The following is a 49,039-nucleotide window of genomic DNA, read 5'->3' on the forward strand; positions in this document are numbered from 1 at the left end:
CTGCGGGCACATCGGCCGCAGCCGCCGCGGCCGGGGACGCCGATGGTGCCGCCCGCGGCGGGCCAGCCGGACGTGTTGCCGGTTGCGCTGCCGGCACGGGGCTGTGTGCCGGCACGTCGCCCGTATCGGGCCGGAAGGCCAGCATGCGCAACAGCACCATCTCCAGGCCGCCGCGCGGGTCCGGCGACAGTGGCAGGTCGCGGCGGCCGATCAAGGCAATCTGGTAGGCGAGCTGCACGTCCTCCGGACTCAGCGTGGTGGCGAGTTCCATGACCACCTCGCGGTCGCCGTAGCTGTCGTCGACGGCCTCAGGCACGGTCTGGGCGACGGCGATGCGTTGCAGTACCGACAGCAGCTCGGCCAGGGCGCTGTCGAAATCCGCCGCCTGCTCGGCGAGCTGCGCGACCTGGGCCAGCAGCGCCGCACCGTCCCGGCGCGCCAGGGCGCGCACGATGGCGTAGACCTGACCACGTTCGATGGTGCCGAGCATGGTCCGCACCTCGGCCTCCTGCACCGCACCACCGCCGAAGGCAATGGCCTGATCCAACAGGCTCAGTGCATCACGCATGCTGCCGTCGGCCGCGCGCGCGATCTCGGCCAGGGCCGCGGGGTCGGATTCGATCTGTTCATCGCCCAGCACCTTGGCGAGGTAGTCGCCGATCAGGTGCTGCGGCAGCCGCTTGAGATTGAACTGCAGACAGCGCGACAGGATGGTCACCGGCAGCTTCTGCGGATCGGTAGTCGCCAGCAGGAACTTCACGTGTGGCGGTGGCTCCTCCAGCGTCTTCAGGAGGGCGTTGAAGCTGTGGTTGGAGAACATGTGCACCTCGTCGATGAGGTACACCTTGTAGCGGCCGCGCGTCGGTGCGTACTGGACGTTCTCCAGCAGTTCACGGGTCTCGTCGACCTTGGTGCGCGAGGCCGCATCGACCTCGATCAGGTCGATGAAGCGACCCGCGTCGATCTCGGTGCAGGCACTGCACACGCCACAGGGTGTGGAGCTGACGCCCTGTTCGCAGTTGAGCGACTTGGCGAGGATGCGCGCAATGGTGGTCTTGCCGACACCGCGCGTGCCAGTGAACAGATAGGCGTGGTGCAGCCGGTCGTTGTCGAGCGCGTTGATCAGGGCGCGCAGCACATGCTCCTGACCCACGAGGGTGTGGAAGCTGCGGGGCCGCCATTTGCGTGCGAGGACCTGATAACTCATAGCTTCGATATCGAATCCGGCGTTACCTGTAGGACCGGGCTCTTGTGCCCTTTAGGGTATGCCCGCGAACCTTCGTGACGGTTCGCGGGCAAGCCCGCTCCTACGGTTGCTCGTTCTGCCACAGGTTCGAAATCAAGAGGCGGCCTGCACCAGCCACACCCCGGCGCCCGCATCACTGCTGCCGCTGCTCCCTTCCGGGCCTGACGGGGTTCACAGATTAGCGTCGCGGGGGGACCGGCACAAGCCGCCAAACCGGACGATGGTCGGAGTGGCGAGGCCGCAACCGCGTGGCCTTGCCGCCTGCTCCGTCCACCAGATGTTCGTTGTCTGCGCCCCGCCGCGGCAATCCCGCCTCGGCCAGGGCGCGCCAGTGTACCACAGGGTTGTCCCAGCGGGTCCGCGCGCCGCACGGCGCTGGAACAAACGGTCGCACGGGCGCTCGCCGTTCCGATCTGAAACGCGCGTGCACCTGCAATCGAAACACGCGAACAACCGCTGCGTCCCGCGGTGTATCAACCCACCGACAAAGTGTGTGAAATGCCACAGAATACCTTCAAGTGATTATGATGATAACGACGTAATTATTTGAATAGATAAAATAATGCATCGTGGCATGCAACCTGCAAAGCGGCTGACCGTTCGAAGAACAAGCCTGTCTCGATCAAAAAAACCTGGGAGTCATCTTACATGTATTTTCCATTCAGCTATCGGCGCGCCCTGCTCAGCACCCTGATCGCCGCCTCTGTCCACGGCGCAGCCGGCGCCGACGATGCACCGCTTCCCACCATCAGCGTCACGGCACCGTCGCTGGTCGAAAGCCCGGCCCCGAGCGCCTCGCTCCTCCAGGCGGAAGAACTGAACCACCTGGTGCCCGCCAGCAGCGACACCGCGAGCCTGCTGAGAAACGTGCCGGGCCTGAATCTCCAGGGCAGCGGCGGGGTTTCCAGTCTGCCGGTCATCCACGGCCTCGCTGACGACCGCCTGCGCATCAAGGTCGACGGCATGGACCTGATCTCCGCCTGCGGCAACCACATGAATCCACCGCTTTCCTACATCGACCCCAGCAACGTCAACGCCGTCACCGTCTTCGCCGGCATCACGCCGGTCAGCGTCGGCGGTGACAGCATCGGTGGCACCATCCTGGTGGACTCTGCCGATCCGGAATTCGCCCAGGCCGGTGCCGGCCTGTTGCACAAGGGCACGATCGGTGCGTTTTACCGCAGCAACGGCAACGCCCACGGCGGCGACCTCGCTGCAACCATCGCCAGCGAAAAGCTGAGCGTGCGCTACACCGCCTCCACCGCCAAGGCCGATAACTACACGGCTGGTGACGATTTCAAGCCGGCAGGACCGGCCGCCGCCGGCCGTGGATGGCTGGACGGCGACGAGGTCGGTTCCAGCATGTACAAGTCGACCAACCAGTCGCTGGCCGTGGCGCTGCGCCAGGCCAATCATCTCGTCGAACTCAAGGTCGGGTTACAGGACATCCCCTACCAGGGCTGGCCGAACCAGCGCATGGACATGACCGGCAACGACAGTACCCAGACCAATCTACGCTATGAGGGGCAATACGACTGGGGCGGGCTGGAGGCGCGCGCCTACCACGAGAACACCCGGCACAAGATGCAGTTCTACGACGACAAACTCTTCTGGTATGGCCCCAACAATGTACCCAATTCCGATGGTGTACCGTGCGTGACCCTCAGTGGCGGTGCGAACGGCTGCGCGGCAGGCATGCCCATGGATACCGAGGGCAAGAACAGCGGTGTACTCGTCAAGGCGGCGATCCCCCTGTCGGCGCGCGACCTGCTGCGGGTGGGCGGCGAGGTGCAGCGCTACCGGCTGAACGACTGGTGGGATGCCTCCGGCAAGGGCATGTGGCCGGAGACTTTCTGGAATATCCGCGACGGTGAACGCGACCGCCTGGCAGTGTTCGGCGAATGGGAGGCACAGTGGAATCCGCAGTGGCTGACGCAAGTCGGTGTACGCCACGAAACCGTGGATATGAACGCTGGCGATGTGCAAGGGTATAGCCCGATGTACAGCCCCACCGATGCGGCTGCCTTCAACGCCGCCGACCGCGACATCACCGACCACAACCTGGATGCGACCGCGCTGGCACGCTTCACACTGGACGCCACGCGCACATTCGAAGTCGGCTACGCCCGCAAGACCCGTTCGCCCAACTTGTATGAGCGCTACACCTGGTCGACGCATGGCATGTCGATGCGCATGATCAACTGGGCCGGCGACGGCAATGGCTACGTGGGTAATCTCGATCTGGACCCGGAGATCGCGCATACCGTGAGCGCAACCTTCGACTGGCACGACGCGGCACGGCAGGATTGGGGACTGCAGGTGACCCCCTATTACACCTATGTCGATGACTATATCGATGCTCAGCGCTGCTCCGGTGCCGCCACCGGTGTCTGCACCGCCGCCAACCTGACGGCGACCGACGCCTTCGTCTACCTCCAGTTCGTGAACCAGTCGGCCAAGCTCTACGGCATCGATGTCTCCGGCCACTTCCCGCTGGCCAAGGGTACCCGCTTCGGCAGCTTCACCGCGAGCGGAGTACTGAACTATGTCCAGGGCGAGAATAAGACCACCGGCGACAACCTCTACAACATCATGCCGCTGAACGCGCGGCTGGCGGTGGTGCAACGCCAAGGCGGCTGGACCAATAGTGCCGAGGTCGAGCTGGTCGAGGCCAAGACCGACGTCTCGGCGACCCGCAACGAGGTCGAGACCAGCGCCTATGGCCTGCTCCACCTGCGCAGCAGCTATGAGTGGAAACAGGTGCGCCTCGACATCGGTGTCGAGAACGTCTTCGACCGCTTCTACAACCACCCGCTGGGCGGCGCCTATCTGGGCCAGGGCAAGACCATGTCCGGAAACGACATACCCTGGGGCGTCACGGTCCCCGGCATGGGCCGCTCGATCTATACCGGTGTGAACTTCAAGTTCTAACCGGATACGACGCGACACCGTTATGCGAAAGGGGCCGCAAGGCCCCTTTCTTTGTGTCTTCAGCGGCACTGCCGCAATCCGTAGGGTGCGTCGGCGCAGCGACGCACCCTACGGACTGAGTAAGAGGCGTACTCAACACAGGGGCGCAGATAAAATTCTGAGAGGATTCACTACTGACAATCTCTGCGTTGAAAATGTATGAATCAGAGACTTCTCAGATTTAGTGCCCTTCGGGTCAGGCTCGTTTGATTCTGGTTTGATTCCGGATCCCGTTTGAAGTGTGGGGCGTAGGTTTTCTGCGCTCTGCTAAGATGGCGCGCACATCCGACCTGGAGACCGCACCGTGCTGCCGACGCCCAAACCCACCGCGCGCCACTTTGCCCGCGGCGACCTCGCCCTGGCCCTGCGTCATGGCTGGACGACCTTCCGTGCGCTGCCCGGTGTCAGCCTGGCCCTCGGCGCTATCGCGGTGGTCGTCGGCGTGGCCGTACTGTTGTGTGTCTACGGTGTCGGCCTGTCGGCCATGGCCCTGCCCTTCGCCGCCGGTTTCATGCTGCTCGGACCGATCCTGCTCGCCGGCTTCTTCCGCCTCGCCGAGGTCCATGCCGACGGCCGCCGACCCGGTCTGCGTGACGCGCTTGCCGGCTTCCGGGGCGCCCCCGCGGGCCTGTGGGTGGTCGCGCTGCTGTGCGCCTTCCTGTTCATGATCTGGATCACCGATGCCGGGATCCTCTACAGCTTCATGATCGGCACGTTCGACACGACGCGCCAGCCGCTGTGGCTGAGTCAGCTGCAGGCGGACCGCGTCGCCTTCACGCTGTGGAGCTCGCTCATGGGCTCGGTGCTGGCGTTCTTCGCCTTCGCCTTGTCTGCGTTCTCCGTGCCGCTGCTGCATCAGCGCCGCACGACGTTGATCCACGCGGTGTATTCGAGCGTGTGCGTGGTACTGCGCAACTTTCCGGCGGCCATCGCCTGGGGGCTGCTGCTGACCGGCGTCATCGTGGTCTCGATCCTGTTGCTGCCGCTGCTGATGGTGACGCTGCCGGTCATGGCCTACGCCAGCTTCGCGCTCTATCAGCGGGTGTTTCCGGGACACGATGCAGGTGCCTGCTGATGCCCGAGGGGGTGGGGGGGGGCGCCCACGTTGGGCGCACTGAAATTAGAAAGGCGGCCCTAAGGCCGCCTTTGGGTCCCTCGCGGGCTGCTCCTGCCCGCTTTTCAACATCCCTGTGAGTTCGACCTTCCCTGGTGCAATCCCTGCTTCCGTCCTAGCCAGTAGTACGTGGCGAATTTTCCCATCAATTCGTGTATTTACAAGCTACCCACGGCGTCAAAAGGGTGTCGCATGCCAGACCCGCAAGCGGGCATGTCCCGGTCTGGCACAGCACGATCACAGTAGATTCATGCAGTTGGAAAGCCCGGCCGGCAGGCCAGCCCGGACCGGGACTGGCGGTGTGTTCGGCTGACCTACGGGGCTTTCAGCCTTTTCGTACAGATGACGCCGAATACCATCCCTAAAGCCGCTGCCGCGGCGGCCGCCCCGGCCGGCGACAGCCCGGTGCGATAGGCCGGTGCCGCAGTTTGCCGCGCACCGGCCCCGCCTATATCCTGCCAGCCATGTCCGATCCCCTGCTCGCCACCGCCCCCGACCGCAATGCCAGCGTGCATGCCTCCGCGGGCACCGGGAAGACCTGGCTGCTGGTGACGCGCATCGTCCGGCTGCTGCTGGCCGGCGCCACGCCCGCAGGCATCCTGGCGGTGACCTTCACCCGCAAGGCCGCCGCGGAGATGCTCGAGCGCCTCAACGAGCGCCTGGCCGGACTGGCCACGGACGACGACACGACCCTCGACCAGACCCTGCGGGCGATGGGTGAAACCCCGTCCGCGGCCCTGCGCGAGCGCGCCCGGCGGCTGTATGAAGCGGTGCTGTTCGACCCACGGCCGGTGCACGCGACCACCTTTCACGCCTTCTGCCAGGAGATCCTGCAGCGCTTCCCGGTCGAGGCGGGGGTACCACCCGGCTTCGAACTCCTCGACAGCGACGCCGAACTCGTCGACGCGGCCTGGGAGGCCCTCTACGCCGAGGCGACGCAGGCACCGGACGGCGACATCGCCGCTGCGCTGGAGCAGCTCTTCGATCATTGCGGCACCTTGTTCACCATCCGCCAGGCACTGAACGATTTTCTGGGCCATCGCATCGACTGGTGGGCCTTCACCCAGTCGGCACGCGAACCGGTCGCCTATGCGGCTGCGATCGCCCGGCGCCTGTACGGGATCGAGACGGACGATGATCCGATCGACACCTTCTTCGCCGCCGACCGGCCGAGCCTGCTCACCGAATTCGCCACCCTGCTGGGTCGCCACGACACCAAGACCCACCGCGAGCAGAGCGCGGCCATCCTGCAGGCACTGGCACTGCGCGAGGTCGGCGCGGAAGACGCGCGTGAGACCGGTTTCGCCCTGATCACCAGCGCGCTGCTGACCAAGGGCGGCGAGCCGCGCAAGCGCAGCAGCAGCAAGGCGCAGGAGAAGGTCCTCGGCGTGGCCGGTTGCGAGCGTCTGCGGGAACTGCATGGGCAGCTGTGCACTGCGTTACTCGAGACCCGTGACCGGCTCGCGCGCCGCGCCAGCCTGGCGCTCAACGAGGCCTGGTATCGCGCCGGGCAGCGGCTGCTCGATCACTACCAGCGCATCAAGCGCGAACGGCGCGTGCTGGATTTCGCCGACCTGGAGTGGCACGCGTACCGCCTGCTGAATACCTCCGGCCAGGCCCATTGGGTGCAGTACAAACTGGATGCCCGCATCGATCACATCCTGATCGATGAGTTTCAGGACACCAACCCGACCCAATGGCGTCTGCTGCTGCCGCTGCTGGAAGAACTCGCCGCCGGCGCCAGCGAGCGCGCGCGCAGTATCTTCCTGGTCGGCGATACCAAGCAATCCATCTATCGCTTCCGGCGTGCCGATGCGCGCCTCCTGACGGCGGCCAGCGACTGGCTGGAGACACGCCTCGGCGCACAGCGCTTCAGCCTGGGAGCCTCGCGACGTTCGGCACCCGCCATCATCGACTGCGTCAACCGGGCCTTCGCCGACGGCCCACTGGCGGCGCGCCTGCCGGACTTTCCCGTGCACAGCACCCATTGGACGGACCTGTGGGGCCGTGTCGAACTGCTGCCACCGCTGGCGGTGCCACCGCCGGCAGAGGCACACGATCGGCCCGCGACGACCCTGCGCGACCCGCTCCGGCAGCCGCGCCCGCAGCCGGCCGACGATCGCCACGAGGACGAAGGCCGGGCCATCGCGGCGCGCATTCGCGGCCTGGTCGGCGGCGACACGCTCATCGGCCCGGCCCAGGCGGCACGCCCGCTGCGCTACGGCGACATCCTCATCCTGCTGCGCGGTCGCACCCACGCCGGCGCCTACGAGAAGGCCCTGCGCGAGGCCGGCATCCCCTTTCTTGGCGCCGCGCGCGGCACCCTGCTCGACAACCTGGAGGTCCGCGATCTGGAGGCGCTGTTGAACACCCTCATCGCGCCGCACAACGACCTGGCGCTCGCCCAGGTGCTGCGCTCGCCACTGTTCGCCGCCAGTGACGCGGATCTGATCGGGCTGGCGCAGGCCCACGGCCACGGCTGGATGGAACGGCTGCTGACGATCGCGGCGGACAGCGGTGCTGACGACACAGCACCGCTGGCACGCGCGGCACGCCTGCTGCCGGCGTGGTCGGCCCGGGTCGGCCGGCTGCCGGTGCACGATCTGCTGGATCGCATCTATCACGAAGGCGACGTGCTGGCGCGCTTCGAGGCCGCTGCCAGCCCGGCACTGAAGCCACGCGTGCGCGCCAACCTGATCCGCTTCATCGAACTCGCCCTGGAGGTGGACAGCGGCCGCTATCCCAGCCTGCCGCAGTTCGTCGCGCGCCTCGCCGAACTCCGCGCACGGGCCGCCGACGCCCCCGATGATGCGCCGCCCGAGAGCGGCAGCGGTGATCGTGTCCGCTTCCTGACCGTACACGGTGCCAAAGGCCTGGAGGCGCCGGTGGTGTTCCTCGCCGACTGCGGCCGTACCGATCGCGATCGCAGCGCCTGGGGCGGCCTGGTCGACTGGCCGGCCACACGCGACCGCCCGGAGAGCTTCGTGCTGGTGGGGCGCAAGAGCGGGCGTGACCGCGTGACCACCAACCTGCTGGCGCAACAGCAGGCCGCCGAGCTGCGTGAGGATGCCAATCTGCTGTATGTCGCACTGACTCGCGCGCGGCAACTGCTGTTCGTCTCCGCAGCGGTGAGCGCGGATGGCGCCGATCAGGGCTGGTACGGCCTGTTGCGTACCCAGTGGCAACCGAAGCCTGGTGATACCGATGCGCCGTTCGTATTCGAGACCGGTACGCCGCCGATCGTGGCGTCCGCCCCACCCGCGCGGCCACCGCGGACGGCCGCCGTCGATCCGCGGCTGCGCGAACGGCTGCAGATCACCCCGGCCCTGCGGCGCATCGCGCCCAGCCGCGCCGGTGTGCCCGCCGACCCGCGTGACCCTGCGGGTGGTGCAGACCCCGATGGCCGGACGCGCGGCATCGCCATTCACCGGCTGCTCGAATGGCTGACCACTGCCCCCCAACGCAGCCACGCCCGGCTGCTCACAGAGGTTGCGCGCGAGTTGCAGCGCAGCGCGGAGGATCCAGAACTCCTGCCCTGGCTACAGGAGGCCGAGAGCGTCATCCAGGATCCGGCGCTGGCGCCGCTGTTCGATGCCACGCGCCATGAGCGCGCCTATACCGAGGTACCGCTGCACTATTGCGTGGACGACGCACTGGTCGACGGCGTCGTCGACCGCCTGCTGCTCCACCCGACCGAGGTGCATGTCATCGACTACAAGACCCATACCATCGCCGCGGATCAGGCCGAGGCGACAGCCCGGCCCTATCGCGATCAGCTGCGCCTGTACGCCGAAGGTGCACGCCGCCTGTGGCCCGACCGGCGCGTGCGCGCCAGCATCCTGTTTACGCACTGCCGTATGCTGGTCGATCTGGATGTGTGAGGGAGTGAGAAGCAAAAGACAAATCCCTTTTTTAGCCACGGAAACACACGGAACAACACGGAAATGATTGGCCGTAGGGTGCGTCGAGGCGTAGCCTGACGCACCAATAACCGGGCAGCTTGCTTGCCGGGATTTTGTAATAGCCCTTTTCCGTGGAAAAGCTTATTTCAAGGTCTCGGGGTGGTACCGCCTTCGTAGGAGCGCCATTCCTGGCGCGATGGCTTCGGGGCCGTGCGTACAAATCGCGGCAGGACTGCCGCTCCTACGGCGCTCCGATGCATCCAGACTTTGCTCCCCCTGCATGGGAACCGGGGTATTCCTGATTTTCCAGTAATCGATTTTTCCGTGTGTTTCCGTGGCAACAAGGATTTTACTCCTCACTCCTCAGCACCATATCCACATTTCTCATGGCAGGTTGTGTCGGCGCCATGCGACTTGAAATCCGCCCGCCGTGCCCGCAGATTCCGGGCAGCGCTTGATATTTTTTCTGACCGCAGGAGCCCGCATGTCCGCATCCCCCTATGTCTACGACGTCACCCAGGAGACGTACCCGCAACTGGTGGTGGAGAACTCACGGCAGGTCCCGGTGCTGGTGGATTTCTGGGCAGACTGGTGCGGCCCCTGCAAGATGCAGCTACCGGTACTGTTGCAGCTCGCCGACGCTTATCAGGGCAAATTCCTGCTGGCCAAGATCGACACCGATACACAGCGCGAGCTCGCTGCGGCGCACGACATCCGCAGCATCCCGACCCTGAAGCTGTTCCGTGACGGCCAGGTGGTGGAGGAGATCCTGGGCGCGCAGACCGAGGCCAGCCTGCGTACCCTGCTGGACAAGTACGTCGCGCGTGCGTCCGACGACCTGCGCGCACAGGCGGCGCAACGGGTGTCAGCGGGTGACGTGGAAGGTGCGCTTACGATCCTGCGTGAGGCGAAGTCGCAGGACCCGGACAATCCGCGCGCACAGCTGGATTACCTGCGCACCGCGATGGAGGCCGGGCGGGTCGACGCGGCCGAGCAGGCCCTGACGACCATGCCGCATGACATCCGGGAGGACGCGGAGATACGCCGCTATGCGACCCTGGTGGCGTTCGCACGACGCATTGATGGCGCACCGGACCGCACGGCCCTGGAGCAGCGCATCGGGAAGAATGCCGATGATCTGGAGGCCCGCGACCTGCTGGCAGCACGCATGGCCCTGGCCGGCGACGCCGAGGGTGCCCTGGGTCAGTATCTGGAGATGTTGCGCCGCGACCGCCGCTACGGCGACGATGCCGGCCGCAAGGGCCTCCTGGCGATGTTCGAGCTGCTGGGTAATCAGGGACCGCTGGTGCAGCGCTATCGATCGCAGCTGTTCAACGCATTGCACTGACGGCGGCGGTATCCAAGGGTCTGTCGGACGTGGGACTGAACTGCGGCGCCGGCGGGGCGCCATACCTCAGCGCGCGTTTTCGTCCAGCATCGCCGCCAGCTGTTTGGCCGGTACGTAACCGGGCACCACCTGACCGTCCTCGAACACGATGGCGGGCGTACCCTGCAAGCCGAACTGCCGCACCAGTTTCATGTGCTCGTCGATAGGGGTGTCGCAGGTCGCGCGCGCCAGCTTCTGGCCGGCCTTGGCATTGGTCAGCGCCTGGCGGCGATCTGCGGCACACCAGACCGACTGCGCCTTGTAATACGACTCGGTGTTCGGGCCCGAGCGCGGGAAGAACAGATAGCGCACGGTGATGCCGAGTGCGTTGATCTCCTTGATCTCGTTGTGCAGCTTCTGGCAATAGCCGCAGTCGATATCGGTAAACACCGTGATGGTGTGGCGCGGCTTCGCTGCCGGGAAGATCACCATCTTGTCCTCGCCGAGCCTGGCGAGCGCTGCGTTGCGCAGCTGTCCCTGACGCTCCTCGGTGAGGTCGGTGCGGGTGTCGAGGTCGATCACATGTCCCTGCACCAGAAAGCGGCCATCCTCGCTGATATAGAGCACCTGCGGCCCGTAGGTGACCTCGAACAGACCGGGGATCGCCGCGGGGCGGATCGTGTCCGGCGTGGTACCCGGGATGACGGCGGCGAGCGCCTTGCGGATGGCGGCATGGTCTTCGGCGGCCTGTACGGCGCTCAGCAGGGTAATCCAGACCAGCACGACACGAATCAGGAGTGACATAAAAAACCCGTTGTCCCCGCAGGGATCCTGTGTATTCAAGAGCGCCATTGTCGCGGATTGCCCGTCACCCCGCAATCAAGGATCCGTGACGGAGACCGCGGACCGCAGTCAAAGGGCGGTATTCGTCCTAAAAACTCATTGCAGCCATGGAAGCACACGAAAGGTGTTGAAATGAAACCGTGTCGTGGCGCCCCGGCTCAGCACCTGGCAGGTAGAGGCGGGCGGTTGTGTGGGGCGCATCATCCGGTCGGTGCTTTTCCATGTGAGTCCGTGGCTAACAGGGTTTTGGGTGTATCGACTTGCCGGTACCGCGATCATCCCCGCGGATGGTGTCGCGCATGCAGTTCGCGCAGCCGTTCGCGGGCGACGTGGGTGTAGATCTGCGTCGTGGACAGATCGCTGTGACCGAGCAGCAGCTGCACCACGCGCAGATCAGCGCCGTGATTGACGAGATGGGTGGCAAAGGCATGGCGCAGCGTGTGCGGCGACAGGGGTGTGCGGATGTCCGCGGCGCGCGCGTGGGCCTTGATACGATACCAGAAGGCCTGCCGGGTCAGGGGCTCCCCGCCGCGGCCGGGGAATACCGCAGCGCTGGTCACGCCGTTCAGCAATAGGGGTCGTGTCTCCGCCAGAAACCGCGCCAGCCAGGCATGGGCCTCCTCGCCGAGCGGCACCAGCCGTTCCTTGCGACCCTTGCCGGACACCCGCAGCACGCCCTGACGCAAGTTCAACTGCTCGATGCGCAGGCCCACCAATTCGGACACCCGCAGTCCACAGGCGTACAGCACCTCCAGCATCGCGCGATCCCGCAGGCCCAATGGCGTGCGGGTATCGGGCGTCTGCAATAAGGCGTCGACCTGTGCCTCGCTCAGCGACGTGGGCAACGGCCGGCCCAGCCGGGGCGCGTCGATGCGCGCGCTGGGGTCCGTCTGAATGCGGTTCTCGCGCAGCAGGTGGCGGTAGAAGCGGCGCAGGCTGGACAGCAGACGCGCCGCGCTGCGCGCCTGCGTACCGGCGGCGGCCCGATTGGCGAGATACTCCAACAGGTGCTCGCGCCGCGCGTCGGCGAGCGCGAACCCCTGCGGCCCGAGCCAGGCGGCGAGCCCACGCAGGTCGTTGCGGTAGGCGGCGAGGGTATGGGCACTCAGACCGCTCTCCATCCACACGCTATCGAGAAAATGCTCGATCTCGATCTGCTCCGTCTCAGTGATGGCTGCGCGGCTGGGCTCGTTCACGGCGAAAGACTCGTTTCACATCCCGTCGGTGGTACAGTAGCCGGCACGTTACCAGCCTCCCCGTTCCGATGGAAACAGCCGACCCGCCCGTGCACGCCGACGCCCTGCTGGCGATCCTGACGCAGTTGGTGCAGGAACTGCGTCCGGGCCGGACGATACCGCCGCTGACCCTCGACAGCCAGCTGGAACGCGACCTCGGTCTGGACAGCCTGGCGCGGGTCGAGCTGCTGCTGCGCATCGAGCGCGAGCTGGGTCTGACAGCGGCCGAGGACGCCGCGCTGGGGGCACAGACCGCCGCCGAACTGCTGCGCCTGCTCGGTATCGCCGCCCCCGCTGCAACAGCCACCGCCGTACCCGCCGCCGCGACCGACAGCGCTGCGGTCGAGATCCCACGGGATGCGCAGACGCTGACCGAGGTGCTGCAATGGCACGCCCAGCGCATGCCCGAGCGGCTCTATCTGAGCTTTCACCCCAGTGATACCACGACCGAGACGCTGACATTCGGCGAGCTCTACCATGGCGCGGTACAGGTCGCCGGCGGCCTGATTGCCCGCGGCATCCAGCCGGGCGACCGCGTGACCCTGATGTTGCCCAGCGGCCTGGAGTTCTTCTTCGCCTTTTACGGCATCCTGCTCGCCGGTGCCGTGCCCGCCCCGCTCTACCCGCCTGCCAGTCGCGCCCAGCTCGAGGACCACCTGCTACGCCAGGTCGGTATCCTGGACAACGCCCAGGCACCGATCCTGATCACGGTCGACGAGGCCCGCGACTATGCGCGCCTGCTGCGCTCGCAATGCGTCACGCTCAGGCAACTGTGCACCGTGCCCGAACTGCGCGCTGGCGAACCCGGCGCGCCCGTGGCCGTCGCTGCGGAGGCCCTCGGCCTGATCCAGTACACCTCGGGCAGCACCGGTCAGCCCAAGGGCGTGATGCTGAGCCATGCCAACCTGCTTGCCAACGTGCGCGCCATGGGCCAGGCGGCGGCCGCGACCAGCGACGACGTGTTCGTCAGCTGGCTGCCGCTCTACCATGACATGGGGCTGATCGGCGCCTGCCTGGGCAGCCTCTACTACGGCATGCGGCTGGTGCTGATGTCGCCGCTGAGCTTCATCGCCAGGCCCGTGCGCTGGCTGCGCGCCCTCCACGCGCAGCGCGGCACGCTGTCGGCGGCACCCAATTTCGCCTATGACCTGTGCGCCACGCGGCTGCGTGACGAGGAACTCGAGGGACTGGACCTCAGCACGTGGCGGCTGGCCTTCAACGGTGCGGAACCGGTCCACCCGGATACCCTCGACGCCTTCTGCCGGCGGTTCGCCGCTTATGGCTTCCGGCACGAGGCCATGACGCCGGTATACGGCCTGGCCGAGAATGCGGTCGGATTGGCCTTCCCGCCACTCGGGCGCGGGCCGCGCATCGACCGCATCGACCGCGACCGCTTCACCGCCGGCGGTCGTGCCGAACCCGTATCCGACGGCCCCAACACCCTGCGCTTCGTCAGTGGCGGATGCGCCCTGCCCGACCACGCCATCCGCATCGTCGACGAACAGAACGGCGATCTGGGCGAGCGCCGCCAGGGTCGGCTGCAGTTCCGTGGGCCCTCGGCGACGCGCGGCTATTTCCGCAATGCCGAGGCCACCGCCACGCTCCTGCACGGGCCGTGGCGCGATTCCGGCGACTATGCCTACCTCGCCGACGGTGAGGTCTTCATCACCGGGCGCGCCAAGGACCTGATCATCCGCGCCGGTCGCAACCTCTATCCCTACGAACTGGAACAGGCGGTGGGTGATCTCCCCGGCGTGCGCAAGAACGCCGTGGCGGTATTCGCCGCGCGCGGCGACGGCCCGGCCGAACGCCTGGTGGTGCTGGCCGAGACACGCGAACGCGACGCCGCGCGCCTGCAGGGCTTGCGTGAGCGCATCGACGCCCTGGCGCTGGAACTGATCGGCACCCGTCCGGATGATATCGTGCTCGCCCCACCGCGCAGTGTACTCAAGACCTCCAGCGGCAAGATCCGCCGCGTGGAATGCCGCCAGCTCTATGAGCAGGGCAGCTTCGCCGGCGGCGTCATCCACCGGCAGCGCTACTGGCGGCAGCGCCTGGCACTGACCGGCCGCGCCCTGCGGACGCTGCTGACCCGCGGGCTGGAGCGTGCGCGGGGCGATCTGTATGTCGTCTACGCCTGGTCGTGCGGTCTGATCTGCGCCGTACCGATCATCCTGCTGGTGTTACTGCTGCCGCGCCGCGCGGCGCAGCGCAGCGCCCGCAACGGTGCGCGCATCGGCCTGCGGCTGTTGGGCATGCGCGTCGTGCGGCGCGGTGAGACCCACCTGCCGACCGATCGGCCACTGGTGCTGGTCGTCAACCATGCCAGCTACCTCGATGCCATCGTGCTGACCGCGGCGCTCGATATGCCGCTGCATTTCGTCGCCAAACGCAGCCTGCGCCGGCCCCTGTTCGGCACGCTGCTGGCCAAGCTCGGCACCGAGTTCGTGGCCCGCGACGATGTGCGTCAGAGCGTGGCCGATGCCGCGCGCGTGCTGGACCGGGTGCATGGCGGGGATGGCGTGGTGTTCTTCCCGGAGGCGACCTTCACGGCCACACCAGGCCTGCGCCCCTTTCGCCTGGGCGCCTTCAAGGTCGCGCTGGAAGGCGGTGCCGCGCTGGTGCCCATCGCCCTGCGCGGCACGCGTGAACTGCTGCGCGGCAGCACCTGGCGGCCGCGCCCGGGCATCGCCGTCGTCTGGGTGGGCGCACCGCTGACCGCAACCGGTACGGAGTGGCCAGCGCTGGTGGACCTGCGCGACCGGGCCCGCGCGCAGATCCTCGCCCACTGCGGCGAACCGGACCTGGCCGACCAGGTGTCGATCGCCCTGCCGGAGGGGGTGAGGCCTTAGCGTGAGGCGTGAGGCGTAAAAGACAAAAACCCTTGTTGGCCACGGAAACACACGGAACAACACGGAAAAATTTCTATTCAAAACCCCAGTTCGGCATAGAACGCAATAACGAGACGTATTGCGCCAAATGGGATCCGTTCGGGGTCAGCGGGTGAAACGTAGCAGCTATGGACGCGATCTCTGGCCTGGCATAGAGCCCTGGCCTTGGGAGGCCATAATGCAGGTTTCGCTCCTTGGTCCCGGGACACGGTGCTGTGGCGTCGCGACGCGCCGAAGGTAGTGACCCGGTGCAGCAGGAAAGATCTCGATGCCCATCAAGGCACAAGCCCATAGGCACGCGGAACAATCGGCGTATTCAATCGACAAAGAACTCCGCCCAGTGATCGCTCAGTTTGAGCACAGGGCTTTTACATTAGTATTCTTCCGTGTTGTTCCGTGTTGTTCCGTGTGTTTCCGTGGCCAACAAGGGTTTTTGTCTTTTACGCCTCACGCCTCACGCCTCACGCCTCACTCCTCACTCCTCACTCCTCACGCCTCAATCCACCTGAATCACCCCATGCACGCCGACGCGAATGTCGCTGTCGCCGCCTTCGAAGGCCGGCGGGGCGACGGACTCGCTCATGGCCTGGGCGCGCATGAGCGGTCGGGGATGGACCGGCTGGTCCTCGGTCTGGATGCTCGCCTCGACGATACGGTATTTCTGACCGCCGAGATTCGTACGCACCTGGTCGGCGCGCTGTTTGAAGTCGTCCAGGGCGTGGTCGATCAGCCGCCGCTCGACCTCGGCGCGCGTCTGTGGCGCGACGCTGAAGGCCACCGAACGCAACTGCAGGCGCGCCTGTAGCGTGCCGATGAGCGCACCGAGTTGCGCGAAATCACCACCCTGCAGGATCAGTTCCTGCGATGCGCGCCAACCGACCAGGGCCTCCTTGCGATACACCGGCTGGGTGGAGTAACCGCCACTACGCACGTCCACACCCGCCTGTGCGCGCGCCTGGGTCAGCGCCCAGGCCATGGTCGTGTTCAGACGATCCGCCAGCACGGCGGCGTTTTCGTCTTCGCTCTGGGCCGCCAGCACGACCTGCATGCGGTCGTTGGCGACCGTTTCCACCGCCCACACCTGAAAGCTGATCTGGTTGAAACGTTCCGGCGCGGTGGCCGCCTGCACGGCCCCGACCATGCCGAAAGACAACATCCCTAGAATCAAGAGAATCAAGTCGATTCGTGCGCGCATGACCCACCTCCTTGGTAGCGAAAGTCGTCAGTGTAGCACCGCCCCTGGCCGCCGGGCGCCTGCGGGGCCGTGCTAGAATCGGCGTTCCCGTGCAACCCGCCAAGGCCATGTCGGACATCCCCAAAACCGCGATCACAGCATTGATTCTCGCCGGCGGTCGCGGCACGCGCATGGGTGGCCGTGACAAGGGACTGCTCGCCTGGGACGGCGTGCCATTGATCGAGCGGGTGCTCGCCGGCGTCACACCGTTGGTGGGCGGGGTGCTGATCAGCGCCAACCGCGACCTCGACCGCTATCGTACCTACGGCTTCCCGGTACTGCCGGATGCCGGCGAGGCATTCTCCGGGCCGCTGGCCGGCATCGCGCGCGGCCTGGATGCCTGCACGACACCCTGGCTGTGGGTGCTCCCCTGCGATGTGCCGCAGGTACATGGGGCGCTGCTGGCGCGACTGATCGACGCCTGCGTCGCGACCGGGTGCAGTGCCGCGGTGGCGCACGACGCGCAGCACCTGCACGCCACCTTTGCACTGCTGAATACCGCCGTCGCGCCCGCCCTGCATGCGTTCCGTGCGGCGGGCCGCCGCAGGGCACAGGACTGGTTGGCCACGCTACCGGCCGCGCAGATCGACTGTTCCGACCATCCCGAGTGGTTCGTCAACCTCAACACGCCGGAGGATCTGCTGCGCCACCGACGGCCAGGGGCGGCGGCGACGTGAGCGTACCGCTCGCGATGCCACCGGTCATCGGCTTCGCTGCCTGGAGTGGTACCGGCAAGACGACGTTGCTGGCCCGATTGCTGCCGCAACTGTGTGCCCGCGGGTTGCGCATCGGCATGATCAAGCACGCGCATCACCGCTTCGACATCGATCAGCCGGGCAAGGACAGCCATGTCCTGCGCAAGGCCGGTGCCGAACAGATGTTGATCGCCTCGCGCGAACGCTGGGCGCTGATGGTGGAGACGCCGGGGTGCACCGAGCCGACACTCTCCGACCTGCTGCCGCGGCTGGACCGTGCGCAGCTGGACCTGATCCTGGTGGAGGGCTTCCGCCACGAGCGCTTCCCCAAGATCGAGCTGCACCGCGCGGTGCTGGGCCGACCCTTGCTGTTCCCGGAGGACGACTCCATCATCGCCCTGGCCAGCGATACGCCGATCGCCACCGATCTGCCGTGCTTCGCCCTTGACGCGACGGCGGCGATCGCGGACTTCATCCTACAGTATTGCGGTTTGTCCGCGCACAGGACCTGAGACCATGAACGACACCCGCCGAGACCCCTGCAACGACCCCGGCGCAACATCCCCCGGTCTGCTGACCGTCGCCGAGGCACGTGCGCGTATCGATGCCCTGGTGACGCCGATACAGGGCGACGAGCAGCTGCCAATCCGCACCGCCCTCGGCCGCATCCTGGCGGAACCGGTCCTCTCGACCATCGACGTGCCGCCCTATACCAACTCCGCCATGGACGGCTATGCGGTGCGTGGCGATGATCTGCCAGCGACCGGTCGCGCGCGTCTGACCGTCGTCGGGCGCGCCATGGCGGGCGCTCCGGCCGACTGCGGGGTCGCACCCGGGCAGGCCGTGCGCATCATGACCGGCGCCGTCATGCCCGCTGGCGCCGACACGGTACTCATGCAGGAGGCCGTTACCGTGGCGGGCGATACCATCGAGATCGGCCCCGGCCACACGTGCGGCGAGAACGTGCGCCACGCCGGTGAAGACATGACCCGGGGCGACACCGTGCTGACGCCCGGCACGCGGCTGCTGCCCGCCGAACTCGGCGTGCTGGCCTCGCTGGGTACCGCGGAGGTGCGCGTCAGGCGCCGCCTGCGGGTCGCCTTCTTCTCCACCGGGGACGAGCTGAAGAGCCTGGGCGAGGCACTGGGGCCGGGGCAGATCTATGACAGCAACCGCTACACCCTCCACGGCATGCTGGCGCGCCTCGGCGTGGAACTGCTCGATCTCGGCGTCGTTCGCGATGACCGCGAGGCCATCGGCGAGGCATTTCACACCGCGTCCGCGATCGCGGACGTGGTGATCACCTCCGGAGGTGTGTCCGTCGGCGAGGGGGATTTCGTCACCCAGATCCTCGCCGAGCTGGGGCAGGTCAATTTCTGGAAGATCGCCATGAAACCCGGCAAGCCACTCGCCTGCGGCACGGTCGGCAGGGCCGTGTTTTTCGGGCTGCCGGGCAACCCGGTGTCGGTCATGGCGACCTTCTACCAGTTCGTCCAGCCGGCGCTGCAGAAGATGATGGGCATGACCGTCGCACCAACACTGTCGCTGCGCGTTCCCTGCGCGGTTGCGCTCCAGAAGCAGCCCGGCCGCCTGGAGTATCAGCGCGGCATCCTGTACCAGGACGCGGCCGGGAACCCGATAGTGACCACCACCGGCGGGCAGGGATCGCATATGCTGTCGTCGATGAGCCGCTCCAACTGCTTCATCGTCCTGCCGGCGGAGTGCGCCGGCGTGGCGGTGGGCGAACCGGTGGATGTGCAACCGTTCGCCGGCCTGATCTGAGATCACGCCACGGCCCCGGCTTGAATTTCACCCGGGCCACCCCCAGAGCCCAGAGGTGAAGCCTGTCGCCAGCGACCAACCAGTGATGACGGATATGAACGAAGAAGAAACCATCGATGCCGAAGTGGTCGACGAGCCGGACGCGACGGCCCACGGCTCACAACTTGCGCTGCCTGCAGATGTCCTGCCCGCGACGCTGCACCTGCTCCCGGTCACCGACCGGCCGTTCTTCCCCGCGCAAGGTGTGCCGGTGCTGATGAACGACGCGCCCTGGATGGAGACCGTCCGGGCCATCGGTGAGACCGCACATCGGCTGGTCGGCCTGGTACTGGTCGACATCCAGGATGCTGAAAATGCCCAGCCACAAGATTTTGCCAAGATGGGCACGGTGGTGCGGATGCATCACCCGGTGAAAACCGAAGGCAAGATCCAGTTCATCGCCGAAGGTCTGCGGCGCTTCCGTATCCTCGATTGGCTGTCGGACAAACCGCCGTTCGTGGCGCGCGTGGGATATCCCGACGACGTGCTGGGGGACGGCGATGAGCTGAAGGCCTATGCGATCGCCATCATCAACACCCTGAAGGAACTCGTCCCACTCAATCCGTTATACAGCGAAGAGCTGAAGTTCTTCCTGAACCGCTTCAACCCCAATGAACCCTCGGCACTCGCGGATTTTGCCGCCAGCCTGACCACCTCAGCCGGGCCCGCATTGCAGGACGTGCTCGATACCCTCCCGGTGCTGGAGCGCATGAAGAAGGTGCTGGTACTGATCCGCAAGGAGCTGGAGGTCGCCAAGCTGCAGACCCACATCCGCGAGAAGGTCGACGAGAAGATGTCCGAGCAGCAGCGCAAATTCTTCCTGCGCGAGCAGCTCAAGGCCATCCAGCAGGAGCTGGGTATCGCCAAGGATGACCGCACCGCGGACGTCGAGCGCTTCGAGGAACGGATCGCCGCGCTGCAGATACCGGCAGCGGCCCGCGCCCGCATCGACGAAGAGCTGCAGAAGCTGTCGGTCCTGGAGTCGGGATCACCGGAATATGCGGTAACACGCAATTACCTCGACTGGATGACCATGCTGCCCTGGGGCAAGCATTCCGAGGACCAGCTCGATCTCGACCATGCGCGGCAGGTGCTGGATGCCGATCACGACGGTCTGGAAGACGTCAAGGACCGCATCATCGAATTCCTTGCCGTCGGCAGCCTGAAAGGCGAGGTCGCCGGCTCGATCCTGTTGCTGGTCGGGCCACCGGGCGTCGGCAAGACCTCGGTGGGCCGCTCGATCGCGAATACGCTGGGACGCCAGTTCTACCGTTTCAGCGTGGGTGGCATGCGCGACGAGGCCGAGATCAAGGGCCATCGGCGCACCTACATCGGGGCGATGCCGGGCAAGTTCATCCAGGCCATCAAGGAAGCCGGCGTCGCCAATCCGGTGGTCATGCTCGACGAGATCGACAAGGTCGGTGCGTCCTACCACGGCGACCCCGCCTCCGCACTGCTGGAGGTGCTCGATCCGGAGCAGAACACAGAGTTTCTGGATCACTATCTGGACGTACGCTTCGATCTGTCCAAGGTGTTGTTCATCTGCACCGCGAACCAGCTGGACACCATCCCCGCGCCACTGCTCGATCGCATGGAGGTCATCCGGCTGTCGGGCTACATCACCAGTGAGAAGTTGCAGATCGCCCGCAACCATCTGTGGCCCAAGCTGTTGGAGCGTGCCGGCATCAAGCGCGGGCGGCTGCAGATCTCCGATGCCGCCCTGCGGCATGTCATCGAAGGCTACGCGCGTGAGTCAGGTGTGCGCGGTCTGGAGAAACAGCTCAACCGCATCATCCGCAAGGCAGCCGTGGAATTCGTCACCGGTAAGACCCGCAAGCTGCGTGTCGGCGCACGGCAGATCGAAGACTACCTCGGCCAACCGCGGTTCCGCCGCGAAAAGCCCTTCAGTGGTGTCGGCATCGTCACCGGTCTTGCCTGGACGGCGCTGGGCGGGGTGACGCTGAACATCGAGGCAACGCGGGTACATACCAAGAACCGCGGCTTCAAGCTCACCGGCCAACTCGGCGCGGTGATGAAGGAATCCGCCGAGCTCGCCTACAGCTATGTCGCCAGCCACCTGAAGCAGTATGACGGCGACCCGACCTTCTTCGACGAATCCTTCGTGCACCTGCATGTGCCCGAAGGGGCCACGCCCAAGGACGGACCCAGCGCCGGCATCACCATGGCGGCGGCGCTGCTTTCATTGGCGCGCAGTGAACGTGTCCGGCGACCGGTGGCAATGACCGGCGAACTTACACTGACGGGTCAGGTGCTGCCCATCGGCGGGGTACGGGAAAAGATCATCGCCGCACGGCGCAGTCGCATCTTCGAGGTGATCCTGCCGGAGGCCAACCGGCGTGACTACGACGAGCTGCCGGAACACATCCGCCAGGGCATGACGGCGCACTTTGCCACGCATTTCCGCAACGTGGCAGCGGTGCTGTTCGGCTGAGACCCGGACTCGGCCGGCGAAAATTCAGGCCTTGTCTTCCTGCTCGGCGATTTCCTTGCGCACGTGCTCCATGTCCAGCCCCTGCGCGCGTGCGATCAGATCATCGAAGGCATTGGCCGGCAGCATGCCCGGTTGCGAGAAGATGATGATCTTTTCGCGGAAGATCATCAGGGTAGGAATGGACCGGATCTGGAAATAGCCCGCCAGCTCCTGCTCCTCTTCGGTGTTCACCTTACCGAAGACGATGTCCGGGTGCTTCTCGGAGGCGGCCTCGTAGATGGGTGCGAAGTTCCGGCACGGACCGCACCAGGGGGCCCAGAAGTCTATGATCACAAAGTCGTTGCCCGCAACGACGTCCTGAAAGTTCTCTTTGGTCAACTCGGTGGTGGCCACCAGCAATCTCCACGTAGCCTGAGGAGGGGGATCGAGGCCATTATAAAGGCCGGGGAGGATGAATGCACCGCGGCAGGCCCTGAAGACTCGCCGGAGGGACCCGATCAGGAGGGGTCGTCGCCCCGCGCGGTGACGCGGGCCTCGGCATCGGGTTGATAGGTCATGTCGATCTCGATGCGGTTGCGACCCAGACGCTTGGCGCGGTACAGGGCCTTGTCAACGCGCTCGATGAAGGCCATGGACGTCTCACCGGGCTTGTACAGGGCAATACCCGCCGAGAAGGTGGGGACCGGGATCATCGTCCCGTTGAACGGCCAGCGCGTCTCCGCACACCGGGTCTTCACCTTGTTCAGTGCACGCGCCGCGCCTTCGCTCTCCGTGTTCGGCAACAGAACAGCGAATTCCTCACCCCCATAGCGCGCGACAAAATCGTGGTGCCGGAAGATCGACAGGATGTTCTTCGAGTACACCCGCAGTACCTCATCGCCTCCGGCATGCCCATAAATATCGTTCATTTCCTTAAATTTATCGAGATCCATCAGGGCCACGGATAACGGGAAGCCGTAGCGCTGCACGCGCGCCACCTCGTCTTCCAGGCGGCGCAGGAAGGCGCGCCGATTGGGCAGACCCGTGAGCTCGTCGGTCAGGCTGAGCAGACGCGCCCGGGCGAGTTCGTCGGACAACTGGCGGCTGTCGGACTCGATGACATGCAGGTACTTGTGCGTGCTGTCGAGTTTGTCGGCCAGATGGTGATGCCCCGACATCAGCCTTTCAATCTCACGGATCAGAGTCCGACGCAACTCGCCCAGCTCCGAGATGCCACTCGCTTGACGCAGCTCGTTCAGGACAACCTCCAGCAACACCCCGAATTCCTGGTTCTGGGCGATGGTATCCAACACCTGCTGGGCGAAACCTGCCTGCAGTTCCTGTATATCCTGGTGGCGGGCGTTCAGGTGCCGGTTCGTCGCAGTGTCGACGCTGTCCGTTCCATCGCCCATCGGGTCGTGCCCCCACCCGCCCTCTTCCCGGCGCAGCGTGGGCTGCCTGCTCACATCGGCGAGCGGATGCCGTCCGCCGGCCTGAGGCCTGACCCAATCGCGCACCTCGCGCGGCGGCTCGGCCGGATCCACCGGTACGGCCGGCTGTGTAAGGGTTGCCGCCGTCGATTTCACCGGTGGAGTCGGCCCAGGCGCTATGGCCTGCTGCCGCGCAGCTCCTTCGATGCCGAAGGCCAGTAGCAAGGGCTGCATCGCCTCGGCAAAAATTGCTTGGCGAAAATCTGGCAGAGAGGCAAGTTGATCGCTGTAGACCTCGATGTACTGATGCAGGGCCTGCAGGTCGGAGAGCGACAGTGGTGGCTGCAGCCGTGCCCGCAACAGCTTGACCTGAACCTGCAGTGGTGAACCGCCGTGCAGATGCCGCGCATAGACATCCAGCAGGGTCCCGATGACAGCGGCATAGGCTTGCTGAACATCGCGATTGGCCGTTACCAGTTCGTCGAGCATGCGCTCGACCTGCCGGTAGATGACCGATCCCGGCTGTGACTGCCGCAAGGCATCCAGCACCCGCAAAACCTTGCGGGCCGCCCCAGCCTCGAGGGAATCGATTTCAATCTCGCGGACCATCAAAAAAGGATCTCCCGCACACACACATCCATGTGTACAGGACGCAGGCAGGGCCCGCGTGGCTTGTCATTATTGGCTTTATAAAGCGCCTGATATTCGTCGCGGAACTGCCGACCGCGTTATTGTTGTTTCTTCAACTCGTCCGGCCCGGCCGGCTCCGGCGCACAGCGATCTCCGGACGATACCGTCAGTTTGTGTTGCTCTTCTCGTCCCTACCCCGCCACAGATCCCGGTGATGCGGCTACGTTACCGTACTTGCTGAACGAAAACCAAACGACCGATGAGGGCAAATTATGTCGATTTATTTAACAAGCAGCGATTTGTATTGTATGAGCCACCATCGACGCACGTCGAACTCTACAAATAAAAAATATCATTTACATAGTGTTATAGCTGTATGACGGGCCGAATCCGATTACCCTGTCGAGTGATCGAGGCCATCGCCCGGGGGGCGGCGTAGGAAATAGCTGACACATTTCCACCACATTTCCGACAATTCTCTGCTTGCGCGGGAGACGTCGGCGATCATCCACCCCACGGCGCCAGTACGAAACACGGGATTCCGCCCGCGCCTTTGCCCCGGCGGTGACACAACCCCTACAATGGCCCCATGTCACCCCACAGCCAGTGGTACCCTCTGCCCAGTGAACCGACTGAACCGACGGCGGAGGCACACGACCACTACAGGTTTCAGGCCCGTCTACCGCCGCGCGCCTCCACCTCAAGGGTAGCAGCCGGCCTGGCATTGCTTCTGCTGGTCTGTACAGCGCCCCTGCAGGCCGCCTGCGACGACCCGCCGCGGCCGCGCGTCGACTGGAGCCGCTGTGACCTGGCCGGCAAGGATTTGCGCGGGGTGGACCTGGCCAATGCCACACTCGTGCGCGCAAACCTGGACGGTGCCGATCTGCGCGACGCCAATCTGTACGGTGCGGACCTGAGCTTCGCGACACTCAGACAGGCACGGCTCGCGAATACGCGGATCGAGGCGGCCATTCTGACCGGGGCGGACCTGCAGGGTGCGGACCTGTCCGGCGCGCGCCTCGACCGAATCCGGGCCGATCGCGCGCAGCTGAGCCAGGCCTCGCTGGCCGGTGCCAGCATCCTGCAGGCCAGCCTTTATGACGCACAACTGGTGGAGACCGTCCTGGAAGGTGCAGATCTGCGACAAGCCAACCTGGAGCAGTGCGATCTGCGGCGTGCCGACCTCCGCGGTACGAACCTCAGCGATGCGCGGCTGACCTCGGCGAATCTGGAAGGGGCGGATCTGCGGGACGCACTACTCGTCAAGGCCCGCATGAGCCGCGCGCGGCTCATGGGTGCGGACCTGCGCAACAGCGATCTCTCCAGGGCCGATCTCAGTGGGGCTGACCTCCACGGCGCCGATCTGTCGGGCGCCGTGCTGGGCAATGCCACCTGGACTGACCGGCGCCGCTGCCGACCGGGCTCACTGGGCGCGTGCGAATGACGGGAGGTGTGGACCGCGATCGGGCGATACGGCGCGATTCAACCGGTTGCCAGCTGGCGAGCCATCATATCCAGCGAGCTGCAATTCTCGAACAACTGCTCCGCGAACTCCCGGATGGTGTCTTCGGAGAGTCCCACGATCTCGAGAGAGCGCAGCGGTAAATCGGCATCTGGCGCATCACCGATCTCCAGGCCCTTGAGCACATGGTCTGCGATCATCACGAGATGCGCCAATATCGCGTGCTCACCGCTGTAGTCGGGGTTGTGGTGTTCCCGCAGGGTGACGATGATCTCGTCCGGCATATGCCATGAATACATCAACCATGCGCCGATCTGCGCGTGGCCCATCTCCAGCATATTCTGTGCCTGCCCCATCCCGAGCACACATTTTTCCAGGGCCGTCACCGGTGACTCCGGGTGCGCCGCGACCAGCTTGTTGAGTAGCTTGAACTCAGGTGGAAACAGGTGCCCGAGAAGCAGAAAGCCAAAATTATGCAGCAGCCCGGCGAGGTACACCATGCCGGGCTGCGGCCGTGTCTGCGGCGGTATGCGCTTGGCAAGGGTCTGTACCAGCGCTGCCGTGTAGACGGAGTGACGCCAGAAGGCATGCAGCCCCAGGGGACCGTCGATGGGATTATGGAATGACCTGCCGGTTGCCAACCCCAAGGCCATGTTCATCACCAGGTCGAAGCCGAGGACCCGGGTGATGGCATCCTGGATGGAATTGATCTTGCCGCGATAGGCGTAGAATGGCGATGCGGCATAGCGCACTACTTGCGCCGCCAGACTGGGATCGAGTTCGATGATCGCAGCGAGATCGGCGACTGACGCGTCCGGATTGCTGCGTAGTTGCAGAATTCGCCGCGCCATGTCGGGCATCGGTGGCAGCTGGTATACCTGCTCGATCCGTCGGCGGATCTCACCGGCTAGCGTCGCTTGCTGACTGGCCTGCTGCATCGTCTGATCACACTCTTGGCTGCTGTGGTCACGGCCGGCGAGTCAGGCGCACTGAGGTGAACGCCGGATATCCCTGCAAACCCCGCGGGTCTAGCCTAACAAAGGTCGCTGCACATACCAAGCCACCGGCCAGTCTTTGAGACCACCAAGCCCGGAATCCCCTCCGGGCCGACCATGCATCACTGCAGTTTGATTCCTGGGAGAGGGTGGGTCCGGCCACCCCCGGGGAGCGCCTGTCTGCAACAGACCTAGCGGCTGCAGTGGCGCAGTCCTTGACGGTCGCGTGCACAAAAACGGGCACAGTTCTCAATCGGTCAGTTCAATTGCACGCGCTGGCCCCAGGGCACCTTGGCCTTACCCTTGACCAGCCATAACACGGGATACGCCGGTTCCTGTTCCGGAAACTCACCTTCGGCGTCCGTAAAGTACACGAGCAGATCGGGTTGACGATCGCGCCCCCGGGCCCAGTCGAACACTGGCGCGAAGCACGTACCCCCGCCCCCACTGAAGTCCCGCGGCAGCTTGAATTCCTCCCAGGGCTCGAACTCCCAGGGCCCATCTTCGGCGAGCCGCGCGTCGCAGGCGTGCAGCGTGATGCGGGCGCGGACCTGTCCTTTGATCGCATCAATCTCGGACATGAATTCGCAGATCTCGTCCGGTGAGATCGAGCCGCTGGTGTCCAGGGCCACGACGATCTCCACCTGGGTACTGCGCAGACTCGGCAGAATGGCCTGGCCTTCGCGGCGCGATGGCCGGGAGTAAGTATAGTCATCACGCGCGACCGCTGTCATGTATTTCGCCAGCAGCATCCGCCACGGCAGACGTGGCTGCAGCAGATGGTCCACCAGTCGGGCCAAGCCACCGCCGAGCTTTCCGGCGCGCATGGCCTGCTGCGCGGCCCCTGCCAGGCGTTGCTGCCACTGCACCGATAGTTGCTCGCGCTCGGACTCGGTCAAGGGCCGGGGCTGCGGTGCGCCACCACGTTGGGGATCGGTCTCGGCGCTGGCACCGCCCCCCTCGCCGTCCTGCCGTTGCGAACTCTCGTCCTGATTCGAGCCGCGCCCCCCCTCCTCTTCGCTGTCGTAAAGATGATCATCGAGCGTCTCGGTTTCGTCCTCGAGATCGGCGATGGCAGGGTAGATCTCCTCCGCCATCATGCCTTCGAATTCGATCATATGGAGCGCACCGGGCGGTGGCTTCAGGCCGTCCTTGATCAGCAGCGGATTGATCGCCAGGTCGCAGGCGATATCCCAACGGTGCTTGGACCGATGCTGGCGGCGGGCGAAATGCGACAGGGCGCAATGCAGCGCCTCGTGGGCGAGCATGAACTGGGTCTGGTCGAGGCTGAGGCTGTCGATATACTGCGCGTTGTAGTAAAAGGTGCGCGCGTCGGTCGCCGTGGTCCGGCACCATTTCGGATCACCGGCGACCATGGGCAGGCGCAACACCAGCGCGCCCAGAAACGGCTTATCCAGGATCAGGCGCGTCCGCGCCGCGCTGAGTTTGGTTTCAACGTCGGAGGTCATGAGGACTCAGATGGGGACGACGCCCTTCTCAACCGTTTCCGACCCACGTTTTGATCATCATCTCCTCCTCACATGTCATACAACATCACATCGGCAACTGCCTTCGCCCACGCCGAGAACTGCGGCACGGCGAACAGATCCTGCCCAATGGCGCGGTGCATGTCCGAGATCAACATTACGCCCATTTCACGCTGCGGAAACGTCGCTGCGTAATCGATGATGTGGCCGAACACCGTGTTGGCGTCCGCGGTCGCGCGTGCCCGTACCGCGCGCCCGACCAGCGCACAGGCGACCGCATACTGCAGATCCGTCTCACGCGGCACCGGCACCTGTTCACCACGCACAATGGCATCGATATCGGGAAGCTTATCCAGATTGTCCACGAAGGCCGCCAGTTCGATGCCGGCCGCCGGCCCCACGCATGCCTGCAGCGTCTCCACCAGCAACTCCGGCCGATCACCGAACTTCTGCAGCGCACGGTGGGCGAATTCCCAGGAGCGGGGGGATGGAAAGGCCACCGGATTGTGGGCCGGGTCGAAATCGAACAGCAACTCCGGCCGAAAACGCAGGAAGGCGATGAGCCGCTCATCGATACTGCCCGCATAGGCCCAGGCCACCCAATCATCGAGATGGGCCTCGAGTTCAAAATGCGAAAAGCGATTTGCCAGCGGCGCCGGCATGGTGTAGGTCACGCCACGGTCGCCCTGCCGGTTGCCAGCCGCGAAGATCGCCCAACCTTGAGGGACGGAATACTCGCCCAGGCGCCGATCCAGGATGAGCTGATAGGCGGCCGCCGAGACACTCGGGGGTGCAGAGGTGAGCTCATCGAGGAACAGGATGCCACGCTCGCCATGCCGGATCGCATCGGGCAGGATCGCCGGAACGGCCCACTCCACGAAATCACCGACGCGGAACGGGATACCGCGCAAGTCGCTCGGCTCCATCTGTGACAGCCGGATATCGATGACCGCTACATCGTGCCGGCCGGCGATCTGTGCGATCAACTGTGACTTGCCGATACCGGGCGGCCCCCACACCATCACCGGTGTGTGATGTCCTTCGCGGGCACTCAGAAATTCCCGATCCAGTACGCTCTGCAATTGCGATGGACGCATGTGTTCTCCTCTGCAGACCCCTGCTGAATACCGGCGTCGCCGGGCTCGAATAAAACTGGATACTCATTTCAGCCACCGCAGCACACAGATCGGGAGCAGCTGTTTATCACCTTTCGGGTGATGAACGTATCTGTGTGATCCCGTGGTCGCTACGGTTCTTAGAATCGCTTCGAGTTTCATACAGCCAGTAGCGCGGCCCCGCACCCGGCTGATGCCGCATCTTACCCAGTTCGGCTGCAGATTGCATGGCGTAACCCACTGAAATCCTGCACACAACTCCCGGGAATAACCCGGGAGCCGACAGGCAGTGCGGCGCGCGCAATACATTGTCCAGGTTGAGAGGCCTCTGCTCTATTCGCGGGTTGCCATGCCCCGGCGTCGCCCCATGGGGTTGACGATCCAGCCATACTCAACGACCTGAATTGGGTGTATCCACCAGAATGGCGCATTGCTCAGCAGCCTCCTTAAATAATTCGCCCTTACAGTCGATAGCAGTCTAGCCGCGTGGCAGGTGGCGACAATAAACATCCATTAAGAGGCTTACCATGGGATACCGGCCGCGCATTCTGGTCAGCGAACACGATCCCAGGCTCAGAACGCGACTATCCGAATCCCTGGAGCAGGCTGGTTTCTGGGCCGATACCGCGCGCTCGACCCGCGAGGTGCTGAAGAAGCTGGGGACGCGGCAATATGCAGCCATGACACTCAACATGCTGCTCGCTGACCAGGATGCCTTGTCACTGACACGCGAACTGCGCGTGCTCGGATTGCATCTCCCTATCCTGGTCATATCGGTGCACGCTGAATCACGTCGCGAGCCACGGTTGGCACGGCATCCGGATGTAGACTTGGAATTGAGGGAGGGGGCTCCCCACCCGGAACCCGACTGGGTACGCAAAGCGGCTGATCAGGCACGCACCATCTTCGCCGTCAAGACCGCCTGCCAGCGGCTGCGTGGCTTCCGGCCCCGCATCCTCCACATCGAGGCCGACCGCTTCAGCGCCGGCCTGGTAAAGGCGGCGTTGCGCAGCTCCGTAGACCTGGTCCAGGCCCGCCACGCGCACGAGCTGGACCGTGCCCTCGACGACCCCTGCTTTGATCTGGCACTGCTGAGCCCGGCACTCGAAGATATCGACGGCGAGGCCATGCTGCATTGTATCGCCGCGCGCTGCCCCGAAACACCCATCGTTGTGCGCGCCCGCTACACACTGTGCGGCGATGGCCACGACATTCGTGTCGAAGGACAGGGCGGGCCGAGCGTTGTTACCGCCTTACGCGCACTCCTGCTGCATGCCCTGCAGGTCCCACAACGCGCCCAGGCCTGAGGAAGCATCGCCCCGGCCGCTCATCGGCCGTGTAATCGCCCCCACTGTCTGCGGGCGCGTTTGTCCGGGCGACCATCCACTTTCGGCGCCCCTGCGGACTGCAGGCGCCGCGCCTCACGCTGACCCTCCCGTGCGGCGATACTTGCGTCCCGCTCGGCGTACAGCAACTGTGCCCGCGCCGCCGGCCCGCGCTGGGCCGATAATTCACGCACCTCGACGACGAACTGTACATCACCCTTCTGGATGCGCAGCTCATCACCACAGTGGAGCTGCCGCGAAGGCTTCACGCGATCACCGTTGACGTGCACCTTGCCGCCCACTACCGCCTCGGTGGCTTGCACACGTGTCTTGAAAAAGCGCGCCGCCCACAGCCATTTATCGATGCGGACCCGGATGTCTTCGACGGCTTCCGGCATCAGGCCGACCTCAAGGTAGACATATCATCACCGCCCGGCCACGTCAGCCACCGGCAGTCATTTTCAGCAACAGCCCGTTGAGCCGACTCACGAACCCCGCCGGATCGTCCAACTGGCCGCCTTCCGCCAACAGTGCCTGATCGAACAGGACATGGCTCCAGTCGGAGAATTGTGTCTCATCCTGCACCTCCTCCAGCCGCCGCACCAGGGCATGCCCGGCATTGATTTCCAGGGTCGGCTTGGAAACAGGCACGTCGTGTCCAGCCTGCCGCAGGACGTGTTGCAAGTGTATCGCCATGTCGCGCTCCCCCAGGACCAGACAGGCAGGTGAATCCGTCAGCCGCTGGCTGACCCGCACCCCCTGGACCTTGTCGCCGAGCACCGTCCGCATGCGTTCCAGCAGCGGCTTCAGCGTGCTCTCCGCCTCCTCTGCTGCCTGCTCCGCCGCCGTATCGCCCAGATCCTTCAGCTCCAGATCACCCTTGGCCACGGACACCAGCGGCTTGCCTTCGAACTCGGTCAGGTGCGACATCAGCCACTCGTCGACCCGATCCCACAGCAGCAACACCTCGATATTCTTCGCCCGGAACATCTCCAGGTGTGGGCTCTTGCGTGCCGCCGCAAAACTGTCGGCGGTTATATAGTAGATCTTCTCCTGACCCTCGGGCATACGCGCGACATAATCGCCGAGCGATACCGTCTGCTCGGGGTCATCCGTACCGGTAGAGCTAAAACGCAGCAGCTTGGCGATACGCTCACGATTGCCATAATCCTCGCCCGGCCCCTCCTTGAGCACGCGACCGAATTCCTTCCAGAATCCCGCATACTTCTCCGGCTCGTTGGTCGCGATACCCTCCAGCAGTCCGAGTACCTTCTTGACGGAGGCCGCACGCATCGTATCGATCAGCTTATTGTGTTGCAGGATCTCGCGTGACACGTTCAACGGCAGGTCGTCGGAATCAATCACCCCACGCACGAAGCGCAGGTACTGCGGCATCAGATGCTCGGCATCGTCCATAATGAAGACACGCCGCACATACAGTTTGATGCCGTGACGGCGATCATGCTCCCAGAGATCGAAGGGGGCACGCCGCGGTATGTACAGCAGCGCTGTATACGCCTGATTGCCCTCGACACGGTTGTGGGTCCAGGCAAGCGGCACCTCGAAATCATGGGCGACATGCTTGTAGAACTCCTGGTATTCCGCTTCCTCGATGTCTTTCCTGGGGCGTGCCCACAGGGCGGAGGCGCTGTTGACGGTCTCGAATTCACCCGGCTTATCGTCGCCCGCCACCGGCATCTCGATCGGCAGCGAGATATGGTCGGAATATTTATGGATGATTCCGCGGAGTCGATGGGCGTCCAGGAACTCGTCCTCGCCCTCACGCAGATGCAGGGTCACCTGTGTCCCCCGCCCCGGCTTGTCGATATTCTCCAGTGAATAGCTGCCCTGCCCATCCGACTCCCAGCACACACCGTGTTCGTGGCCCAGGCCCGCGCGCCGTGTTATCACGGTCACCTTGTCGGCAACGATGAAGGCCGAATAGAAGCCGACGCCGAACTGGCCGATGAGGCGCGCGTCCTTGGCCTGATCGCCGGTCAGGGATTCGAAGAATTGCCGCGTGCCCGACTTGGCGATGGTGCCGATGTTATCGACCACCTCTGCGCGGCTCATGCCGATACCGTTGTCACTGACGGTGATCGTACGCCGCTCGCGGTCGACCTCGACACGGATACGGAGATCGCTGTCACCCGCGTAGAGCGCGTCGTCGGACAACGCCTCGAAGCGCAGTTTGTCGCATGCATCGGAGGCGTTGGATATCAGCTCGCGCAGGAAAATCTCTTTGTTGGAATACAGGGAATGGATCATGAGATTCAGCAACTGCCGAACCTCGGCCTGGAATTCCAGTGTCTCTTTATGGGTCTCCACAGACATTGCAGAACCTCTCCAGAAGCTATGTTGACGGAACCGGCAGATCCGCAGCTGCCATTACGGGGATAGGGGCGGCGTACGGGGGAATCAACCCCCTGGCAAGCCACCCTCATGGGCGAGCAGCCATCGCTTGATGGCGAGTTCCGGGCCCGCCGTGGCGCCGCTGTAGCCACCGATGCCGCCCCGGGCCACTACTCGGTGACAGGGAATGATGATCGGAATCGGGTTACGGCGGCAGGCCTGGCCCACGGCACGGGATGCCGAGCCGACGACGTCGGCCAATTCCCCGTAGGTCCGCGACTGACCGGACGGGATCTCACGCAGCGCCGCCCATACGCGCTGCTGGTGGGCTGTGCCCAGGGGTGCCAGTGGTACATCGAAGCGGTGGCGGGGCGCGGTGAAATAGGCCTCCAGCGCACGCACGACGCGGCCGGCGGCGGGCGTGACTGGCTCGATGAGCCTGGTGCGCGACGGCAGGTAGTCGAGGGTGACGAGCCGGCCGGCCGCGTCCATCTGCACGCCGATCGGCCCGAGCGGGGTGGCGAGTATGGCCTGGTACGGGGTCATGCCCCCAGCGCCCCGGCCGGGCCGGAGGCCTTCCGAGGGCGGCCGGATGGGGACCGTTGCGCAGTCGCCGGGGTACGACTCAGCGGGCACCCGGGTAGACCGGCCGACCGTCGGCAAGGCCACCTTGACCTGTCGTTCTCCAGGAAAAAAATGGGCGTCATGCTCACCATGACGCCCAGTATAACCGCACTCACCCGAGGCTCGACGGTATCGTCAGATCGCCACCGGCGAGGTCAGATCTTTTCCTTGATGCGCGCAGACTTACCCTGACGGTCGCGCAGATAGTAGAGCTTGGCACGACGCACGTCGCCGCGGCGCTTGACCTGGATGCTGTCGATGGCGGGGCTGTAGGTCTGGAACACGCGCTCCACGCCTTCGCCGTGCGAGATCTTGCGGACCGTGAAGGCCGAGTTCAGACCACGGTTGCGCTTGGCGATGACGACACCCTCGAAGGCCTGCGTGCGTTCCCGGGTACCTTCCTTCACCTTGACGCTGACGATCACGGTGTCGCCCGGAGCGAACGCCGGCACAGTACGGCCCATTTGTTCCTTTTCCAGTTCTTCGATAATGTTGCTCATAGCCTTGACCTCAACTTCGCCCGTATCAATCGTCTTGCCGATTATCGTCTTGCTCCTGGATGAATTCCTCCAGGAGCGCCCGTTGTTGCTGACTCAGTTCCACCCACTCCAGCAGATCCGGCCGCCGCCGCCAGGTCCGCCCCAATGCCTGCTTGAGCCGCCAGCGCTCGATGTCGGCATGGTTGCCACCCAGCAACACGGCCGGGACCGTCATGCCGTCGACCGACTCCGGTCGCGTGTAATGCGGACAGTCGAGCAGTCCAGTGGAAAAGGAATCCTGTTCCGCAGAATCCTCGTCCCCCAGCGCACCCGGCTGCAGACGCGCCACCGCATCGATCACCACCATGGCGCCGAGTTCACCGCCACTCAGCACATAGTCGCCAATCGACCACTCTTCATCGATCTCGCTGACCAGCAACCGTTCGTCTATGCCCTCGTAACGCCCCGCCACCAGCACGAAACCAGGCATCGTCGCCAATGCGCGCAGCCGCGTCTGATCCAGACGCCGGCCCTGCGGCGACAGATAGGCGACGCAGTGTCCTGGTACTTCCCGGCGAACCGCCCGGATCACATCACGGAGCGGCTCATAACGCATCACCATCCCGGGACCGCCGCCGTAGGGACGATCGTCAACCGTCCGGTGCCGATCATGGGTGTAGTCGCGTGGGTTCCAGGTCTCGATCCGCAGCAATCCGCGCTGCACTGCGCGCCCCGTTACGCCGTACTCCGCTACCGTCCGCACCATCTCCGGAAAGAGCGTGACGACATCAATCCGCATTTCTGCGCCCGTTCGGATCGCAGCCGCCACCCATTTGCGCCAAACCCAGCGGGCCGCGCGGGGCTAGAAATCCGGATCCCAATCGACCTCCATCAGTCCGGCCTCGAGATCGATCCGCCGGATCACCTGCCCCTGCACAAAGGGGATCAGCCGCTCGCGGTCGCCGCGCACCACCACGACGTCGTTGGCGCCCGTCTCGAGCAGGTGATCGATCCGTCCCAGGTCCCGGCCGTCGCGGGTCACGACCCGCAGGCCTTCGAGGTCGGCCCAGTAATACTCACCGGGTGCCAGCGCATCCAGCCGTGTCCGTCGTACCGCGATATCCTTGCCCAGGAGTCGTGCCGCCGCGTCACGATCGTCATAGCCCTTGAGCTTGACGGCGATGCCTTTGCCGTGTTCCCGACCGTCCTCGACCTCGACCGCCAGCCCGCCCGCGCCCGGCACCAACCAGGGACCGTAGTCGAGGATGCGTCTGCGAGGCTTGGTGTAGGAATACACTTTCAGCCACCCGCGCACACCGTACAGGCTGCTGATCCGCCCGATGATCACCAGACGGTCGGTGTCAGGCATCTCACCAACCATGGCGATCAAGCGTGCTGCCGGCGCTCCTGCTTGACCAGGCCCGCCACGCGCTCGGAGGCCTGTGCGCCCTGTGCCAACCAGTGATCAATGCGCCCGAAGTCGATCTGCAGACGCGCCTCTCCACCCTTGGCGATCGGGTTGAAAAAACCAATGCGCTCGATGTACCGGCCATCGCGCCGGTTGCGGCTGTCCGTCACGACGATGTGATAAAAGGGCCGCCGCTTCGCACCGCCGCGTGCCAATCGAATGGTTACCATGTTGAAACTGTCCTCCACCTGCCGCCAAAAAAGCCGCCTTGCTTGCTGGCGGCCATCGAGTACTACGTAAACGGCGCATTTTACGGGAATCCGGGCAAAAGTGAAGCAGTTAAACACCAATCGCCGGGACGCCGTGGCAGAGGCGCCCCGCCACGCCCGCTGGTCAACGGGGCGTCGCCCGCCACCCGACCGGACCATGAATACCGCAAAGGTGATGTGCATACCGACATCTGTCGGCATTTCTTACGGATAGGGCAGATCCAGTCCGGGCTGGATAATATTCGAATATGTTCTTGTTACCTAATGATATCTGCGCCTCTGCCCCGCGCCCATGCTGAGTGGAGAGTGTCGAAATCCGTTACAGATTGTTTCCACCCCGGAGGCATCAGCTGAAGGTGTTATAGAGTAACTGCATGTAAAATATGGGTAAAATATTTCCTGGCACAGCGCTTGCTCTAGTAGCGCACAAAGTGCCAGGGCAAGGCGCGGACAACAAGAAGCGTGGGATCGGAGGAGTCGCCCGAAACCAAACAAGTACAACGGGCCACATATAACAACAAGGGTCAACGACTGAGTCTAAAAGCAATAACGGTCTGAAAGCCTGAATCTACTCAACGGCGGCACCGCGAGGGGACCGCCGTTTTTATTTGCGCGGGCGTCCCTCCCGGGTCACCGTCGGCGGCTGACCGGCTCAGGGCATCGGGAACGGCATCCGCCCCTTCATCCCCCGCAGCATCTTTGTCATGCCGCCCTTGGACATGCGCTTCATCATCTTCTGCATCTGGATGAATTGCTTCAACAGCCGGTTCACGTCCTGGACTTCAGTGCCCGATCCCAGAGCGATGCGCCGCCGCCGTGAACCCTTGATCACGTCGGGATGGTGCCGCTCCTGGCGGGTCATGGAATCGATGACGGCGAGCATACGTACCAGTTCGTGATCATTGACCTGACTACGGACCCCCTTGGGGATATCACCGCCCCCGGGCAATTTGTCCAGCAGTCCACTCAGGCCGCCCATACTCATCATCTGTTGCAATTGATCGCGGAAATCCTCCAGATCGAAGCGTTTGCCCGTCTTGAGCTTGCCCGCCAGCTTCTCGACCTTGGCGTGATCGACCTTGCGTTCGGCCTCCTCGACCAGACTGAGCACGTCGCCCATACCGAGGATGCGGGACGCCACGCGGTCCGGGTGAAAGGGTTCGAGCGCCGTGGTCTTCTCACCGACACCGAGAAACTTGATCGGCTTGCCAGTGATGGAACGGATGGACAACGCCGCGCCACCGCGTGCATCGCCATCGGTCTTGGTCAGTACCACACCGGTCAGCGGCAGCGCCGCATCGAATGCCTTGGCGGTATTGGCCGCGTCCTGGCCAGTCATACTATCGACGACGAACAGCGTCTCGACGGGATTCAGCGCCGCATGGATGCGCTGGATCTCGGCCATCATCTCGCCGTCGATATGCAGGCGGCCGGCGGTATCGATGATCACCACATCAAGCACCTGTCGGCGGGCCTGCTCGACTGCGTTGCGCGCGATCTCGACGGGGTCCTGCTCAGGGGTGCTGGGAAAGAACTCCGCACCGACCTCGCGGGCGAGGGTACGGAGTTGCTCGATCGCGGCGGGACGGTAGATGTCGCAGCTCGCCACCAGGACGGATTTTTTGCGGCGCTCCTTCAGCCAGCGCGCCAGCTTGGCGGTGCTGGTCGTCTTGCCGGAGCCCTGCAGGCCCGCCATCAGCACCACCGCCGGCGGCTGTACGCGCAGATTCAGTTCGTCATTGGCCTCGCCCATCACGGCGATGAGTTCGGCGTGGACGATCTTCACCAGCGCCTGGCCGGGTGTCAGGCTCTGCAGCACCTCCTGGCCGACCGCCCGCTCGCGGACCCGCTCGATGAGGGTCTTGACCACCGGCAGCGCAACGTCGGCCTCCAGCAGGGCCATGCGCACCTCGCGCAGGGTCTCCCGGATATTCTCTTCACTGAGACGGCCCTGGCCGCGCAGGCGCTTGAGGGTCTGGGTGAGGCGTTCTGTAAGTGTCTCGAACATCGATGGGACCACGGCGACTAAATGGAGCAGTAGCCCGCGCGCCCGGATCGGGGCGGCGGGTTCGTCGCCGCATTATAGCTGGATCAGGTCACCCCCGAACAGGCGGCGCAGCTCGAATCCCTTGATGAGATCCCGGCATTCCCCTTCGATCCGTGCCTCCGCGCCGGGCTTGAGGTGCGTGAGATACAACCGGGGGCGATGGCGCAGCTTGCGTAGATCGGCGGCCAGGAGCTCCGGGCAGTAATGGTATGCCCGCCGGCATAACTCCAGCTCCTGGTTCGGGAAGGCACACTCGACGATCAGCGCGTCGACACCAGGATAGTCGTTGAGGGCCGCCCACAGGGTGTCATTGGTAGTGGTGTCGCCACTGAACACCGCCACCCGCCCAGCGCTCTCGATACCGTAGCCAACGCCCGGCACCACGTGGTTCACAGGGATCATGCGGATGCGCCGACCGGCGATCTCGCGGACCTCGCCATGCGCCATGACGCTATACCGCAACACGCCGCCCTGCGGCGTCGGCAACTGCGTAAAATCTGGCCAGACGATCCAGTTGAAGACGTGTTCACGCAGGGCAGCCAGCGTCTCTGCGGCCGCGTGCAGGGTAATAGGCTGCTCGATCTCACCAAAGATCGAGTCCGTCATGAGCGGCAGACCGGCGATGTGATCGAGGTGCGAATGGGTAATGAAGATGTGTCGAATGCGGGCCATCTCCTCGAGCGTCAGGTCACCGAGCCCGGTACCCGCATCGATCAGAATGTCGTCGTCCACCAGCAGGCTGGTGGTCCGCAATCCAACACCTATCCCACCACTACAACCCAGTATCCTTATACGCATCATCCAGCGTTCCAGCACCTGTGTGAATTCCCCGCGGGCACACCAGGCAGGCTGGGCCCTTCCTCCGGACGCATCCGTCGCCCTGTTCACAATTCCTTCAAACGTCGGGCCACTGCCGGGACCGCGTGTGACCCTTTTCCTCGCATCCTCGCCCGCGCGTTCCGGCGGCGCTTCTATGAGGAATACAGATATGCCATCATGCCCGGGGATTTCCGGTGATATTAGAACACCTGCGCCGCGGGAGGAACATGCACACGCAACTCATCGGCACCCTGGCGATTGCCCTTTACCTGATCAGCAGCCTGCTGCTGGTGGTGCGGCTGGTGCGACAGGATACGTTTCCCGGCTGGGCCAGGGGCGGGATCCTGTTACTGGCCCTGGCGGCCACCGCCCTGCATGGCGCGGCGCTCTATCCCCTGCTGCTGACGGCAACCGGCCTGGACCTCGGCTTTTTCAAGGCGGCCTCGCTGATCGGCTGGATCACCGCACTCCTGCTGCTGCTGTCATCGCTGAAGCGCCCGCTGGAGAATCTCGGCATCCTGCTGCTACCCATGGCTGCGCTCACCATCGTGCTGATGTTCGCCTTCCCCTCGCGCCATGAGCTCGGCGAACAGTCGGGCTGGCAACTGGATCTGCATATCCTGCTGTCCGTGCTGGCCTACAGTCTGCTGGTCATCGCCGCGTTACAGGCCCTGGCCCTGGCCTTTCAGGACCGTCAGTTACGCAACCGACATCCGGGTGGCCTGATACGCCTGCTACCGCCGCTGCAGGTCATGGAAGCGCTGCTGATCCAGCTCATCGTTTCCGGCTTCGTCCTGCTGAGCGCCGCGTTGTTGACGGGGTTCTTCTTCCTGGAAGATATCTTCGCCCAGCATCTGGTGCACAAGACCCTGCTGTCCATGGTGGCCTGGGGCGTATTCGCCGTGCTGCTGTGGGGTCGCTGGCGCTTCGGCTGGCGGGGCCGTACCGTCACCCACTGGACGCTGGGCGGCTTCCTGTTCCTGATGCTGGCCTATTTTGGCACCAAGCTGGTGCTCGAGTTGCTACTTGGCCGCTAATCCCTGACAAACGGCACACCATGACCTAAAATGCCGGACTCTCCCGTCGCCTGGAGGCACCCTCGACGTTGGATGCGATCCCCCTTGGCGCGCTGTTCGGCGCCCTGATATTCCTGCTCGTTCTTTCGGCCTTTTTCTCCGGCTCGGAGACGGGTCTGATGACCCTCAACCGCTACCGTCTGCGACACCTCGCAAAGGCCAGGCATCGGGGCGCGGTTCGTGCCCAGCGCCTGCTGGAGCGACCGGACCGGCTGATCGGGCTGATCCTGCTCGGTAACAACTTCGTGAACATCCTCGCATCGGCGGTCGCTACGGTGATCGGTCTGCGCCTGTTCGGTGAGGCCGGCATCGCCATCGCCACCGGCATCCTCACCCTGGTGATCCTGATCTTCTCCGAGGTCGCTCCCAAGACACTGGCCGCGCTGCACCCGGAGCGCATCGCCTTTCCAGCCGCCTTCATCTACACCCCCCTGCTGAAACTGCTCTACCCCCTCGTGTGGGTCATCAATCAGCTTGGTAACGGTCTGTTGCGGCTGTTTCGCGTGTCGGCCGAACAGGCCAGTGCACAATCCCTGAGCCGGGAGGAACTGCGCACGGTGGTCCTGGAGGCCGGCGCCATGATTCCCAAGCGCCACCAGAAGATGCTGCTGAATCTGCTCGACCTGGAGAAGGCCACGGTTGAGGACATCATGATCCCCCGCAACGAAGTCGTCGGTATCGACCTGGGTGATGACATCAGCGAGATCACCGATATCCTCACCCATACACAATACACACGCCTCCCCGTCTACGAGGAATCGGTCGACGACATCGTCGGCATACTGCATGTACGCAACGCGCTGCCGCTCCTGCAACGCGGGACGCTCACCCACGAGGAACTGCGCCAGGCCGCGCGCGAGCCCTACTTCATCCCCGAAGGCACATCGCTGAACCGGCAGCTGCTGAACTTTCAGCACGAAGGCCGCCGCTCTGGGCTGGTGGTCGACGAATATGGAGAGATCATGGGCCTGGTCACCCTCGAAGACATCCTCGAAGAGATCGTCGGCGAGTTCACCACCGATCCTGCGGCGCTCAACAGCGACATCACGCCTCAGGACGACGGCAGTTATCTGATTGATGCCACCACCAGCGTACGCGACATCAATCGTGCGCTGCTTACCGAGCTGCCCACCACCGGGCCGAAGACCCTCAACGGACTGATCCTCGAATACATGCAGGATATCCCCGAGGCCGGCACCAGCCTGTTGATCGCCGGTTATCCGATCGACATCGTGCAGACCAAGGACAATGCGGTCAAGATCGTCGTCCTGCACCCCCAGCTCCGCCGGCCGCGGCCGGCGGTATGAGCGCCTGCGGGGCCCGGGTCACTCCGGTACGCACGCGGTGGTGAACCACACCGGCACCTCCATCCACAGACCGTCACCCGTAATCGGCCAGCGACCGATACCAGACAACCTCCCACCAGTCGTTGGGCGATTGCAGGTGATAACCGAACTGTTCGATTCCGGTCTCGGCGGGAAGGACGCCGGCGGTTGCCCGCAGCGCATCCACCCACCCTTCTGTGCTCAACCGCTGCCAGGGAAAATCCTGCGTCGGTTCCAGTGCCGGACTGCCACAGCGGCGCACAGAGCCACGCCGCCAGCGGTTTAAAGGCGGTCAGTCCGAACGCGCAGATCAGTGTATCGAAATAGCTGTCGTGAAACTCCACTGCAGCGGAATCATCGCTGGGTCTGGCTGGCGTCACCGGAAGCGGCCTCCTCCCGTGAGATGCAGTCCGCAGCTTGGCACGAACTTACCGGCAAACGGATGAAGGCATTAAAAATTGACCGACCCGGCCGCTACCCCTGGGAGTGGCGGAGAGCCGCCCTGGCAGTGCACGCGGGGCAGCCCCCGCAACGAGTGTGGAACGGCAGGAGTGGACGCTTCACACGCAATGGGATCAACCAGCAGGCGCGGATCTCCGCCGGATAGGACCATGGCCAAACTGACACTGTCCTTCAAAGACAAGAAACTGAGACTGTTCCCCATCACCGCGGCAGAACTGCTGGTCGGTCGCGATACCGACTGCGGCATCCACATCGACAGCCTCGCCATCCAGCCGCGGCATGCACGGATCTTCGAGGACAACGGTGCCTACCACATCGAAAGCCTTCAGTCGCAGGCGCTCGTGCTCGTCAATCAAAAACCGACCACCGAACCGACGGCACTTCGCGACGGCGATCTCATCCAGGTGGGTAAGCACACCCTCAGCTTCAGCAGCGAGCCTGCCAGCGAAGGTATGCAGTTCAGCCCGGCCGCAGTGCCGGCCCACCCGATTACCGGCTGGCTGCAGATCATGAGTGGCTCCCACCTGGGCCGCACCATCCGCCTTGACCGTGCCATGACGCGCCTGGGCAAGACCGGCAAGAATTCAGCCATGATCGTCCGGCGCGAGGATGGTTATTACATCTCTCACCTGGAAGGTGACACTCCGCCGCGGGTAAACGATGCATCCATCGGGGCCAGCAGCCCCAGACTCAATGCGGGCGATTGTGTGCGTATCGGAAAGCTGGAGCTGCATTTCTATCTCGACGGAGTATCTGCCGACGGCACAGCCACCCCAACGGATGGGATCACTGCGCTGGCAGGCCAGCGCCGCTTTACGCGCATCGCCTTTGACGCCGCTGCGGTCCTCGCGCGCGACGACCGGCAATGGTCCTGTACCGTCGTCGATCTCTCCCTCAAGGGGGCCCTGATAGGACGGCCCGAAGCCTGGGATGGGACGGTGGGTGAGGATTGTACCCTCGTACTGGTATTGGGCGAGGATGCGCAGATCAACATGGACGTCAAAGTGGCCCATATCGAGGCGGAACAGGTGGGGTTGTCCTGCACCGATATCGATCTGGACAGCATCACCCATCTGCGCCGTCTGGTCGAACTGAATCTCGGCGATGCCGCGCTGCTGGAACGCGAGCTGCTGGTCCTGGGTTGACGCATGACGGCACACCGGCGCGGCGTACGCGGCGCGCTCAGACTTGTCCCAGCGCCTCTACGAGGCGCTTCACCCCGACGACCTCCATACCCGGAATGCCACCCTTGGGCACGTTTGCCGCGGGTACGATGGCACGCTTGAAGCCATGCTTCGCGGCCTCGCGCAGGCGTTCCTGACCGTTGGGCACAGGCCGGATCTCGCCGGCCAGACCGATCTCGCCAAACGCCACCAGGTCGGTGGGCAGCGGCCGGTCACGGAAGCTCGATAGTACGGCGAGCACGACTGCGAGATCGGCCGCCGTCTCTCCGACCCGGACACCACCGACGACATTGGCGAAGACGTCCTGATCCAGCAGTGCGATGCCGCCGTGGCGATGCAGCACCGCCAGCAGCATGGCCAGGCGGTTCTGCTCCAGACCCAGCGTCACACGCCGCGGATTTGATAACTGACTCTCGGCCACCAGTGCCTGCACCTCCACCAGCAGCGGCCGCGTACCCTCGCGCGTGATCATCACCACGCTGCCGGACACGGCCTCCTCGTGGCGCGACAGGAAGATCGCCGATGGATTGCTCACCTCGCGCAACCCCTTGTCGGTCATGGCGAACACGCCCAACTCGTTGACCGCACCGAAACGGTTCTTGACGGCGCGCACCACCCGATAACGGCCGCCGGGATCACCCTCGAAATACAGTACCGTATCGACCATGTGTTCGAGCACGCGCGGCCCTGCCAGCGTACCTTCCTTGGTGACGTGCCCGACCAGGAACAGCGCTGTACCGGTGCGCTTGGCGAAACGCACCAGCTGCGCGGCGCTCTCGCGCACCTGCGCCACCGAGCCGGGTGCCGACTGCAGCTGACCGGTGTACAGCGTCTGAATGGAGTCGATGACCATCACCTGCGGACGCTCGCCGCGCGCCAGCTCCAGGATGCGCTCGACGTCGGTCTCCGCCACCAGGCGGGTCGTGCCACCCGCCAGGCCGAGCCGCCGTGCCCGCAGGGCCACCTGCTCGGGTGATTCTTCGCCGGTGACATAGAGCGCCGCCACGCGCTCGCCCAGACTGTCCAGCGCCTGCAGCAGGATGGTGGATTTACCGATACCGGGATCGCCGCCCAACAGCACGACCGAACCGGCAACCAGGCCGCCGCCAAGGACGCGATCGAGTTCGGCGAGTCCGGTCGGCGTGCGCGCCTCGGCACCGGGGGCGATGTCCGCGAGCGCGTGCACGGCGGCGAGTGCCTCGCCGGCATAACCGGCGAAGCGCGGACTGCCGGCAACCGCCGCGACGGTGACCGTCTCCACCAGGGTGTTCCAGGCACCGCAATCGCCGCACTGGCCGCCCCACTTGGGGAACTGTGCACCGCAGTCGCTGCAGCTGTAGACGGTCTTGGCTTTGGCCATGTGCTACGGCCCTCACACAGATTTTCAGGCGGCGATCAACCCGTCAGCGGCTCGGCGGCAACGCCTTCCTCGATGACCACGGGCACCCGCGAGGCCACCGCGCACACGAGCTCATAGGCGATGGTACCTGCACAGCGCGCGATCTCCTCCACCGGCAGTCCCCGTCCCCACAGGGTGACCGGGGCACCCACGTGCACGTCGGGCTGGCCACGCAGGTCGATACTGATCATGTCCATGGAGACGCACCCGACGATCTGGGCACGCCGCCCGTTGACGAGCACCGGCGTGCCGGTGAGTGCATGGCGTGGATAGCCGTCACCGTAGCCGACGGCAGCCACGCCGATGAGCATGTCCTCAGGACACACCCAGGCGCCGCTGTAACCGATCGCCGCACCCCGCGGGTACTGGTTCACCGCGATCAGGCGCGACTCCAGCGTCATTACCGGGCACAACCCCTGCTCCGGCCCGGTGTCGCCGGCGAAGGGCGAGATGCCGTAGAGCATCAACCCCGGGCGCACCCACTCCAGCTGGGTCTCGGGCCAGGCGAGCAGCCCACCGGAGTTGGCGAGCGAGCGTTCACCGGGCAGCCCGTGGCTGGCCGACAGGAACAATTCGCACTGCCGCTGGGTCTGCGCGCTGCGCCGATCGTCGGTATACCCCAGGTGTGAGAACAGACCGATGTGCTCCACATTCGGACAGACGTGCAGCCGCTGATGGATCTCCGCGGCCCGTTCGGGCGCGAACCCAAGCCGGTGCATGCCCGTGTCGATTTTCATCCACACGGAGATCGGCTGTGACAGGGACGCCGCCTCCAATTGCCACAGCTGCTCGTCACAATGTACTACCGGCTGCAGGCGATAGCGGCTCAGCGCCACGAGTTCGTCGCTGTCGAAGAAGCCTTCCAGCAAGGTGATGGATTGACGGATGCCCGCCTCGCGCAGGCCGAGCGCCTCCTCCAGGGAGGCGACAGCGAAACCGTCGGCAGCCAGCGCCTGGGCGATACGCGGCATGCCGTGGCCATAGGCATTCGCCTTGACGACAGCCATGATGCGGCTGGCAGGGGCGGCCTGCCGGGCGCGCTGTAGATTGTGTCGGAGTGCCGCGAGATCGATGCGGGCACGTAGAGGGCGTGTCATCCGAAGTCGCTGTTATCGTAGCTGTCGCCGCTGAAGTTCTCGAAGCGTGTGTAGCGGCCGAAGAAGGTCAGGCGCTTCATGCCAATGGGACCGTTACGCTGCTTGCCGATGATGATCTCGGCCGTACCCTTGTCCGGGCTGTCCTCGTTGTAGACCTCATCGCGGTAGATGAACACGATCATGTCCGCATCCTGTTCGATGGCGCCCGATTCACGCAGATCCGACATCACCGGTCGTTTGTTCGGTCGCTGCTCCAAGGAACGGTTGAGCTGCGACAGCGCGACCACCGGCACCTTCAGTTCCTTGGCGAGGGCCTTCAGCGAGCGGGAGATCTCGGAAATCTCGGTCGCGCGGTTCTCCCGCGAACCGGCCACCTGCATCAGCTGCAGGTAGTCGATCACGATCAAACCGAGGTCATGCTCGCGCTTGAGGCGGCGCGCGCGTGCGCGCAGATCGATCGGCGACAGCGCCGGCGTGTCGTCGATGAACAGCGGTGCCTCGGCGAGGATGCTCACCGCTGACGTCAGGCGCGGCCAATCATCATCTTCGAGCTTACCGGTACGCACCTTGTGCTGGTCGATGCGCCCGAGCGAACTCATCATGCGCATCGCCAGCTGTTCACCGGGCATCTCCATACTGAACACCGCGGTCGACACCTTGTGTTTGATAGCCGCGTGTTCGGCGATATTCATGGCGAAGGTCGTCTTGCCCATCGACGGGCGGCCGGCGATGATGACCAGGTCCGAGGGTTGCAGCCCCGCCGTCATCTCGTCGAAATCGCTGAAGCCCGTCGGCACCCCGGTGATGGGATTGTCGAGCTGGAACAGGTGATCGATACGGTCGACGGCCTGGGTGAGCAGGTCCTTGATGCGCGTGAAGCCGCGCCGGCCGCGGCTGCCCTGTTCGGCGATCTGAAACACCTGCTGCTCGGCGAAATCCAGCAACTCGGCCGACTCGCGGCCGTCGGGGAAGTAGGCCGCGTTGGCGATATCGGTGCCCACCCGCACCATCTGCCGCAGCACCGAGTGTTCGCGCACGATGTCCGCGTAGGCACGGATGTTGGCGGCGCTCGGCGTCTCTTTGGCCAGCGCGCCCAGATAGGCGAGTCCACCGGCGTCATTGAGCTGGCGGGTCTTCTCCAGCTGCTCGGCCAGCGTTACCACGTCGAAGGGCTTGCCATGCTCGGCCAGATCGCGGATGGCGGCGAAAATGAGACGGTGGTCGCGGCGGTAGAAATCATTCTCGCCGACCCGGTCGGCGATCTGGTCCCAGGCTTCGTTGTCGAGCATCAGACCGCCGAGGGCGGACTGCTCCGCCGGCACGGAATGCGGCGGAAGCTTGAGTGACTCGGCACCGCCACCCAGAAATTCGGTGGACAAGACGGACTCAGGCATAGTGATTCTCCAAGGCGCGGGCGACAGTGATGGTCTCCGTCCTGTCCGTACCACGGCGGGCCCGTTCGCGCGGCAACGCTGGGCCGGCACGCCAACGGGCCGGCGCCCGATCCGAAGACAACTGTCTCGAAACGGGGCGCGGCGATCGCCAGGCGCGCGTACGAAATACGGACGACGGATGATTCTTGGGGCAGGATACACAAGCACCGCGGTCGGCAACAGACTTGACGACCACGCGGCCCGGCGCCGCTCCGGGCAGATGCCCGAAAGACGTTGTTTCGATAGCTTTTATCGGGTCACGCCGGTGCGATCACCAGGGTGATGGTCGCGTCAAGGTCGGTGTGCAGGTGCAGCTCGACCTCGAACTCGCCCAGCGTGCGGAACGGACCTTCCGGCAGACGCACTTCGTGGCGCTCGACCACCTGACCGGCTTCCGTCACCGCGTGCGCGATGTCCGTAGTACCGATGGAGCCGAACAATTTACCCTCGTCGCCGGCCTTGGCCGCGATGGTCACCCGCATCCCCTCCAGACCCGCCTTGCGCGCCGCAGCAGCGGCCAGCGCCTCGGCGGCAGTCTTCTCCAGCTCCGCACGGCGTGCCTCGAAACGGGCGATGTTATCGGGCGTGGCCGGTGTGGCCTTACCCTTCGGGATGAGGAAGTTGCGGCCGTAGCCGGAACGGACCCTGACCTGATCACCCAGGTTGCCCAGGTTCTCGACTTTCTCCAACAGGATTACTTGCATGACTTGTTACCTCGTCACCAGAAGACTGAATATGACATTTTTCACGACACCTGCATCACGGTCTGCCGGCACGGCGGCGCAGATCGATCCAGGTGTCCGACCATCCCACCAGGGCTACCAGCGGCATCATCTGCGGCGCAGCGAACAGCAGCAACACATACAACGCCACCAGCCAGCCTCGCCGGGCCTGGTAGCGCTCCACCAGGGCGTGGACGATGGCTAATCCCTGAACGACGTATAATACCAGCAGCGTCGGCACCGCATCGGCGGCGAACGCCTGCATCGCTCCCGCCGGCGACAACGCCGCCAGCGCGACCAGGACGAGGCCAGCCAGCGCCGCACCGCGCCCCAACGCGAGCTGGCGGAACTCCGCGCCGAAGCCACCCGGGTTGTACAACCCGGCCTGCCAGGCCCGTGCCAGCAGCAGGCTCAAGACCACGCTCAGGACTACGGCCGCACCGAGCAGTCCCGTCATCCAGCGTGCCAGCTCGGACACATAGTTGCTGACATCAATGCCCTGGCCCTCGATTACGGGCTTGAGCACCTCATTCAGGCGCGGCAACCACCACGCCTGAGGATCGCCCAGCCACAGGTGGGCGAGCATGACCAGGACCACCCCCGCGGTGCCGATCGTGCGCAGCGTCAGCCCCAGGGCCTGGCTGGTGCGCAACAACAGGGCCGCCAGCCAGACCGGTAGCCACAGCATCAGGGTGGCTACGGCGAGCGCCGCCGCAAGGCCGCCCGTGGCGAGGCCCAACACGGCCAACAGTGCCACACCAGCCACCAGCACACCGGCACCTTCGCGCGCGCCGAGCCGCAGGCTCACCAGGCCGATCACCGCCCCACCCAGGTAATTCAGTGGCGAAGTCAGCGGTGGAAACACCAAGGCCGCAGCGGCACTCAGCGTTGCGGTCAGCACGGCGCGCCAGCGTGCGGCCATTGCGAACGTCGCCAGCCGCTGCATCATGTGCCGATCTCATGCGCCGCACCGGCCGCGGGCCGGCACGATGCCACGCTCAATGCGAATCGCTGTACGGCAGCAGGGCCAGGAACCGGGCACGCTTGATGGCGGTCGCCAGCTGACGCTGGTAACGGGCCTTGGTACCGGTAATTCGGCTGGGCACGATCTTGCCCGTCTCCGTAACGTAACCCTTCAGGGTTGCAAGATCCTTGTAATCAATCTCTTTGACACCTTCCGCGGTGAAGCGACAAAACTTCCGGCGGCGAAAAAAACGCGACATTGTTCAGTTACCTCTCGGTTAACGATCTCAATCGTTCAAAATTTCCATCGACTGCGCATGCAACACCAAGCGGTGATCGGCGCTGCGGAAGCCGGTGCGTGCGAGAAAGCCCTCGACGCGTACCCAACTCCCGGCTACCAGCCGGGATACGGCCGGCTGCAACTGCCGGCCGGCGACCACCACACCCAACCTCAACCGCACCTCGCGCACTGCACCGGCCTCGTCGCAGCGCGACTGGTGGTCCAGGACGAAGCGACTGATGGGTATGCCGGCCGGCGAACACCGGGTCTCCGGCGACCGCATGACCTGGCCCTCGATGACCAGCGTATTGGCCGGGGAGTCCTGCATGGACTGTCGACACCTCGTGCGGGGCAGTGATCCGCCGACCGCGCCAGCCCGTCACTCAGGCGGCGTCGCCCTCATCGCTGTCGCCGTCATCTCTATCGTCGGCGCTGCTATCATCGCTGTCACGCCCACTGCGGTCATCACGGTCATCGCGGTCATCGCGCTTGGACAGCAGCGATGGCTCGATGACGGCCTCGTCACGCGCGATGACCAGATTGCGCAGTACCGCGTCGTTGAAGCGAAACGCCGAGGCAAGTTCGTCCAGGACATCCTGACCGCACTCGATGTTCATCAGCACGTAGTGTGCCTTGAGCATCTTTTGAATGGGATAGGCCAGCTGGCGGCGACCCCAGTCTTCCAACCGGTGGATCTTGCCGCCCGCCGTTTCAATGGTGGCGCGGTAGCGCTCGACCATGGCGGGAACCTGTTCGCTCTGGTCCGGATGGACCAGAAACACGATTTCGTAGTGTCGCATGGTGTGCCCCTTATGGATTGGCAGCCCCCCGCTCCCGGAGCGTCCGGGCGGTGGGGCAAGGAGCCATGGGCCCCTGCGGGGCCATGGAAGCCGGGCATTCTAATGGAGGCCCGGGGGAGATGCAATTTTCGGGATTCGGGATTCGGG

The 49,039-nt window shown here is 64.7% G+C and carries 41 protein-coding genes and 1 other RNA gene; 14 read left to right on the forward strand and 28 right to left on the reverse strand.

The genetic code is table 11. The annotated features are described in order from the left end of the window. Both dnaX and ffs read right to left on the reverse strand, forming a co-directional pair. The coding region (gene dnaX / locus K8I04_14830) for a DNA polymerase III subunit gamma/tau (protein ID MBZ0072989.1) at positions 1-1,207 on the reverse strand (1,207 nt) is incomplete at its 3' end. Between the two features lie 144 nt (positions 1,208-1,351). Next, an RNA gene (gene ffs, locus K8I04_14835) (signal recognition particle sRNA small type) lies at positions 1,352-1,447 on the reverse strand. Between the two features lie 447 nt (positions 1,448-1,894). On the opposite strand from ffs, the gene K8I04_14840 reads away from it, so the two are divergent. The 4 genes from K8I04_14840 to trxA (K8I04_14855) all read left to right on the forward strand — a co-directional run bounded on the left by K8I04_14840 (position 1,895) and on the right by trxA (K8I04_14855) (position 10,580). Then, entirely contained in the window at positions 1,895-4,177 is a 2,283-nt protein-coding gene (locus K8I04_14840) for a TonB-dependent receptor (protein ID MBZ0072990.1), read from the forward strand. A gap of 343 nt (positions 4,178-4,520) precedes the next feature. Next, positions 4,521-5,291 (forward strand): DUF2189 domain-containing protein, encoded by a 771-nt coding sequence (locus K8I04_14845; GenBank protein ID MBZ0072991.1) that lies wholly within the window; start codon positions 4,521-4,523, stop codon positions 5,289-5,291. A gap of 515 nt (positions 5,292-5,806) precedes the next feature. Then, complete coding sequence (locus K8I04_14850) at positions 5,807-9,211, forward strand: UvrD-helicase domain-containing protein (GenBank protein ID MBZ0072992.1); 3,405 nt, start codon at positions 5,807-5,809, stop codon at positions 9,209-9,211. Between the two features lie 505 nt (positions 9,212-9,716). Next, entirely contained in the window at positions 9,717-10,580 is an 864-nt protein-coding gene (gene trxA / locus K8I04_14855) for a thioredoxin (GenBank protein ID MBZ0072993.1), read from the forward strand. A gap of 66 nt (positions 10,581-10,646) precedes the next feature. Here trxA (K8I04_14855) and dsbC read toward each other — a convergent pair whose 3' ends face one another. Then, the gene (gene dsbC / locus K8I04_14860; protein ID MBZ0072994.1) at positions 10,647-11,363 is read right to left on the reverse strand and encodes a bifunctional protein-disulfide isomerase/oxidoreductase DsbC; all 717 of its coding nucleotides are present in this window, start codon (positions 11,361-11,363) and stop codon (positions 10,647-10,649) included. A gap of 314 nt (positions 11,364-11,677) precedes the next feature. After that, positions 11,678-12,523, reverse strand: coding sequence for a site-specific tyrosine recombinase XerD (xerD, locus tag K8I04_14865; protein MBZ0072995.1), 846 nt, complete (start codon positions 12,521-12,523; stop codon positions 11,678-11,680). A 143-nt stretch (positions 12,524-12,666) separates the two neighbouring features. Between xerD and K8I04_14870 the strand changes: the two genes are divergently transcribed. Next, positions 12,667-15,489, forward strand: a complete 2,823-nt coding sequence (locus K8I04_14870; protein ID MBZ0072996.1) for an AMP-binding protein — start codon at positions 12,667-12,669, stop codon at positions 15,487-15,489. 535 nt (positions 15,490-16,024) lie between these two features. Here K8I04_14870 and K8I04_14875 read toward each other — a convergent pair. Next, positions 16,025-16,723: an SIMPL domain-containing protein gene (locus K8I04_14875; GenBank protein MBZ0072997.1), complete on the reverse strand. Its 699-nt coding sequence runs from the start codon at positions 16,721-16,723 to the stop codon at positions 16,025-16,027. An 89-nt stretch (positions 16,724-16,812) separates the two neighbouring features. On the opposite strand from K8I04_14875, the gene mobA reads away from it, so the two are divergent. From mobA to lon, 4 genes are all read left to right on the forward strand, one after another. Further along, on the forward strand, positions 16,813-17,439 hold the full coding sequence (gene mobA / locus K8I04_14880) for a molybdenum cofactor guanylyltransferase (protein ID MBZ0072998.1): 627 nt from the start codon (positions 16,813-16,815) through the stop codon (positions 17,437-17,439). A 14-nt stretch (positions 17,440-17,453) separates the two neighbouring features. After that, complete coding sequence (gene mobB, locus K8I04_14885) at positions 17,454-17,969, forward strand: molybdopterin-guanine dinucleotide biosynthesis protein B (protein MBZ0072999.1); 516 nt, start codon at positions 17,454-17,456, stop codon at positions 17,967-17,969. Between the two features lie 4 nt (positions 17,970-17,973). After that, the gene (locus K8I04_14890) at positions 17,974-19,239 is read left to right on the forward strand and encodes a molybdopterin molybdotransferase MoeA (GenBank protein ID MBZ0073000.1); all 1,266 of its coding nucleotides are present in this window, start codon (positions 17,974-17,976) and stop codon (positions 19,237-19,239) included. Between the two features lie 85 nt (positions 19,240-19,324). Beyond that, the gene (gene lon, locus K8I04_14895) at positions 19,325-21,730 is read left to right on the forward strand and encodes an endopeptidase La (GenBank protein MBZ0073001.1); all 2,406 of its coding nucleotides are present in this window, start codon (positions 19,325-19,327) and stop codon (positions 21,728-21,730) included. Between the two features lie 24 nt (positions 21,731-21,754). Here the strand turns inward: lon and trxA (K8I04_14900) are convergent, their stop codons facing one another. Continuing rightward, positions 21,755-22,123 carry a thioredoxin gene (gene trxA, locus K8I04_14900; protein MBZ0073002.1) on the reverse strand — a complete coding sequence of 123 codons (369 nt, stop codon included), beginning with the start codon at positions 22,121-22,123 and terminating at the stop codon, positions 21,755-21,757. A gap of 104 nt (positions 22,124-22,227) precedes the next feature. Further along, a complete protein-coding gene (locus tag K8I04_14905; GenBank protein ID MBZ0073003.1) occupies positions 22,228-23,748 on the reverse strand; it encodes a GGDEF domain-containing protein in 1,521 nt (506 codons plus the stop codon). Between the two features lie 745 nt (positions 23,749-24,493). Between K8I04_14905 and K8I04_14910 the strand changes: the two genes are divergently transcribed. Beyond that, positions 24,494-25,213 carry a pentapeptide repeat-containing protein gene (locus tag K8I04_14910; GenBank protein ID MBZ0073004.1) on the forward strand — a complete coding sequence of 240 codons (720 nt, stop codon included), beginning with the start codon at positions 24,494-24,496 and terminating at the stop codon, positions 25,211-25,213. 38 nt (positions 25,214-25,251) lie between these two features. On the opposite strand, the gene K8I04_14915 is transcribed toward K8I04_14910, so the two are convergent. The 3 genes from K8I04_14915 to K8I04_14925 form a co-directional block, all read right to left on the reverse strand. Further along, positions 25,252-26,169, reverse strand: coding sequence for an HDOD domain-containing protein (locus K8I04_14915; protein MBZ0073005.1), 918 nt, complete (start codon positions 26,167-26,169; stop codon positions 25,252-25,254). Between the two features lie 314 nt (positions 26,170-26,483). Continuing rightward, positions 26,484-27,695: a VWA-like domain-containing protein gene (locus K8I04_14920; protein ID MBZ0073006.1), complete on the reverse strand. Its 1,212-nt coding sequence runs from the start codon at positions 27,693-27,695 to the stop codon at positions 26,484-26,486. A 68-nt stretch (positions 27,696-27,763) separates the two neighbouring features. Then, positions 27,764-28,810 carry an AAA family ATPase gene (locus K8I04_14925; GenBank protein ID MBZ0073007.1) on the reverse strand — a complete coding sequence of 349 codons (1,047 nt, stop codon included), beginning with the start codon at positions 28,808-28,810 and terminating at the stop codon, positions 27,764-27,766. A 545-nt stretch (positions 28,811-29,355) separates the two neighbouring features. Between K8I04_14925 and K8I04_14930 the strand changes: the two genes are divergently transcribed. Next, positions 29,356-30,135, forward strand: coding sequence for a response regulator (locus tag K8I04_14930; GenBank protein MBZ0073008.1), 780 nt, complete (start codon positions 29,356-29,358; stop codon positions 30,133-30,135). 20 nt (positions 30,136-30,155) lie between these two features. On the opposite strand, the gene K8I04_14935 is transcribed toward K8I04_14930, so the two are convergent. From K8I04_14935 to K8I04_14975, 9 genes are all read right to left on the reverse strand, one after another. Then, positions 30,156-30,551 (reverse strand): RNA-binding protein, encoded by a 396-nt coding sequence (locus K8I04_14935; protein MBZ0073009.1) that lies wholly within the window; start codon positions 30,549-30,551, stop codon positions 30,156-30,158. A 43-nt stretch (positions 30,552-30,594) separates the two neighbouring features. Beyond that, positions 30,595-32,487, reverse strand: coding sequence for a molecular chaperone HtpG (htpG, locus tag K8I04_14940; protein MBZ0073010.1), 1,893 nt, complete (start codon positions 32,485-32,487; stop codon positions 30,595-30,597). Between the two features lie 84 nt (positions 32,488-32,571). Further along, complete coding sequence (locus K8I04_14945; GenBank protein ID MBZ0073011.1) at positions 32,572-33,051, reverse strand: methylated-DNA--[protein]-cysteine S-methyltransferase; 480 nt, start codon at positions 33,049-33,051, stop codon at positions 32,572-32,574. Positions 33,052-33,284: 233 nt separating this feature from the next. Beyond that, the gene (rplS, locus tag K8I04_14950) at positions 33,285-33,629 is read right to left on the reverse strand and encodes a 50S ribosomal protein L19 (protein MBZ0073012.1); all 345 of its coding nucleotides are present in this window, start codon (positions 33,627-33,629) and stop codon (positions 33,285-33,287) included. 25 nt (positions 33,630-33,654) lie between these two features. Beyond that, a complete protein-coding gene (gene trmD, locus K8I04_14955) occupies positions 33,655-34,407 on the reverse strand; it encodes a tRNA (guanosine(37)-N1)-methyltransferase TrmD (protein ID MBZ0073013.1) in 753 nt (250 codons plus the stop codon). Positions 34,408-34,470: 63 nt separating this feature from the next. Beyond that, entirely contained in the window at positions 34,471-34,989 is a 519-nt protein-coding gene (rimM, locus tag K8I04_14960; GenBank protein ID MBZ0073014.1) for a ribosome maturation factor RimM, read from the reverse strand. A 5-nt stretch (positions 34,990-34,994) separates the two neighbouring features. After that, the gene (gene rpsP, locus K8I04_14965; protein ID MBZ0073015.1) at positions 34,995-35,246 is read right to left on the reverse strand and encodes a 30S ribosomal protein S16; all 252 of its coding nucleotides are present in this window, start codon (positions 35,244-35,246) and stop codon (positions 34,995-34,997) included. 691 nt (positions 35,247-35,937) lie between these two features. Beyond that, positions 35,938-37,293: a signal recognition particle protein gene (ffh, locus tag K8I04_14970; GenBank protein MBZ0073016.1), complete on the reverse strand. Its 1,356-nt coding sequence runs from the start codon at positions 37,291-37,293 to the stop codon at positions 35,938-35,940. Positions 37,294-37,365: 72 nt separating this feature from the next. Beyond that, positions 37,366-38,130 (reverse strand): 3',5'-cyclic-nucleotide phosphodiesterase, encoded by a 765-nt coding sequence (locus tag K8I04_14975; protein MBZ0073017.1) that lies wholly within the window; start codon positions 38,128-38,130, stop codon positions 37,366-37,368. Between the two features lie 248 nt (positions 38,131-38,378). Here K8I04_14975 and ccsA point away from each other — a divergent pair, with 248 nt between their 5' ends. After that, positions 38,379-39,188 (forward strand): cytochrome c biogenesis protein CcsA, encoded by an 810-nt coding sequence (gene ccsA / locus K8I04_14980; protein MBZ0073018.1) that lies wholly within the window; start codon positions 38,379-38,381, stop codon positions 39,186-39,188. A gap of 68 nt (positions 39,189-39,256) precedes the next feature. Then, a complete protein-coding gene (locus K8I04_14985) occupies positions 39,257-40,534 on the forward strand; it encodes an HlyC/CorC family transporter (protein ID MBZ0073019.1) in 1,278 nt (425 codons plus the stop codon). 73 nt (positions 40,535-40,607) lie between these two features. Here the strand turns inward: K8I04_14985 and K8I04_14990 are convergent, their stop codons facing one another. Then, positions 40,608-40,814 (reverse strand): hypothetical protein, encoded by a 207-nt coding sequence (locus K8I04_14990; GenBank protein MBZ0073020.1) that lies wholly within the window; start codon positions 40,812-40,814, stop codon positions 40,608-40,610. Positions 40,815-41,163: 349 nt separating this feature from the next. On the opposite strand from K8I04_14990, the gene K8I04_14995 reads away from it, so the two are divergent. Continuing rightward, positions 41,164-42,159, forward strand: coding sequence for a PilZ domain-containing protein (locus tag K8I04_14995; protein ID MBZ0073021.1), 996 nt, complete (start codon positions 41,164-41,166; stop codon positions 42,157-42,159). Between the two features lie 37 nt (positions 42,160-42,196). Here the strand turns inward: K8I04_14995 and radA are convergent, their stop codons facing one another. The 8 genes from radA to rpsF form a co-directional block, all read right to left on the reverse strand. Further along, a complete protein-coding gene (gene radA / locus K8I04_15000; protein MBZ0073022.1) occupies positions 42,197-43,558 on the reverse strand; it encodes a DNA repair protein RadA in 1,362 nt (453 codons plus the stop codon). Between the two features lie 35 nt (positions 43,559-43,593). Further along, positions 43,594-44,694, reverse strand: a complete 1,101-nt coding sequence (gene alr, locus K8I04_15005) for an alanine racemase (protein MBZ0073023.1) — start codon at positions 44,692-44,694, stop codon at positions 43,594-43,596. Next, positions 44,691-46,088 carry a replicative DNA helicase gene (gene dnaB, locus K8I04_15010; protein ID MBZ0073024.1) on the reverse strand — a complete coding sequence of 466 codons (1,398 nt, stop codon included), beginning with the start codon at positions 46,086-46,088 and terminating at the stop codon, positions 44,691-44,693. The genes alr and dnaB overlap by 4 nt, the downstream gene beginning before the upstream one ends. A gap of 296 nt (positions 46,089-46,384) precedes the next feature. Continuing rightward, the gene (gene rplI / locus K8I04_15015; protein ID MBZ0073025.1) at positions 46,385-46,831 is read right to left on the reverse strand and encodes a 50S ribosomal protein L9; all 447 of its coding nucleotides are present in this window, start codon (positions 46,829-46,831) and stop codon (positions 46,385-46,387) included. A gap of 55 nt (positions 46,832-46,886) precedes the next feature. Continuing rightward, a complete protein-coding gene (locus K8I04_15020) occupies positions 46,887-47,798 on the reverse strand; it encodes a DUF2232 domain-containing protein (protein ID MBZ0073026.1) in 912 nt (303 codons plus the stop codon). Between the two features lie 49 nt (positions 47,799-47,847). Continuing rightward, positions 47,848-48,072 (reverse strand): 30S ribosomal protein S18, encoded by a 225-nt coding sequence (rpsR, locus tag K8I04_15025; protein MBZ0073027.1) that lies wholly within the window; start codon positions 48,070-48,072, stop codon positions 47,848-47,850. Between the two features lie 27 nt (positions 48,073-48,099). Continuing rightward, the gene (gene priB / locus K8I04_15030) at positions 48,100-48,420 is read right to left on the reverse strand and encodes a primosomal replication protein N (protein ID MBZ0073028.1); all 321 of its coding nucleotides are present in this window, start codon (positions 48,418-48,420) and stop codon (positions 48,100-48,102) included. 55 nt (positions 48,421-48,475) lie between these two features. Continuing rightward, positions 48,476-48,892: a 30S ribosomal protein S6 gene (rpsF, locus tag K8I04_15035; protein MBZ0073029.1), complete on the reverse strand. Its 417-nt coding sequence runs from the start codon at positions 48,890-48,892 to the stop codon at positions 48,476-48,478. Positions 48,893-49,039: the final 147 nt, after the last annotated feature.

The sequence above is a fragment of the Gammaproteobacteria bacterium genome (assembly GCA_019911805.1).
Lineage (GTDB): Bacteria > Pseudomonadota > Gammaproteobacteria > Thiohalobacterales > Thiohalobacteraceae > JAHJQQ01.

Coding starts and splice junctions, on each gene's coding strand:
- trxA (MBZ0072993.1), top strand. CDS start 9,717: ATGTCCGCATCCCCCTATGTCTACGACGTCACCCAGGAGACGTACCCG.
- K8I04_14930 (MBZ0073008.1), top strand. CDS start 29,356: ATGGGATACCGGCCGCGCATTCTGGTCAGCGAACACGATCCCAGGCTC.
- htpG (MBZ0073010.1), bottom strand. CDS start 32,487: ATGTCTGTGGAGACCCATAAAGAGACACTGGAATTCCAGGCCGAGGTT.
- dsbC (MBZ0072994.1), bottom strand. CDS start 11,363: ATGTCACTCCTGATTCGTGTCGTGCTGGTCTGGATTACCCTGCTGAGC.
- rplI (MBZ0073025.1), bottom strand. CDS start 46,831: ATGCAAGTAATCCTGTTGGAGAAAGTCGAGAACCTGGGCAACCTGGGT.
- K8I04_14995 (MBZ0073021.1), top strand. CDS start 41,164: ATGGCCAAACTGACACTGTCCTTCAAAGACAAGAAACTGAGACTGTTC.
- rimM (MBZ0073014.1), bottom strand. CDS start 34,989: ATGGTTGGTGAGATGCCTGACACCGACCGTCTGGTGATCATCGGGCGG.
- alr (MBZ0073023.1), bottom strand. CDS start 44,694: ATGACACGCCCTCTACGTGCCCGCATCGATCTCGCGGCACTCCGACAC.
- K8I04_14870 (MBZ0072996.1), top strand. CDS start 12,667: ATGGAAACAGCCGACCCGCCCGTGCACGCCGACGCCCTGCTGGCGATC.
- rpsP (MBZ0073015.1), bottom strand. CDS start 35,246: ATGGTAACCATTCGATTGGCACGCGGCGGTGCGAAGCGGCGGCCCTTT.
- K8I04_14925 (MBZ0073007.1), bottom strand. CDS start 28,810: ATGCGTCCATCGCAATTGCAGAGCGTACTGGATCGGGAATTTCTGAGT.
- mobB (MBZ0072999.1), top strand. CDS start 17,454: ATGCCACCGGTCATCGGCTTCGCTGCCTGGAGTGGTACCGGCAAGACG.
- K8I04_14915 (MBZ0073005.1), bottom strand. CDS start 26,169: ATGCAGCAGGCCAGTCAGCAAGCGACGCTAGCCGGTGAGATCCGCCGA.
- K8I04_14975 (MBZ0073017.1), bottom strand. CDS start 38,130: ATGCGTATAAGGATACTGGGTTGTAGTGGTGGGATAGGTGTTGGATTG.
- rplS (MBZ0073012.1), bottom strand. CDS start 33,629: ATGAGCAACATTATCGAAGAACTGGAAAAGGAACAAATGGGCCGTACT.
- ccsA (MBZ0073018.1), top strand. CDS start 38,379: ATGCACACGCAACTCATCGGCACCCTGGCGATTGCCCTTTACCTGATC.
- xerD (MBZ0072995.1), bottom strand. CDS start 12,523: ATGGAGAGCGGTCTGAGTGCCCATACCCTCGCCGCCTACCGCAACGAC.
- dnaB (MBZ0073024.1), bottom strand. CDS start 46,088: ATGCCTGAGTCCGTCTTGTCCACCGAATTTCTGGGTGGCGGTGCCGAG.
- K8I04_14945 (MBZ0073011.1), bottom strand. CDS start 33,051: ATGACCCCGTACCAGGCCATACTCGCCACCCCGCTCGGGCCGATCGGC.
- K8I04_14935 (MBZ0073009.1), bottom strand. CDS start 30,551: ATGCCGGAAGCCGTCGAAGACATCCGGGTCCGCATCGATAAATGGCTG.
- rpsF (MBZ0073029.1), bottom strand. CDS start 48,892: ATGCGACACTACGAAATCGTGTTTCTGGTCCATCCGGACCAGAGCGAA.
- K8I04_14875 (MBZ0072997.1), bottom strand. CDS start 16,723: ATGCGCGCACGAATCGACTTGATTCTCTTGATTCTAGGGATGTTGTCT.
- rpsR (MBZ0073027.1), bottom strand. CDS start 48,072: ATGTCGCGTTTTTTTCGCCGCCGGAAGTTTTGTCGCTTCACCGCGGAA.
- radA (MBZ0073022.1), bottom strand. CDS start 43,558: ATGGCCAAAGCCAAGACCGTCTACAGCTGCAGCGACTGCGGTGCACAG.
- K8I04_14920 (MBZ0073006.1), bottom strand. CDS start 27,695: ATGACCTCCGACGTTGAAACCAAACTCAGCGCGGCGCGGACGCGCCTG.
- K8I04_15020 (MBZ0073026.1), bottom strand. CDS start 47,798: ATGATGCAGCGGCTGGCGACGTTCGCAATGGCCGCACGCTGGCGCGCC.
- trmD (MBZ0073013.1), bottom strand. CDS start 34,407: ATGCGGATTGATGTCGTCACGCTCTTTCCGGAGATGGTGCGGACGGTA.
- ffh (MBZ0073016.1), bottom strand. CDS start 37,293: ATGTTCGAGACACTTACAGAACGCCTCACCCAGACCCTCAAGCGCCTG.
- K8I04_14840 (MBZ0072990.1), top strand. CDS start 1,895: ATGTATTTTCCATTCAGCTATCGGCGCGCCCTGCTCAGCACCCTGATC.
- lon (MBZ0073001.1), top strand. CDS start 19,325: ATGACGGATATGAACGAAGAAGAAACCATCGATGCCGAAGTGGTCGAC.
- K8I04_14905 (MBZ0073003.1), bottom strand. CDS start 23,748: ATGGTCCGCGAGATTGAAATCGATTCCCTCGAGGCTGGGGCGGCCCGC.
- K8I04_14890 (MBZ0073000.1), top strand. CDS start 17,974: ATGAACGACACCCGCCGAGACCCCTGCAACGACCCCGGCGCAACATCC.
- priB (MBZ0073028.1), bottom strand. CDS start 48,420: ATGCAGGACTCCCCGGCCAATACGCTGGTCATCGAGGGCCAGGTCATG.